Source organism: Streptomyces sp. NPDC107581, from assembly GCF_055657175.1.
In genome coordinates, this window is record NZ_JBVKBH010000001.1 from 509686 (window position 1) to 567356 (window position 57671).

Sequence of the window (57671 nt, forward strand, 5' to 3'; positions counted from 1 at the left end):
CGCAGCGCACCCCGGCGGCTGCTCGACGCCGACGCCCGGGACGGCGGTCGGGCACCCTGGCTGTTCCCGCCCGACCTGGTGCCGGTCACCCGGCACCCCCTGGTCCGCGCGCTGCCCGCGCAGCAGTTCGACGAGGTGCTGGTCCAGCACCTCTACCGGTACCTGGACTTCACCGCGAAGCTCGAGTACCTGGTCGTCAACCGCACGGTGCTCGGTATCGCGCGCGGTTCGGTGAGCGTGCCGGTGCCCGAGGAGATGCGCCTCGACGCCTACAAGATGTACTGCGACGAGGCGTACCACGCGCTGTTCTCCGCGGATCTCGCGGCCCAGGTGCACAGGGTCACCGGAACGGCCGCCCGACTGCCCGACGAGCCCTTCTTCCTGCGCCGCCTGGACGAACTGCTGGCCGATCTGCCGGCCGCCGACCGGCCGCTGGCCGAGCTGCTGTTCGTGATCGTCTCGGAGACCCTGATCTCCGCGAGCCTCGCCGAGGTGCCGCAGCGCGACGCGGTCGCCCCGGCCGTCACCGGCACGATCCGCGACCACGCCGTCGACGAGGGCCGCCATCACGCCTACTTCGCACACTTCCTGCACCGGCTGTGGGCCCACCTCGAACCGGCGGAGCGCAGGACGGCCGGCCGGCTGGTGCCGGCGCTGATGGACGCCTTCCTGCGGCCCGACCTCGACGCGCTGCGCGAGGAACTCGCCGGTTACGGGCTGAAGAGGGACGAGGTCGAGCAGGTGGTCGCCGAGGTGTACACGCCCGAGGTGCTGGGCGAGCACGCCCGTGCCACCTCGCAGCAGACCCGGCGCTACTTCCGGGAACTCGGCGCCTTCGAGAGCACCGCGGCACGGGACGAACTGGCGGCGTACGGCCTGCTCGACTGAGGCGGGCCGGTGCGGGCCCCTGTGCCGCGCCGGACGCCCTTCCCTGACGTACGGACCGACGGGCGGGGCCGGGCGATGTGCTCCCCGGCCCGGCCGTCACACCTGTGCCGTACGGTGAAGCCGTCCGGCACCCGTTCGCGTCAGCGGGCGGCCGCCGAGGCGTTCTTGCGGGTCAGCAGCGGCTCCTCGCCCTTCAGGACGGTCCGCTCGGTCACGGTCACCCGCACCACGTCCTCCAGCGACGGCACGTCGTACATCACCGACATCAGCGCCTCGTCGAGGATGGCGCGCAGACCGCGCGCGCCGGTGCCCCGGCTGATCGCCTGGTCGGCCACCGCCTCCAGTGTCCCGGCCTCGAAGACCAGTTCCACGCCGTCCAGCTGGAACAGCCTGCGGTACTGGCGCACCAGCGCGTTCTTCGGCTCGGTGAGGATGCGCAGCAGGGCGTCCCGGTCCAGCTGCGCCACCGAGGTGACCATCGGCAGCCGGCCGATCAGCTCCGGGATCATCCCGAACTTCACCAGGTCCTCGGGCGTCACCCGGTCGAAGAGGTCGTCCGCCGCGGCCTCCTGCCGGGACCGGACGCTGCCGCCGAAGCCGATGCCCTTGGCCCCGGTCCGCGCTTCGATGATCTTCTCCAGTCCCGCGAAGGCACCGCCGACGATGAAGAGGATGTGCGAGGTGTCGATCTGGATGCCCTCCTGGGCGGTGCGGCTGCGGCTGCCCGCGACCGCGCCGGTCCCCCGCCCCGGCGGGGCGACCGTCACCACCGAACCCTCCAGCACCTTCAGCAGGGCCTGCTGCACACCCTCGCCGGAGACATCACGTGAGACAGCCGGACCGTCGCCCCGGCGGGCGATCTTGTCGATCTCGTCGATGTAGACGATGCCGGTCTCCGCCCTGCGCGGGTCGTGGTCGGCGGCCTGGATCAGCTTCATCAGCAGTGCGTCCACGTCCTCGCCCACATAGCCCGCCTCGGTGAGTCCGGTGGCGTCGGCGATGGCGAACGGGACGTCGAGAATCCGGGCCAAGGTCTGGGTGAGCAGGGTCTTTCCCGAGCCGGTGGGGCCCAGCAGCAGGATGTTGGACTTGGCCAGTTCGACATCGTCGTCGTCGCCCGCGGCCGTACCGCGCACCCGCTTGTAATGGTTGTAGACGGCGACCGAAAGCGACTTCTTGGCCCGCTCCTGACCCACTACATAAGTGTCCAGGAATGCCCGTATCTCACGTGGCTTCGGAAGCCCGCCGACGAGACCCGCCTTTTGCCCCCCGTTTCTCGCTTCCGCGACCACTTCCGCACACAGGTCGACACAGCCGTCGCAGATGTGCACGCCCGGTCCGGAGACAATCTTCAAGACTTCCTCTTGTCTCTTCTCGCAGAACGAGCACGTGATTTGAGAACCACGGATGCCGACAGCCGCCATTGGGTGAACTCCTTCATACGGTTCGCGAAAAGCTCGATGCACGGAACTTACCCAACCGCCGAGTAACACCGATCAATTGAGAAGGGGGCAGCTCAATCGGCAAGGCCGGGTTGCGAATAGTGAGACGTCAGTCGCACGGCTGGCGTAACTCTGGCAGGATGGGGCCGAGTTAATCAATGCGTCCGAGGAGTCACATGACCGCGGTATCCCGAGTCGTAGCACGTGAAATCGTCGACAGCCGTGGCAATCCCACCGTCGAGGTCGATGTCACCCTCGAAGACGGCTCGTTCGGCCGTGCCGCGGTGCCCTCCGGCGCGTCGACCGGCGCCAATGAGGCCGTCGAGCTGCGCGACGGCGACACCTCCCGGTTCCACGGCAAGGGCGTGCGCAAGGCCGTCGACGCGGTCAACGGGCCGATCGCCGAGGCACTGCGCGGCCTCGAGGCGGAGGACCAGTCCCTCGTCGACGAGACGATGATCAAGCTGGACGCCACGCCCAACAAGGGCGCCTTCGGCGCCAACGCGATCCTCGGCGTCTCCCTCGCCACGGTCAAGGCGGCCGCCGCGGCCCACCGGCTGCCGCTGTACCGCTACGTCGGCGGCGTCGGTGCCCGCACCCTGCCGGTACCGATGATGAACATCGTCAACGGCGGCGCCCACGCCGACAACCCGATCGACTTCCAGGAGTTCATGATCGCGCCGATCGGCGCGGCGAACTTCGCCGAGGCCGTGCGGATGGGCTCCGAGGTCTTCCACACCCTGCGCAAGGCCCTGGCCGAGGCCGGCCACAACACCAACGTCGGCGACGAGGGCGGCTTCGCGCCCAACCTGCGCTCCGCCGACGAGGCCCTGAGCTTCGTGGTCCGTGCCATCGAGCGGACGGGCTACACCCCGGGCGAGGACATCGTCCTCGTGCTCGACCCGGCCACCTCGGAGTTCTTCCACGACGGGGTGTACGACTACGCGGGCGAGGGCGTCAAGCGCTCGGTCGAGGAGCACATCGCCTACCTCGCCGAGCTCGTCTCCCGCTACCCGATCGCCTCCATCGAGGACGCGATGGCCGAGGACGACATCGACGGGTGGAAGCAGGTCACCCGCGAGCTGGGCGGCAAGATCCAGCTCACCGGCGACGACGTCTTCTGCACCAACGTCGACCGGCTGAAGGACGGCATCCGCGACGGCTACGCCAACTCCATCCTGGTCAAGGTCAACCAGATCGGTTCGCTCACCGAGACCCTCACCACCGTGGAGACCGCGCACAAGGCCGGCTATACCGCGGTGATGTCGCACCGGTCCGGCGAGACCGAGGACACCACGATCGCCGACCTGGCGGTGGCCACCAACTGCGGTCAGATCAAGACCGGTTCGCTGTCCCGCTCGGACCGCACGTCCAAGTACAACCAGCTCATCCGGATCGAAGAGGAACTGGGTTCGCAGGCCGTCTACCCGGGCAGCAGCGTGCTGCGGGTGCGCTGACGCCGGTCCTCCTCCTTCTCCTTCACGACCAGCCTCCGGGGCGGGCGCAGTGTGCGCCCGCCCCGTGCCGTCACCGCACCGGAAGGCGACTCCCGCCCATGTCCCTCGCCATCGGCTCGTACGAGAAGCTGAGCGACCTGTCCGACGGCTCGGACCTGCTCAACCTCGCCTGGACCCAGGACGAACGGGACCTCCTGGGTGCGGACCTCATGGCGGCCGTGGCGGACGAGCTGACCGCCGAGGTGGCCGAGGCACTGCCGTACGCCGGTGACTACATGGTCAAGGACCCCTACGGCGAGGGCGCGCTCGGCCCCGTGGTCGCCGACTTCTTCGGGCGGCCCGGCTGGACCGCCTCGGTGACGTGCGGCGCCGGTGTCGGTCCGCTGCTGCACGACCTGAGCCTGCTGGCCGCGGGCGCAACGGTGGAGGCCGTGACCGACGTCTACCCCGACCACCCGCACTGGGTGGCCAGGGCGGGCGGCCGCTGTGTGCCCTTCGGCTCCGGACCGCCCGGCGACGTCCTGCTCCTGGAGCGCCCTGCGCTCGCCGACGACCGTTTCGCCGGTCTCGACGCGGTGCGCGAGCTGTGCAGGGCAGCGGCGGACCGGGGCGCGGTGGTGCTGGTGGACGAGTCCAACGCCAACTACTGCCCCCCGGAGTTCAGCGCGGCGAACCTCGCCGCGGAGGTGTCCAACCTGATCGTGGTGCGCGGACTGTCCAAGGCCTACGGCCTCGGCGGAGTGCGTCTCGGCTACTGCGTGGCGTCCGCCGCCCTGACCGGGGCGGTGCGCGGCGCGGTGGCGCCGCTCGGCGCGTCCTCGCTGTCGCTGCGCATCGGACGCCGTGTCCTCGGGCTCGGCGACGTGGCTTCCGGGCTGCGGGCCCGGATCGCGCGGAACAAACCGCACGTGCGTGACCTCCTGGCGGCCGCCGGGGTGCCGGAGCCGGTCGCGGCGGCGGACGGGCTGCCCTACGTGCTCTTCCCGAAGGAGCCGCAGGAGGCGGTGGAGTCGCTCGCCTCGCGTGGCATCCAGGGCAAGGTGCAGCCGGTGTGGTCGGCCCGGACCGGTGCCCTCACCTCGGTCGGCCGGATCAGTGTGCCGCTGGCGCCACACCGGCTGGCCGAACTGGAATCACGCCTGGCCCGCACGGCGGCCCGCCCAGTGGACTGACGGCAGCCCGGCAGGCCTGCCGGCCTGACGGACCGACGGCACACCGGCGGGACCGCTCGGGCTACTCCGCGGCGAGGACCCCGGCCGGCGCGGCGGCGGCCTGCAAAGCGTCGGGGCCCTCGGCCGTCACCTCCACGGTGCTGCCCGCGGTGGCGCCGAGCGCCATGAGGGCCAGTACGCTCGTCGCCGCCGCCGAGCGTCCCCGGCACTCGATCCGGACGGCACTGGCGAAGCGCGGTGCGGCGGAGCTGGTGCCCAGCCCGCCGTGGTCGTTGCCTCCCGCAACGGCAACCGGCACGCTCTCCGACCCGATCTGTCCGACCAGCTCTGCCACCCCGGCAGCTAGCTCTACGCTGTGTGACACCAGAACGATGCCAACGAACGGGTTCATGAACAGCTGGCCTAGATATCCGAACGTGGTTCAGCAATACAGAACACATACCGAATCTTGAGGAAGAGCCTGGTGGTTGAGTCGGTCAAGCGTGCCGTCCGCATCCTGCGGGAGCTGACGGCCGCGCCGCGGCTGGGCGTCACCGAGCTCGCCGAGCGCATCGGCGTATCGAAGTCGGCTGTCCACGGCCTGCTGCGCACCCTCGAGTCCGAGGGCCTGGTGGGGCAGGACCCCGAGTCCGGCAAGTACCGCCTCGGTCCGGCCCTGGTCACCTTCGGCAACGCCTACCTGGACATGCACGAGCTGCGCACCCGCTCCGTGACCTGGTCCGATCTGCTGGCCGCCCGGAGCGATGAGGCCGTCTGGGTGGGTGTGCTGGTCAGGAACGAGGTGATGGTCGTCCATCACGCGCTGCGCCCGCAGGGCGGGGTGCAGGCGCTGGAGACCGGAGCCACGCTGCCCTGGAACGCAAGCGCCCTGGGCAAGGCCATCGTGGCCTTCTCCGCCCCCGAGGTGCGCGAACGCGCCCTGGCCGGCCCCCTGGGCGCACTCACCGGCCGGACCGTGACCGGACCGGCCGAGCTGACCGCCCAGCTGGAGCTGGCCCGAGAGGTCGGCTATGCCGTGGAGAGCCAGGAGTCGACCCTGGGGGACGCCGGCATCGCGGCGCCCGTCTTCGACGGCACCGGGGCCGTCGCGGGCGCCATGGGGCTGGTCGGGCCGGTCGAGCGGCTGCTCGCGGAGCCGAACCGCGAAGCACACGCGATCGCGACGCGCGAGACGGCGCGCAACCTCTCGCGCGAACTGGGCGCGTTCCGCGTCGGCGGCCGCCAGACCGCGTACTGAACGCGGCTTCTCTCCCTTCAACTCCGCCGCCCACCAGCACAAACCGCGGTGGTTCGAGACATGGACATCCCTTGACACGCGGGGTTACGAAAACCTAACTTTCAGGTATGCGTTCAGCGATGGAGAACGGCGTTCTGAGCGTATGGGGAGTTGTTCAGGAACCGCATTCGTCGTGATCTGGCGTCCGCGGATCTGACGACCGCTCGGGGCGAGCGGTCGCTCATGGTAGGGGGCCGTCCTGAAGAAGCTGATCAACAGCGCCGAGACCGTGTTGTCCGACACGCTCTCCGGGATGGCCGTCGCTCATCCCGGGCTGCGCATCGACGCCGAGACCCGGGTGATCACGCGCGCGCAGGGCCGGGTGCCCGGCAAGGCCGGCCTCGTCTCCGGCGGCGGATCGGGGCACGAGCCGTTACGCGGAGGGTTCGTCGGGCCCGGCATGCTCGACGCAGCCGTGCCGGGCGAGGTGTTCACCTCCCCCACACCGGACCGGATCCTGGCCGCGCTGCGGGCCGCGGACGCGGGTGCCGGCGTGCTGCAGATCGTCAAGAACTACAGCGGCGACCAACTCAACTTCGCCATGGCCGCCGAACTGGCCGCCGACGAGGGACTGAAGGTGCGGACGGTCGTGGTCGACGACGACACCGCCACCGGCGGTCCGGACCAGGACCTGGGCCGCCGCGGCACCGGCGCCACCGTCTTCGTCGAGCGGATCTGCGGCGCCCTGGCCGAGCGGGGCGCGGACCTTGCCGCCGTCGCCGGGACGGGGGAGCGGGTCAACGCCGGCTCCCGCACCATCGCGCCGGCCCTCGCCCCCTGCACCCATCCCGCCGTGGGCCGCCCCGGCTTCGGACTCGGACCGGACGAGGTCGAGTTCGGAGTGGGCATCCACGGCGAGCCCGGACTGCGCAGAACGCCGCTGCGCCCCGCCCGCGACCTGGTGGGGGGAGGCCATGAAGGTCCTTCTGGCCCACCTCCCGCCGGGCCCGGCCGAATCCCTCGTACTGGTCAACGGGCTCGGGGCGACACCCCTGCAGGAGCTGTACATCGTGCTGGGAGAGGTCGCCGCCGTACCGGGCGCGACCGGTCTGTCGCCCGCCCGCACCCTGGTCGGCAACTACGTCACCGCGCTGGACATGGCAGGCGTGTCCATCACCGTCCGCCGTGCCGACACCCACCTGCTCGACCTCTGGACGGCACCCGTGAACACCCCGGCACTGCGCTGGGGCTGCTGAGGGTGACATGAGCCGACGACCACATACGCACGGGAGGACGACCGTTGGACCCCGCACGGATACGTGAGTGGCTGCGCACGACGGCCCTGCTCATCGACCAGGAGAAGGACCGGCTGACGGACCTGGACGCGGCCATCGGCGACGGTGACCACGGCGTCAACATGCAGCGCGGATTCACCGCCGTGGCGCACTCCCTCCAGGAGAGCGGACCGGACGACGTGACGGCGGGACAGCTTCTGGTCTCCGCGGGCAACACCCTCATCTCGACGATCGGCGGGGCTTCCGGACCGCTGTTCGGCAACTCCTTCAGAGCCCTGGGCAAGGCCCTCGACTCCCCCGGGCCCGACCCCCACGCCGACCCCCACGCCGACACCGACACCGCCGCCGACACCGACACCGCCGCCGACACCGACGACCGCCGGCTGGCGGCCGCGCTGGCCGCCGCCCGCGACAGCATCCAGCGCCTGGGCGCCGCCGGGCCGGGCGACAAGACCATGTACGACGCGTACGGGCCGGCCGCCGCCGCGTTCGCCCGCGAGGCCGAGGCCGGCGGCGGCCTCGCGGCCTCCGCGCGGGCCGCGGCCGCCGCAGCCGCCGAAGGGGCACGCGCCACCGAGCCGATGCGGGCGCGCCGGGGCCGTGCCTCCTATCTCGGCCTGCGCAGTGTCGGCCATCAGGATCCGGGCGCGGCCTCGACCGCGCTGGTCTTCCGTGCCCTCGCGAGCGCCCTGGAGGCCAAGTGACCCGGTACCCGCAGACCGTCTCCCCGCTGCGCCGCGCGGCCGCTCTCGGTGCCGCGCGTCCTGCCGAGGCGCCGGCACCCTACCCGCAGACGCAGGCCACGACGCCCGGCGCCGGCCGCTTCGCCTGGCTCGCCCCGATGGCGCTGTGGCCGCTGGCCCGCCCGCACCTGCCTCGCCCCGCGGCGCGGCCGCAGGGCGGCGGCACCCAACGCGCCGACGACGAGGCGATGTTCGCGGCGATCGTGTACGTCCTGGTGAGCGGGGTGCCCTGGCGGGCGCTGCCGAAGTCGTTCACCGTGTCCTGGCAGAACACCCACCGCCGTTTCACCCAGTGGAGCGAGGCCGGTCTGTGGGACCGCATCCGTGAGTCCTCCCGCCGGCAGCAGATGCCGGGGCACACCCGGCAGTGGGCCGACATCATCGGCGCCCTGGCCGAGGAGCGGCTGAACCGCACCGCGCCCACCGTCGGCCGGACCCCTCAGGCACCGGGGCGCGGCGAGGGCCTCAAGCCCCGCATCCGGCTGCACCAGCCGGGCGACCTCACGGTCCGCCTGTTCGGCCCGACCCGCACCCCGGTCGAGGCCGCGGGCCAGGCACTGCGCCGGGCCCAGTGAACGCCCTCCGGTCCGGGGCGCTCCGGGCACGGCCGACGATGCCCGGAGCGCCCCTCACCGCCGCCACGGTCCGGCGCCCCGTCCGAGCCGGTTCCGGCCGGGCACGTCCGACAGAGAGTGTGGTCGATCTCCGGTGAACGCCCCGCCACCGCTGTCCCTCACCGACTTCCGCGGCCGACTGGACCGTGTGATGGCCGAGAACCCGGGACGGCACGTCGTCGTGCTCGCGCTCGACGGCGTCAACCTCCCCATGGCACAGGCCTGCTGGCCGTCGGCCGACGTCCGGCTGATGCGTGCGGTGGCGCCGACCACGTCCTCCGCCTGCTGGCTCAGTTCCCTGACCGGTCTGCCCGTCGCCGACCACGCGGTGCCCGGAGTCGTCTTCTCCGCGCCCTCGGGCGGCACCGGACTGGTCACCTTCCTCGACTATCACGGCGCCGGCCTGACCCCCGCGGACGACAACGTCTTCTCCGACGCGGTCCGCCACGGCCGTACGCCGCTCGCGGTGCTCGGCGACATGGAGCACTACGGCTCGGCCTGGCGCGACGCCCTGCTGGCGCACGCCCGCACGGTGCCGGGCAACTCCTTCTACACCGAGGACGGCGCCTACCGCGCCCGGCCGCCCGCCGAGGTGGCCGCGCGCGTCCGCGCGGCGGTCGAGGACACGCTCGCCCGGCACGGCACCCGGCAGCCCTGTCTCCTGTGGTGCTACGTGGAGGTCGACCAGCACGTGCACCGGCACGGCTACGACGACCACACCGCCGAAGTCCTCACCGCGCTGGGCGAGTTCGCCGACTCGCTGGCCGCGCGGGACGTCGTGGTGGTGGCCCATGCCGACCACGGCCTGGTGCCCACGGTGCACGACCCCGCCCTCGCGGACCTTCTCGACCACCTGGGACGGCGGCACGGGTTCACGATGGGCGGCGCCGGACGCATGCGATGGCTGTATCCCGAGGGCCGGGACGGCGGCGACGCACTGTCCGCGCGACTGCGCGAGGTGCTGCCCGCCGATGTGCGGGTGCTGCCCTCGGACCGGGTCTTCCCACCGGGCTCGGCCGCACGTGCCCGGGTCGGCGACGTCCTGCTCGTGGCCGAGGGCGAGACGTTCCTCACCGATCCCGCCTACCGCTACGACCACGGCTCCTTCGCCCCCGAGGAGACCGACACCCCCTTCGCCGTGTGGCGCTGATCCGGCCCGTCGCGCAGACCCGAACACCCTGTCTCACGTGGCAGTTGACGGTCCGAGCGGCTGTGCTGAACGCTGAGGCGAGAACCCACCCAGGAGGTAGAGCGATGAGTACGAGCCTGACCGGCTGCCTGGAGGAGATGGATCGCCGCGGGCTCATACCGGCCGACTGCCTCGCAGTGTGCTGCGTGGGTTCGGTCGCCCGCGGCTGGTCCAACGAAACCAGCGACTACGACTTCAACGTCGTCTCCTCCACCCCGTGGACCGGCGAGAGCGCCCGCACCATCCCCGTGCCGCTGGAGCCCGGTGTCGTCCCCACGACCGTGCTGCACGTGGACGGGCGCCGCTGGGAGATCAAGTACTGGCTGGACGGCCAGGTCCAGCAGATGATCGACAAGGTCAGCTGGGAGCAGTTCGAGGCGGGCAGCTCCACCGCCAAGGCGCTGATCGACGCCGAGGAGCTGTTCCTGGAGCGGATGAGCACCTGTCTCACCCTCAGCGGAGCCGCCTGGGCCGACGCGTGCCGGCGCAGCGTCGAGGACTCCGCCTTCCGGGCCTTCGTGACCACCCGCTCGCTCGCCGAGGCCGACTCCTCCATCGAGGACGCCGTCGGCCAGCTGGCCGCCGGGGACTTCGACAGCGCGGTGCTGTCCGCCCGCAAGGCGCTCGGGCACACCGTGGACGCCCTGCTGGAGAGCGAGGGGAACTTCGGCTCGCGCACCCCGAAGTGGCGAGCCCGCCGGTTCCGCGAGGCCCGGCCCAAGGCACTGTCGTTCGAGGAGTACTGGGCCCTGGAGACCATGCGGGCCTTCTCCCTCGACGACCCCCAGGCCTGGGCGAACCTCGTCATCCAGCGCTGCCGGGATCTGACCATGGAGGTGGAGATCTCTTGACGGCACATCAGAACGTCGGCCCGCTCGAAACGGCAGCGGACCGGCCCCGCTCCGCCTCCGCGTTCTGGCGGTACTGGACGGCGTCCACGATCAGCAGCGTCGGCGACGCGGTCACGACCGTCGCCCTGCCCCTGGTGGCCGTCAGTGTGCTGCACGCCTCCAGCCTCCAGGTCAGTTTCCTGACCGCGGCCCAGTATGCCGCCTGGATCGCGATCGGCCTGCCCGCCGGGGTGATCGTGCAGCGCCTGCCGCTGCGCGGCACCCAGGTCGCGATGGACCTCGTCCGGGCGGCCGCTCTGCTGTCGGTACCGGTGGCGGCCGCGTTCGACGTGCTGCACCTGGCCCACCTGGTCCTGGTGGCCCTGGTGATCGGGCTCGCGACCGTGGTGTTCGACGTGGGCAATTCCACGTTCCTGCCGTCGATCGTCAGCAAGGAGGAGCTGACCGCCCGCAACAGCCTGACCTCCGCCTCGGTGTCGGCCACCCAGCTGGGCGGGCCCTCGCTCGGCGGTGTGTTCGTCCAGCTCTTCGGCGGCGCCCTCACCCTGGTCTTCGACGTCGTCAGTTATGTCGTCTCCGCGGTGCTGCTGCGCAGCCTGCCGCGGGCCGTCCCCGTCCGGCCGGAGGGGCGGAGCGAGTCGATGGCGGGGCAGATCAAGGAAGGCTGGCGGTTCGTCACCCGGCACACGGTCATCCGCCCCTGCGTCGCCGCCGCCACACTGGCCAACTTCACCTGCGGCGCCTACATGGCGCTGCTCCCGGTCTTCCTGGTGCGCACGCTCGACGCACCGGCGGGGCTCGTGGGTGTGCTGATCGCCACGGAGGGGCTCGGCAGTCTCCTCGGCGCCACGCTCACCCCGCGGCTCGCGAGCCGCCTCGGCAGCGCCCGCACCATCCTGGTCTCCACCCTGTTCGGCGCGTCCGCCGCGCTGTTGATGCCGCTCGCGGGCAGCGGCTGGGGGCTGCTGCTGTTCGCGGTCGGGAACGTGTGCTTCGGCTCCGCCATCGTCGTGCTCAGCATCCTCACCCGCACCCACCGGCAGACGGTCACCCCGCCCGAACTGCTGCCCCGGGTGATGGCCACCGTCCGGTTCATCTCCTGGGGTGCGGTGCCGTTCGGCGCGCTCACCGCGGGCGCCACGGCCAGTGCCCTGGGCAACCGGGAGGCGCTGTGGCTGATCTGCGGCCTCGCCTTCCTGACCCCGCTCGCCGTGTGGACCAGCGCCATCCGCCGGATGCGCGACCTGGCGTGAGGCGCGGCGGCCCCTCCCCATCCGTCCGCCCCCGCGGCACGGGCGGCCCCAGGGCCTTCCTCCGCGCCTGAAGGCAGCTACGCAGGGCCGGCGGCGGCGAGCCGCAGCGTCGTCGCCACCGGCTCTGCGGCCTGCCGCTCCGCCAGCAGCGCCAAGGCACGGCGGCCGCTGTCCGCGCCCGTCGTGTCCGACACGGACGCGTGCAGCTCGACGGCCGCTTCCAACGCCGCACGGGCCGGCTCGCGTTCGCCGCGGCACAGAGACAGCAGACCCAGTTCGTGCTGGAAGTACGCCGTGTCGGCGGCGGCTTCGCGCAGGCCCCGGGCCGCGTGCCGTCCGTACCGCAGGGCACGCTTCCACGCGTCCCAGGCTCCTGCGGCCGCAAACTTCGCCGAAGCGACCCGTGCGAGTCGGACAGCCGTCGGGGCACCTTCGCCGCTCGTGGCGGCGACGAGGCCGGACAGCGAGGACAGGATGGCGGGCGCCTCCACCGCAACGTGCGTCGAGGTGACGTCCGCATGCCCGGTGTACCAGGCGTAATGCTCCCCGATGGAGCACAGGCGGCCGATCGCGCCTTGTCCGTAGCCCTCGGCCACCAGCTGCGCCACGACGCCCTCTGCGAGCCTGTACCGCTCCCCGACCACGGTGGCGAGACCGCACTGGACCGGCTCGGCCACGGCCAGCTCGGCGTGCGGCGTGCCCAGCAGCGCCGGCACGTGCCAGTGGTGCGGTAACTCCCCGTCCAGAGCCACGGCCAGTCGCAGCACCTCACGGGCATCCTCGCTCAGCCGGCGAGCGAGCAGGGCAGCCGGAGCCGCTCCTTGGGCCACCGACGGCAACGCCGCCTGCTCGCGGTGCCGCAGCAGCGCCCCGGCCTGGACGAAGCTCAGAGCCAGGCCCTCGGTGATGAACCACACGTCGCCGCCCCAGTAGTCCTCGTTCTCCGTGAGCTCCCGGCCCACCGACCAGCGCAGCAGCTCCCGGCCGGCCTGCCGGCTGAGAGGGCTCAGGCGGACCTCTTCCACGTAGCAGTCGACCGACGGTACGGGCGTCTGCGGCGTGGCGGAGAACAGAAACGCGCATTCGGGAGTGGCCTCGAGGAACGCGTAGAGCTCGGCGCCGCCGAATCCGAGATCATCGACCACGACGATCGCCCCGATCTCCCGGACGAGTCGGTGAAGCCGCGCCCGCCCGATCCGGTGGCCCCTGAGGTCGAACACCGCGGCAGCCAGTTCGTACAGCAGCTCCGCCGGGTCTTTGCCGTGACCGGAGAGACGTACGACGCCGTCGGGAGCCACCTCGGAGCAGTCGCCGGCCACCATGTCGAGCAAGGTGGTGCGTCCGGATCCGCGCGGGCCGGTCAGCCTCACCGACCGGCCGCGGACGAGGAGGCGCTTCAGACGGTCCCGCTCGCCCTGCCGCTCCAGCACCGGCGGGCTCGCCGGCGAAGAGCCGGGAAGCAGCAGCGCGTCGGCCGGCTGCCGGTCGCGCAGTGCGCGCACCGCAGCGCTGTGCCGTTGCGGGGTGTCGGGCGCTTCCTCGATGGGGCAGGCACTGACCGTGCCGCAGGCGTGCGGAGCGACGGTGAGCGCGATGAAGCCGACCGGCGACGATGGCTGCGGGGCCGGCTCCGGCGGCGCCGCAGCCGGGGGAGGCGGGCCGGCCGGGCGCTTCCTCTGCCGCGTCAGCACGCTCCTGAGCAGGCTGTGGATGTCCTGTCCGTCCTTCAACCCCTTCAGGAGCACGCCGGTCGTTTCGATCTCCTCGGGTGTCTGCAGGGAGACCGCCCGCTCCATCCGCGCGACCAGCTCTTCGTGCTCTCCTCTGGGCCAGAGCGAGTCGGCGAACCTCAGGATGTGGAGTGGGCCGTGACCAGCTGCCTCCGCCGCGCTCGCCGGAGCCGAGGGAGACGACGGCGCGGCCGTGTCCGCCCTGCCCCCGGCCGCGCCTCCCGGCTCGGCGCCACGGGCACCCCCGGTGTCGTGGGACCTGTCGTCGCTGGCCGACGGATTGTCCGCCGGACAACCGGACGGCATGCCGTCCTCCGGTTCCGACAGCCGCTGCATGGTCTCGGCCTGCGCGTGCAGGACTCCGTCGATCTTCGACAGCGCTTCGTCGACGTCTTCGGACAGGTCGGTGACGCTCTTCTGGCGCGCGTCGAACCGGGTCTCGTCGGAGAAGCCCATGTCCGCGGCGCCTTGCTCCGCGCGCAGCTTGGCGAGTTCCTCCTGGAGCTCCTCGATCTCCAGTTGCACCGCGATGCAGCGCTGCTCGGCCTCGGCACGCTGTTCCTGCGCGGTCTCCAGCTTCTGGGCGGCCCGCTCGCGCTGCTGCTTGGTGCGCCACAGTTCCCGGGCCAACTCGTCGAGCTGGGCGGTGTACGTCGTACGGTCGCGCTGCAACTCGTCCCGTTCGACGGAGAGATCGCGTACCTGCCGGTCGAGCCGCGCCATCATCCGCAGCAGGAACATCACCAGGAGCCCGCCGTCTTTGCGCAGCGCGTCCAAGTCCTCGACCAGGCGCTCCTTCTGGGCCAGCAGCGACTCGACCTGGCGCTCCGAGCGGACCAGGGCCGGCGCATGGGGTGCCGCGCCGGCCATCCGGTGCAGCCGCTCCGCCCGCTTGAGCATGGAGGGCCGGAGCGGCACCGCCACCGTCTCGGCCACGATCCGTTCGACGACATCGAGCAGGGGCAGTGATTCACCGCCCATGAACTCGCTGAGGCGCTGCTCGGAAACCTTGATCTTGAGGGCCAGGTCCTTCTGACTGATGCCGCGCCGGTCCACGACGTCCCGCAGGAACTGGGCGAGGTCGCGCATCTCGTGACTGACGCCGCCCTTGATCTCGCTTCTCGGTCGCGGCACCCAGCCCCCTCCCCGCACCGACGCGGACAACCCACCGTTATCCGGTAATTCAACCGCTCTCATCCGTGGCTTGACCAGGCCGCCCGTTGTCCGGAAGTTGTCCGGCGCATGCGTGACCCGCCGAAACGGCCGACTCTCGTACCCGGGCCGCCGCAGTCGTGGCGGTCGAAGAAGAAGGGGTCCGCCCGCGAGATGTGGAGTCGCGACGGGCGGACCCCCGGACCAGAAGGCCCGCACATGACGGTACACATCGACAGCCCGGCGAACTTGTGGATCTTCGCTGTCGCCTGCCTGAACGGGTACATCGCGTACCGGCGAAGCCGGCCGCAGCCTCCGCTCCCGCCGGGGCCCGGCGACCTCGGCACGGCGTTCAGCGTGGGCGCGATCACCTTGGGCGCGCTCGCGTTCCTGTTCGGCATACCGATGCACTGACAGGCCGAACGCCCGGGCACGTCCCGGGTAACAGCACGGCATCATTTGCAGAAGAGCCGTAGACCCCGCCCGTGAGTTAGCTCACCGGCGGGGTCTCCTGCGTCCACCCCCGGCTGTGCGATCCCTCACAACCCGGACACAACGAGAAACGGGCCCCTGCCGTGACTTCCGTCACCGGCAGAGACCCGTTTCATCGGTTTCTCTCTGTGCGCGAGGGGGGAGTTGAACCCCCACGCCCTTGCGGGCACTGGAACCTGAATCCAGCGCGTCTGCCTATTCCGCCACCCGCGCATTGGGTGTGTCTTCCGGCTTCTGCCCCTTCGGGCCGGCCCCTTCCGACACCCAGAACATTAGCACGTCGTACGGGGTGGGTTCACATCCCTTCCCACCGCCCGACCCGGCCCCTCTACCCGCCCGCGTATCAGCGCATGCCTGGTCACGTATCAACCTCGTACCGGTCCCGCGCATCTCTCCACAAGGCGGACCGGGTCCACAGCCGGGTGCGGGACACTGGTCCTCGGCCGCCTCTACGATCCATGCCAGGAAGAGTTCGAAGGGGAGCCGCTGGGGGAACCGGCTGATTGCCGGGCGCGTAGATACGATCAGTAAGCAGTACCGGAAGCAGTACCGGGCAAGACAGCGGCACAGAGCAGGGCAAGACACAGCGGCAGCGATGGAGGAGGTGCCCCATGGGAGTCCTGAAGAAGTTCGAGCAGCGTCTCGAAGGTCTGGTCAACGGCACCTTCGCCAAGGTCTTCAAGTCCGAGGTCCAGCCGGTGGAGATCGCCGGTGCGCTCCAGCGGGAGTGCGACAACAACGCCACCATCTGGAACCGCGACCGGACCGTGGTCCCGAACGACTTCATCGTGGAGCTGAGCGCGCCGGACTTCGAGCGCCTCAGCCCCTACTCCGGGCAGCTCGGCGACGAGCTGGCCGGCATGGTGCGCGACTACGCCAAGCAGCAGCGCTACACGTTCATGGGCCCGATCAAGGTCAACCTGGAGAAGGCGGACGACCTCGACACCGGCCTGTACCGGGTGCGCTCGCGCACCCTCGCCTCCTCCGCCGACCAGCAGGGCTCCGCTCCCGCGGCCCCGGCCGGCCGGCCCGCCCAGGGCGCCCCGGGCGGCCACGGCTACCCGCCCGCCGCTCCCTCGGGAGCGCCCCCGATGCCCTCCGCGCCGCCGCCCGGCGCCCGCCCCGGTGGCTACGGCTATCCGCAGCCCGCCGCCCAGCGGCCCGCTGCCGCCCCGGCGAGCGGCGGCCGCACCCGCTTCTGGATCGAGATCAATGGCACCCGCCACCAGATCTCCGGTCCGACGCTGGTGCTGGGCCGCAGCACCGACGCCGACGTGCGGATCGACGACCCCGGCGTCTCGCGCCGGCACTGCGAGATCCGGACCGGAACGCCCTCGACGATCCAGGATCTCGGATCCACCAACGGCATCGTGGTGGACGGGCAGCACACCACCCGCGCTACGCTCCGCGACGGCTCGCGGATCGTCGTGGGCAGCACCACCATCATTTACCGGCAAGCCGAAGGGTGAAGCGGGGGCAATGTCAGAGCTGACCCTCACGGTCATGCGGCTGGGTTTCCTGGCCGTACTGTGGCTGTTCGTGATCGTGGCCGTGCAGGTCATCCGGAGCGACCTGTTCGGTACGCGTGTCACCCAGCGCGGATCGCGTAGGGAAGCCGCGCGCCCGCAGCAGCAGCAGGCGGCCCGGCAGCAGGCCGCGCCCCCGCAGCAGCGCGGGCAGCAGGGCGGCGGCGGCCGACGCGGCCGCAACGCCCCCACCAAACTGGTCGTGACCGAAGGCACACTGACCGGTACCACCGTTGCGCTGCAGGGCCAGACCATCAGCCTGGGCCGGGCGCACGACTCCACGATCGTGCTGGACGACGACTACGCCTCCAGCCGTCATGCCAGGATCTACCCGGACCGCGACGGCCAGTGGATCGTCGAGGATCTCGGCTCCACCAACGGCACCTACCTGGACCGTTCCCGGCTGACGACCCCCACACCGATCCCGCTGGGCGCGCCGATCCGCATCGGCAAAACCGTCATCGAGCTGCGGAAGTAGTACGACAATGAGCGAGCGGAGCGAGCACGCAGCGGCAGGCCGCACCCCGGTCTCCGGCGCGCTCCCGACCGGAGGGTGGGCAGTGTGGCTCGACACGACCGGCTGTACCCGGAGCCGACGGGCGAGGTGCGTATGAGTCTGTCCCTGCGCTTCGCCGCCGGATCGCACAAAGGCATGATCCGCGAGGGCAACGAGGACTCCGGTTACGCCGGTCCCCGCCTGCTCGCCATCGCCGACGGCATGGGCGGCCAGGCGGCCGGCGAAGTCGCCTCCTCCGAGGTCATCTCCACCCTGGTCACGCTCGACGACGACGTGCCCGGCTCCGACATCCTCACCTCCCTCGGCGTCGCCGTGCAGCGCGCCAACGACCAGCTGCGCGCCATGGTCGAGGAGGACCCCCAGCTGGAGGGCATGGGGACGACCCTCACCGCCCTGCTGTGGACCGGCCAGCGACTCGGTCTGGTGCACGTCGGCGACTCGCGCGCCTATCTGCTGCGCGACGGGGTGCTGACCCAGATCACCCAGGACCACACCTGGGTGCAGCGGCTCGTCGACGAGGGCCGGATCACCGAGGAAGAGGCCACCACCCACCCGCAGCGTTCGCTGCTGATGCGTGCCCTCGGCAGCGGCGACCACGTCGAGCCCGACCTGTCGATCCGCGAGGTCCGGGCCGGCGACCGCTATCTGATCTGCTCCGACGGCCTGTCCGGCGTCGTCTCCCACCAGACGATGGAGGAGACCCTCGCCAGCTACCAGGGCCCGCAGGAGACCGTGCAGGAGCTGATCCAGCTCGCGCTGCGCGGCGGCGGCCCCGACAACATCACGGTGATCGTCGCCGACGTCCTCGACCTGGACACCGGGGACACCCTCGCCGGGCAGCTGTCGGACACCCCGGTCGTGGTCGGTGCCGTCGCCGAGAACCAGCTCCATCTGCACGACAACGGGATCATGCAGACCCCGGCCGGCCGCGCCTCCCACCTCGGCCGCCAGGGCCACCGGCAGGGCGGCGGCGAGTTCGGCCCGCCCGGCTCCGGCGACACCACCGGCTATGTGCCCGCGGGCAGCTTCGGCGACTACACCGACGAGGACTTCGACAAGCCGCGCAAGAGCCGCAAGTGGCTGAAGGGAACGCTGTACGGCGCCCTCGCCCTCGCGGTCATCGGCGGCGGCCTGTACGGCGGTTACCGCTGGACGCAGACGCAGTACTACGTCGGCACCAGCGGCGAGCACGTCGCGCTGTACCGCGGCATCAGCCAGGACCTGGCCTGGGTGTCGCTGTCCAAGGTGGAGAAGGACCACCCGGAGATCGAACTCAAGTACCTGCCGCCCTACCAGCAGAAGCAGGTCAAGAGCACGATCGCCGCGGGCGGCCTGCAGCAGGCCCAGACGAAGATCGAGGCACTGTCCGTGCAGGCTTCCGCGTGCAGGAAGCAGGCGGAACGCACGGCCGCCGAGAGCGAACGGAACGCCAGGACGGGCCAGGGCCAGGCAGGAGGCACCACGGGAACCAACCGTGCCTCCTTCACGTCCAAGGCATCACCGTCCCCGAAGCCGTCGGGCTCGGCGTCCTCTTCGACGCCCCCCTCGAAGCCCTCGACCCCGTCCGCGACCGCCACTCCCCGCCCCGGCCCGAGCCTGTCCGAGGATGAGCAGAAGGTCGTCGATCAGTGCGGCAAGCAGTAGGCAAGCCGTGAGAGGCCCCGTCACACGATGAGCAGTACTACGAATCCGACGCACCACACGTCGACGATCGGCGCGATCGGTGCCCCGAGCCGCCGCAACACCGAGCTGGCCCTGCTGATCTTCGCCGTGGCCATCCCGGTGTTCGCCTACGCCAACGTGGGCCTGGCCATCAACGACCAGGTTCCGGCGGGCCTGCTGAGCTACGGCCTGGGCCTCGGTCTGATGGCCGGCATCGCCCATCTCGGCGTCCGGAAGTTCGCGCCGTACGCGGACCCGCTGCTGCTGCCGCTGGCCACCCTGCTCAACGGGCTCGGGCTCGTCATCATCTACCGCCTCGACCAGTCGAAGCTGCTCCAGTCGCTGCCCCACTTCTCCCCGTCGGCGCCCCGCCAGCTGCTCTACACCGCGCTGGGCATCGCCCTGTTCGTCGCCGTGCTGGTCTTCCTGAAGGACCACCGCGTCCTGCAGCGCTACACGTACATCTCCATGTTCGCCGCCCTGGTCCTGCTCCTGCTGCCACTGGTGCCCGGCCTCGGCGCCGACGTCTTCGGCGCCAAGATCTGGATCCGGATCCCCGGTCTCGGCTCGCTCCAGCCCGGTGAGTTCGCGAAGATCGTCCTCGCCATCTTCTTCGCCGGCTACCTGATGGTGAAGCGGGACGCGCTGGCCCTGGCCAGCCGCCGCTTCATGGGCCTCTACCTGCCGCGCGGCCGCGACCTCGGCCCCATCCTGGTCGTCTGGGCGATCTCGATCCTCATCCTGGTCTTCGAGACCGACCTCGGTACCTCGCTGCTGTTCTTCGGCATGTTCGTGATCATGCTGTACGTCGCCACCGAGCGGACCAGCTGGATCGTCTTCGGTCTGCTGATGTCCGCGGCCGGTGCCGTCGGCGTGGCGAGCTTCGAGCCGCACATCCAGACGCGTGTGAACGCCTGGCTGAACCCGATGCGCGAGTACGAGCTCAGCCGCCAGATCACCCACGACGGCGTCCTCCACTCCGACCAGCTGCAGCAGGCCCTGTGGGCCTTCGGCTCCGGCGGCACCCTCGGCACCGGCCTCGGCCAGGGCCACTCGGACCTGATCAAGTTCGCCGCCAACTCCGACTTCGTCCTCGCCACCTTCGGCGAGGAGCTGGGCCTGGCGGGCATCATGGCGATCCTGCTGATCTACGGCCTGATCGTGGAGCGCGGCGTGCGCACCGCCCTCGCCGCCCGCGACCCGTTCGGCAAGCTGCTCGCCGTCGGCCTGTCCGGCGCCTTCGCGCTCCAGGTCTTCGTCGTGGCCGGCGGTGTCATGGGTCTCATCCCGCTGACCGGTATGACCATGCCGTTCCTGGCCTCCGGCGGTTCCTCCGTGCTGGCGAACTGGGCACTGATCGCCATCCTGATCCGCATCAGCGACACCGCACGCCGCCCGGCGCCCTCGCCCGCCAGCAACCCCGACGCCGAGATGACCCAGGTGGTCCGCCCGTCATGAACAAGCCCCTGCGCCGGATCGCGATCTTCTGCGGACTGCTCGTCCTGGCCCTGCTGATCCGCGACAACTGGCTCCAGTACGTCAAGTCCGACGAGCTGCGCACCGCCCCGCAGAACCGCCGGGTCACCATCGAGCGCTACGCCAACCCGCGCGGCGACATCATCGTCGACGGCAATCCCATAACCGGATCCGTCGTGTCCAAGAACGGCGACTTCAAGTACAAGCGCACGTACAAGAACGGGCCCATGTGGGCCCCGGTCACCGGCTACTCCTCGCAGGCCTTCGACAGCAGCCAGCTGGAGAAGATCAACGACGGCATCCTCACCGGCAACGACGACCGGCTCTTCTTCCGCAACACCCTCGACATGATCACGGGCAAGCAGAAGCAGGGCGGCAACGTCGTCACCACGCTGAACGCGGCCGCGCAGAAGGCGGCGTTCGACGGGCTCAAGGAGCGGGGCGGCAAGGGCGCGGTAGTGGCGCTCGACCCGTCCACCGGCAAGATCCTCGCGCTGGCCTCCTACCCGTCGTACGACCCTTCGTCCTTCGCGGGCAACTCCACCTCCACGGACTCCAAGGCCTGGACCGCGCTGCAGAAGAAGAACAACCCGGCCGACCCGATGCTGAACCGGGCGCTGCGCGAGACCTACCCGCCGGGCTCCACGTTCAAGGTGGTCACGGCGGCGGCGGCGCTGGAGAACGGGCTGTACACGGACGCCACCTCGCCCACGAGGTCGCCGCTGCCCTGGATCATGCCGGGCACCACGACCCCGCTGAAGAACGAGGGCAACATCGCCTGCAAGAACGTCAGCATGGAAGAGGCGCTGCGGATCTCCTGCAACAGCGTCTTCGGCAAGATCGGCGCCGACCTCGGCAACGACAAGATGCTGGCCGAGGCGAAGAAGTTCGGCTTCGACTCCGAGCAGTTCACCCCGGTCCGCTCGAACGCCTCGGTGTTCTCCGACAACATGAACCCGTCGCAGACCGCGCTCTCCTCGATCGGCCAGTACAACACCGCGGCCACCCCGCTGCAGATGGCCATGATCGCCTCGGCCGTCGCCAACGACGGCAAGCTGATGAAGCCGTACATGGTCGACGAGCTGCAGTCCTCCAACCTCGACCCGGTCGCCAAGACCGAGCCGAAGGAGATGAGCCGGCCGCTGTCCCCGAAGAACGCGCAGATCCTGCAGCAGATGATGCAGACGGTGGTCGAGAAGGGCACCGGTACCAAGGCGCAGATCGGCGGCGGCGTCACCGTGGGTGGCAAGACCGGTACGGCCCAGCACGGTGTGGCGAACAGCGCAAACCCCTACGCATGGTTCATTTCGTATGCCAAGCTCAGCGACGGCAGCTCGCCGGTCGCCGTGGCCGTGGTGATCGAGGACGAGAGCGCGCACCGCGATGACATCTCCGGTGGCGGCCTGGCCGCGCCGATCGCGAAGAACGTCATGAAGGCGGTCATCGACTCCAAGAAGTGACCCTGCACACGTCCCCTTCACATCGCTGCACGTTGCGATACCGGTCCTGTATCGGGTTACGGGCTTGGCCAGGTCACACACAGCGAGCCGGGTACGGTAGGCCCGGACGGCAGCCTCCGGCCGCACACACGTGGCGGCCGGGACCGACGGAGAGGGCTGGTAGGTAGCTATGGAAGAGCCGCGTCGCCTCGGCGGCCGGTACGAGCTGGGCCAGGTGCTCGGCCGTGGTGGCATGGCGGAGGTCTACCTCGCGCATGACACCCGGCTCGGCCGCACCGTGGCGGTGAAGACGCTGCGCGCGGACCTCGCGCGCGATCCGTCCTTCCAGGCCCGCTTCCGCCGGGAGGCCCAGTCGGCCGCCTCGCTCAACCATCCCGCGATCGTCGCTGTCTACGACACGGGCGAGGACTACATCGACGGGGTCTCGATCCCGTACATCGTGATGGAGTACGTCGACGGCTCCACGCTCCGTGAGCTTCTTCACTCCGGTCGCAAGCTCCTGCCCGAGCGCGCCATGGAGATGACCATCGGCATCCTGCAGGGCCTGGAGTACGCCCACCGCAGCGGCATCGTCCACCGTGACATCAAGCCGGCCAACGTCATGCTGACCCGCAACGGTCAGGTCAAGGTCATGGACTTCGGCATCGCCCGGGCCATGGGCGACTCCGGCATGACCATGACGCAGACGGCCGCGGTGATCGGTACCGCCCAGTACCTCTCCCCGGAGCAGGCGAAGGGCGAGCAGGTCGACGCCCGCTCGGACCTGTATTCGACGGGCTGCCTCCTCTACGAGCTGCTGACGGTACGGCCGCCGTTCGTCGGCGACTCCCCGGTCGCCGTGGCCTACCAGCATGTACGCGAGGAACCGCAGGCGCCCAGCGTCTTCGACCCCGAGATCACCCCCGAGATGGACGCCATCGTCCTGAAGGCGCTGGTCAAGGACCCGAACTACCGCTATCAGTCGGCCGACGAGATGCGCGCCGACATCGAGGCCTGCCTCGACGGCCAGCCGGTCGCGGCGACGGCCGCGATGGGCGCGGTGGGCTACGGCGGCTACCCCGACGACCAGCCGACGACGGCCCTGCGCCACGACGCGGGCGCCGGCGCCACCACCATGCTCCCGCCGATGAGCCCGGACGACGGCGGCTACGGCTACGACGACCGCCCGGACCGGCGCCGCCAGCAGAAGAAGAGCAACACCTCCACGATCCTGCTCGTCGTCGCCGGCCTGCTGGTCCTGGTCGGCGCGATCCTGATCGGGAAGTACGCGGTCGACGGGAAGAACACGGACGACACCTTCGCGGCCCCGAACTTCGTCGGCAACAGCTACGCCACCGCCCAGAAGATGGCCGTGAACTCGGACCTGAAGCTGGCGGCCCCCACGCGCAAGGAGTGCGAGAGCCAGCCCAAGGGCAACGTCTGTTCCCAGGACCCCAAGCCGGGCACGGACGTGAAGAAGGGCGACACGATCACGCTGGTGGTGTCGAAGGGCGCGCCCACGGTCCTCGTACCGGATGTCCGCGGCATCCAGTACGACAAGGCCGAGAAGCAGCTGAAGGACAAGGGCTTCCTCGTCGACAAGAAGACCGAGGTGTCCCCCCAGCCGCCCGGCATCGTCACGGCCCAGAACCCCGATGGCGGCGTGTCACGGCAGAAGGGCTCCACGATCACCCTCACGGTCGCCAAGGCCGAGGAGAAGATCGCCATCCCCAGCGACCTCGTCGGCAAGTCCTGCGACGACGCCAAGGCCGAGCTCCAGAACCTGGGCCTGGTGCCGACCTGCAACGACACACCGACCAACGACCCCAACCAGGACGGCAAGGTCCTCTCGACCAACCCGACGGCGGGCGAGCAGGTCGTCAAGAACACCAACGTGGCGATCAGCGTCGGCAAGGTGCAGGGCCAGACCGGCCAGGTCCAGGTCCCGAACATCCAGGGGCAGAAGCTCAAGGACGTCAAGGCCCTGCTGCAGCAGGCCGGCCTGCAGGTCGGCAACATCACCGGCTCGCAGGACGACAACGCGATCGTCTTCACGTCGAACCCGGGCCAGGGCAGCACGGTCCAGCAGGGTTCGTCGGTCGACCTGGTCACCGTCGGCCAGAACGGCAACGGGAACAACGGCGGCAACGACGGCGGCACCAACATCTTCGGCGGCACCGCCGGCTGACGCCCCCGACGTCTCCGAAGGCCTCGGCACCCCTCGTGCGTGCCGGGGCCTTCGCCGTGTCCCGAGGCCTTCGCTGCACGCCGGGGCCATCGCTGTGTGCCGAGGCCTTCGCGAGCGAGTCGGTCAGGGGCCCGCGCGGCCTGGGTCGCAGACCGATCAGCGCCCCTGATCCGCCGGCTGCGGATCACCTCGACGGCATGGAGCTCAGTCGAGCCGCCGAGGCTCCCGGAGTGGGCACGGCCTGGCGCGAAGAGGCCCGAAGCCGCAAGAGGAAGTCGCGGCTTCGGGCCTTCGGCATGTCAGAGGACGGAGCTCCTCGGAGACCCCCGGTCAGCCGGACAGTTCCTTCGGCGGCGTCCGCTTGCTGTCCACCTTCTCCACCCGGACCAGCTCGCCCCACACCACGTAGCGGTAGCGGGAGGTGTACACGGGGGTGCACGTCGTCAGGGTGATGTAGTGGCCCGGCTTCTTCTTACCGGACTCCTCGGGGACCGACGACAGCACCTTGACGTTGAACTTCGAGGTCTCGGGGAGGATCGAGAACACCTTGTAGACGTACCAGTCGTCCTTCGTCTCGAAGACGATCGGGTCGCCCTGGTGCACCTTGTCGATGTTGTGGAACTTGGCGCCGTGGCCGTCGCGGTGGGCGGCGAGGGCGAAGTTGCCGTCCTTGCCCGTGACGGGGAGGGTCGCCTTGACCGGGTCCGTGTAGTAGCCGGCCACGCCGTCGTTCAGGACGTCCGTGCCCGTGCCCTTCTCGACCAGGACCTCGCCGTTCTTCATCGACGGCACGTGCAGGAAGCCGATGCCGTCCTTGGTGTCCAGCGCACCGGGACCCGAGTCGGCGGCATGGGCCCAGTGCTGGCGGACCTTGTCGGCCTCCTTGTGCGCCTTGCGGTCCGCTATCACGTTCGTCCACCACAGGGAGTAGACGACGAACAGGGCGAGCAACAGGCCCACCGTGATCAGGAGTTCCCCGAAGACACTCACCGCCATCGCGATCCGGCCGGGGCGCCGGCGGCGCGCGCCGGGCGCCGGCCCGGACGCGTCCGTGTGCTCTTCGGTGTCGTCGGCGGTCGCTGCCACTGTTCTTTTGCCCCTACTCGATGAGCGCGTCGGGTTTGCCCTTGCTGCGCGGGCGTTCCTCGACCATCTTGCCCCAGACGATCAGCCGGTACTTGCTGGTGAACTCCGGTGTACAGGTGGTGAGGGTGATGTAGCGGCCCGGCTCGGTGAACCCCGAACCCCTGGGGATCGGGTTCAGCACACTGGTGTTGGACGGCGAGGTCACCGGCAGCGTCGAGGTCACCTTGTACACGAAGTACGTGTCCTGTGTCTCGACCACGACCGCGTCACCGGGCTTGAGCTTGTTGATGTACCGGAACGGCTCGCCGTGCGTGTTGCGGTGGGCGGCCAGTCCGAAGTTTCCGGCCCTGGCGCTCGGCATCGCCGTCTTCAGCGCACCCTCGCCGTAGTGCCCGACCATGCCCTTGTCGAGCACCTTCTTGTTGCTGACGCCCTCCGCTATCGGCGCCACCACGTCCAGCGTGGGGATGTGCAGGATGGCGAAGCCCTGGCCCGGCTCGAACACCCCCGGGCTGCGCTTGCCGCTGGCCCAGTCGTCCTGCAGCTGGTGGGTCTCGCTGCCCGCCTGCGCATGCGCGCGGACGTTCGTCCACCACAGCTGGTAGGTGACGAACAGCAGCATCAGCACGCCGGTGGTGATGAACACCTCACCGATCGCCCGGCTCGCGAGGACACCCGGGCTCGGCTTGCGCAGCCGCGCCTGACGCCGGGCCTCCACACGGGAGAGCGGCCGCCGCGGCCCCGGCGCCGACTCCGGCGAGGTGCCCGTCGGACCCGCCGGCTCCCGGTGGCCGCCATGACGGCCACCACGCCGCTTGGCTGCCTTCCTGCGGGCCGCACGGCCACCCGGTGCGGGTCCAGTGCTGTAGGAGGCTGAAGGGGCTCCTGAGGCGCGTATGGGCTCGTTCTCGGGGCCCGGCTGCGGATCGGGGATCCGCAGCGCCATCGTTTCCTCGTCCGCCGCCGGCGCCGCCGGGACCGTCGGCATCGGCGCCGTGGCAGGCTCGCCCGCGCTCGCGTACGGCACACGGCCGTAGGACTCGTACGGCCCTGCGCCGTACAAGTCCTCGCGCTCGGGGCGCAGCGCGGTCACGCCGTGGCCCTGCCCACCACCGGGGCGAGCCCCGCCGACCTCGCCACGGCACCCTGGTCGCCGCACTCCACCAGCCAGTTGGCCAGCATCCGGTGCCCGTGCTCGGTCAGCACCGACTCGGGATGGAACTGCACGCCCTCGACCGGGAGTTCCCGGTGGCGCAGGCCCATGATGATCCCGTCGTGCGTACGGGCCGTGATCTCCAGCTCCGCCGGGACGGTGGCCGGCTCGGCCGCCAGCGAGTGGTAGCGGGTCGCCGTGAACGGGGAGGGCAGCCCGGCGAAGACGCCCCTGCCCTCGTGCTCCACCAGGGAGGTCTTGCCGTGCAGCAGCTCGGGCGCCCGGTCGACCACACCGCCGTACGCCACCTGCATCGACTGCATGCCGAGGCAGACCCCGAAGACCGGCACTCCGGTCGAGGCGCAGTGCCGGACCATGTCCACGCACACGCCCGCCTGCTCCGGCGTCCCCGGGCCGGGCGAGAGCAGCACGCCGTCGAAGCCGTCCTGGGCGTGACCGGTGGACACCTCGTCATTGCGCAGCACCTCGCACTCGGCACCCAGCTGGTACAGGTACTGGACGAGGTTGAAGACGAAGCTGTCGTAGTTGTCGACGACGAGAATCCGCGCACTCACTGGTTGTCCACCGTCACATCGTTGAAGGGCAGCAGCGGCTCGGCCCAGGGGAAGACGTACTGGAACAGGACGTAGACCACGGCCAGGACCAGGAGGAGTGAGATCAGCGCCTTCACCCATGCGTGCCCCGGCAGATGCCGCCAGATCCAGCCGTACATGCCGTCCCTTCCGTTCCACCACGGCACCTGACTCACGCCGTACAGCACCAGACTAACGGCGCAGAGCCTTCGGTTCGCCTGACTCCACAGGCTGTGTGGAGTCCAAGTGCGCCCAGACGATCAGCCGGTGGCTGTGCCCCCATTCCGGATCACACGTGGTCAGCGTCAGATACCGGCCCGGGCGCGTGTACCCCGACTTACGTGGCACAGGGTCGATCACCTCAACGTCGGTCGGAACGGTTTTGTAGGGCCCTTTGTCGATCCGATACGTGAACCAGGTGGTTCCGTCCGTGAGCACCACCGCATCGCCCGGCCGCAGCAGCGGGAAGTCCTTGAAGGGGTCGCCGTAGGTACGCCGGTGGCCGGCGACCGCGAAGTTGCCCTCCTGGCCGAGCCGGGCCGTCCCGGCGTAGTGGGCGAGGCCCTTCTTCAGCACGTCCGTGCCGGTGCCCTCCAGCACCGGCTTGTTCCACGTGAAACCGAGCCGCGGGATGTACATGATCGCGAAGGCCCTGCCTTCGTGGTACGCGGCCGGCTTCGGCACGTCCGCGGCGGTCCGCGAGGTCCCCGCGCCCCCCGTCGGAGTGCCCGCGGTCCCGGCCGAGGGCCGCACGCTCCCCTTCGACCACTGCTGATGCAGCTGGTCGATCTGGTCGTTCATGGCCCCGTCGGCCTGCACGCCGGTCCAGAACAGCACGTAGACGACGAAGAGCACGATCAGACTGCCGACGGTGATGCACAGTTCGCTGACGGTCCTGACGATCACGCGCACCGGCGGCTCCTGAGCGGACGGCTACTGCACGGGTTTCGCGTAGTGCAGATCCACTGTGCCCGAGTAGCCCGGCAGAGTCACCGTTCCGTCGTCGGTGACTTTCCAGCCGAGGCCGTAGACGTTGACGTAGACCATGTACGTCTGGATCGCCTTGCTGGCCGCGAGCGCCTGCTGGAGCCTGTCCGGGTCCCCCACCGCAGTGATCTTGTACGGCGGTGAGTAGACGCGGCCCTGGAGGATCAGGGTGTTGCCGACGCAGCGGACGGCGCTGGTGGAGATCAGCCGCTGGTCCATGACCTTGATGCCCTTGGCCCCGCCCTGCCACAGGGCGTTCACCACGGCCTGCAGGTCCTGCTGGTGGATGACCAGGTAGTCGGGCTGCGGCTCCGGGTAGCCGGGGAGCTTGGCGGTGGCGTTCGGCGGGGCGTCGTTGAGGGTGACGGAGATCGCCCTGCCCGTGAGTTTCTGGGTGCCCGTGCTCTTCTCCAGCCCGGTGAGCTTCTCGTCCTGGGCCTTGGTGCTGCCGTCGTCGCTCTCCGCGAGCGACTCCACGCTCTCGCGCAGCGCCGCGCTGGACTCGTCCAGCTCCTTGTTCTTGCGGCTGCGCTCCTGGATCAGGTCGGACAGCTTCAGCAAGGAGGAGTCCTTGCGGATGTCCGTGCCCTTGGCTGTGTTGAAGCTGGTGAAGAAGATGAGCCCCGCCAGCGCGAAGACGGCCGCCGTGAGGATCCGCACCGGACGGAAGCGGCGCCCACGCGAGGGGCCGGGATCTGTTGATCCCGTCCCGGGGGAGTCGGCAGAATTGCTCAACGTACCCTTATCTCCTTCGGCGCCGCGGAAGCACTACGCTAACGGACGCCCGGGGGAGCACTCAGTGTCCCCTTGTACGCTGCCCCGGACCGACCCAGTTACCTGCGCGGCCACGCAGCGCATCGACAGGAGAGACCCTCGTGCCGAAGTCACGTATCCGCAAGAAGGCCGACTACTCGCCGCCGCCCGCGAAGCAGGCACAGGCCATCAAGCTGACCAACCGTGCCTGGGTCGCGCCCGTCATGCTGGCCATGTTCCTCATCGGCCTGGCCTGGATCGTCGTCTTCTATGTGAGCAATGGCTCGCTGCCGATCGACAGCCTGGACAACTGGAACATCGTGGTCGGCTTCGGCTTCATCGCCGCCGGCTTCGGTGTCTCCACGCAGTGGAAGTAGCCACGGCGGGAGCAGCTCTGCCCAGGGCTGTTCGCTGAGTTATCCACAGCCTCGACGGCCTGTCCACACCCTCCCTGGGGAAAAGACTACGATCTGTGGATAACTCATCGGCCGTTGACGCCGGTGTGACTGCCCTACCGGTCCCCATACACCCGTTCGCCCCCTGTCCGACCTGCGGAAACACATCCGAGCGACAGGGGGCACAGCTGTTCCCGCACGGTATGCACAAGATCCGGCACACACTGTGGACAACGGTTCGGTATCAGGTTCGGTATCAGGTGAGCTGAGCGGTCCTGACCAGCGTCAGGACCACCACCACGGCCAGAACGAGCACACAGGCGCCGTACTGGATCAGCGTCCGCTTGTCGCGCGGGGCGTGGACCATGGCATAGCCGGTCAGCACACCGGCGACGAGGCCGCCGACGTGGGCCTCCCAGGCAATGCTCATCCCCGGGCTGAAGGTGATGATCAGGTTGATCACCAGCAGCGCGATGATCGGCCGCATGTCGTAGTTGAGCCGGCGCATGAGGACGGCGGTGGCGCCGAAGAGCCCGAAGATCGCACCGGAGGCGCCCAGCGAGGGCTGGTTGGGTGCGGCGATCAGGTAGGTGAGCGCGCTGCCGGCCAGGCCCGAGACGAAGTACAGGGCGAGATAGCGGGCGCGGCCGAGTGCGGCTTCCAGCGGGCCGCCGATCCACCACAGGCTGAGCATGTTGAACGCGATGTGGGTGTAGCCGCCGTGCAGGAACATCGCGGTCAGCAGCCGGTAGTACTGGCCCTCCGCGATGCCCTGCACACCGGGGAGGTAGTAGGTGTAGGCGTGGCCGATGAGCTCGAAGCGATTGGTGAAGCGGTCGCCCATGGACAGCTGTACCAGGAAGACGGCCAGGTTGATCCCGATGAGGATCTTGGTGACCAGGCGGGGGTCCGCGGTCAGGGTGCCGCCGGCGACCGTACGGGGGCGGGAGGCCGCCGGGGGGTGGCCCGTGCCGGAGTCGCCGCGCACGCACTCGGGGCACTGGAAGCCGACCGAGGCGCTGACCATGCACTCGGGGCAGATGGGGCGCTCACAGCGGGTGCAGCGCACACCGGTCTCACGGTCCGGGTGCCGGTAGCACACGGGCAGGCTCCGGGCGTCCTGCGTGCTGCCTGCGGCCTGGTCCATGAGATCCCCTTGCTGGTCGTGGGCGGCCCCCCGGCGCTGTCCCGCCCCGCTCTTCCTTACGGACGAGCGGGGCGTTTTGTTCCCTGAGGGGATTCCGGAGCGCGGCGGGGCTCAGCCCTGGCGCTTCTCGACGACGACGGTCTCGATGACGACGTCGCTGACCGGACGGTTGTTCGGCAGCGTGGTCGGCACGGCGGCGATGGCGTCCACGATCTTCTGGCTCGCCAGGTCGGTGACCTCGCCGAAGATCGTGTGCTTGCGGTTCAGATGGACCGTCGGGGAGACGGTGATGAAGAACTGCGAGCCGTTGGTGTTCGGACCGGCGTTGGCCATGGCGAGCAGGTACGGCCTGTTGAAGGACAGGTCCGGGTGGAATTCGTCCGCGAACTCGTAGCCGGGTCCGCCGATGCCGTTGCCCAGCGGGTCGCCGCCCTGGATCATGAAGCCCTTGATGACCCGGTGGAAGAGCACGCCGTCGTAGAGCTTGTCCTTGCTCACCGTGCCGGTGTCCGGGTGCGTCCACTCCCGCTCGCCCTGAGCGAGTTCCACGAAGTTTCTGACCGTCTTGGGCGCGTGGTTCGGGAACAGCCGGACCTCGATGTCGCCGTGGTTGGTCTTCAGGGTGGCGTAGAGCTGCTCGGCCACGATCCGCCTTCCGTTGTCCTCGTGTGCTCCCCGATCCTCGCACGGCCCAGGACGGAGGACGCCCGACAGAAGGGAGTTCTCCCGGTGAGGGAGCGCATCGCGACGATTCGTGGCAGTGTCGTCAGGAAGCTCCGGTTGCACCCATATGCCCGTCCTCGCATGCCTCACAGGCGGCGGGCAGGCATGATCCGTAAAAGGGTGGAAAGTCGAATTACCGTACGCCACCGAGGAGGAGGAACCCGTGACCCGCATCGACAGCGTGCGCGCCGCGACCGGCTCGGCGAGGGACAGCGTGCTGCACGCCGCGGAAGTGGTGGCGCCCTACGCCGACACGGCCAAGGAGCGTGCCGCGTATTACGCGCAAGAGGCACGCGTACGGCTGGCGCCCGTGGTGTCGCAGGCCGCTGAACAGGCCCGCGAGCAGTACGACGCCCGGCTTGCCCCGCGTCTGGAGCAGGCCCGCACGCATGTGCCGCCGAAGGTGGACCTGGCCGCCCACGAGGCCGCCGTCCGCACCCGCAAGGCTGCCCGGCAGGCAGCCGAGTATTCACGTCCGAGGATCGAGCAGGCGGTGGCCGCGGCGGTCCCCGTGCGCGACGAGGCGGCCGCGCGCAGTGCCGCCGCGCTGGCCGCACTGCGCGGCCAGGTCTCGGCAGAGGAGATCCGCAAGCTGGCCCGCAGGAACGAGCGCCGGTGCAGGACCCGCCGCGCCATGAAGGTGCTGGTACTGCTGGGCCTGGTGGCCGGCGGTGCCTTCGCGGCCTGGAAGTGGTGGGACAAGCAGGCCAACCCCGACTGGCTGGTGGAGCCGCCCGCGGCGACGGAGGTGCCCGAGTCCGGCCGGCTCGGCGCGGTGGACGGCAGTGGTGCCTCCGTGCTGGACCCGGAGGTCCAGGCGAAGCAGGCCGATGACGAGGCCGCCCACCGCGACGAGAAGGAGTGAGGTCGCCGCTTCTTTACGACACCCAACCGATTTGTGTGCAGGGCAAGTTGACCACCGCCCTGCACACGGCTCGTTTCACGTGAAACCTCCGGCCGCGCCGAGGACACGTGGCCCGGCCGCCGCGCCGGACACTCCCGGTCGGTTGTCCCACCCGCCGCGTGACGGTGGTCATGACGCCTCCTCGGGGGCACGGATACGGGAGGACGCACCGGCGTCCTGGTGGCTGCCGAGTGGCCGGTACAGCAGCCACCACAGGGCGAGCCGGCTGACGACGGCTCCGAGTACGGCGGTCATCGTGAGATAGAGCCCGTCCGTGGAGTCACGGACGTGGGTGAGCCAGGCGCCGACGGTGATGAGTCCGCCGAAGTAGACGGCGTTCAGGGCGAAGGCGATCGCGCCCCTTCCGGTCTGCTCCAGCAGGGACAGTGCCGTCAGGGCCAGGGCGGTGCAGCCGAAGCTCGGTCCCACCACCTCGACGAAACGTGCGGCCTCGTCGGCGGTGGCCGGACCCCCGGACAGCGCCGACACCAGCGCGCTGCCGCCCAGCACCAGGGCCGCGGTGACCACCAGGTAGCAGCCCAGGACCAGAGCGGCCCCGTTGCGCAGCGCCTGGCGCACCGGTGCCGGTGCCCGGCCGCCCTGAGCTGGTCGACCAGGATCGCGATGGCGGAACCGAAGCCCACGGCGGGCACGATCACCACGGTCTGCAGGGTGTAGCCGAGCATGAACCCGGCCACCGCCCCGGTGCCGTAGGGAGCGACGATCCGCAGGAAGAGCAGGTTGACGACGAACAGCAGCAGGAACGAGGCGCCGACCGGAAAGCCCACGGAGGTGACGAGGGCCCGGGCATCCGGCGTGCGGCTGCGCAGCGCGGCCGCGCCGAGCAGCCCCTCCCGACGCAGCAGCACCAGTCCCAGGGCGAGTTCGACAGTGCCGGCGGCCGCGGTGGCGACGGGAACGGCGGTCAGTCCCCAGTCGGCCCCGAGGCCGAGGCCCGCCACCCCGCCGATGGTCAGGGCAACCGCGATGACGGTGGTCAGGACGCCGAATCCGGTCCGGCCGATGCCCCGGAGCACCGCTGCGCACAGCTCGCCGAGGAACCCGATCGCGGTCACCGCCGCCATGACGGCCAGGAAGGCCAGGAAGCGGGACCGCTCGGCGGCGGGCACGGACAGCAGGGACGCCGGCGGCCGGCCGCCGAGCAGCACCAGGACCCCGCAGCACAGATAGGCCCCCAGACCGATCCGGGCCATGGCCGCCAGGTGTCCGGGGATCTCCGCCCGCCTGCCGCTTCCCGCGCAGCGGGCGGCACCGACCTGGAGCGCCACCGACAGACCGGAGGTCAGGGCGAGGAAGACGAAGCTGACGGGGGCGTAGACGGACCGCAGGTACAGCGCGGATCCGCCGACGGCGCCCAGCAGGGCCACCACCGCGAACTGTGCGCCGAGCGTCACCACGTTGCCCAGGACCACGGGCGCGGCGAAGGCGGCCACGCGGCGCACGCTCGGGACGGCGGGAGCCTCCCCGGTCGTCGGGCCTGCCGCGGTCACGCGGCACCCGCCCCGGTCGGCCGGAAGGCGCCCAGGGCGGTCAGCGCCGGCTCGGCTGTGGTCGGGCCACTGCCGAGCAGGCCGGACAGCGCCCCTCTGCCGCCCTCGGCGCCCGCCGTGCCCCGCGCGCTGCCCGTGGTGCCTTCCACGGAGCGGATGAGCGACACTGCGCGTCGGACAGCGCGGAAAGGTCCGTCACCAGGCGGTAGGGCGCGTCCGGCCCGGGATCGCCGGCGAGGGACACCGCCTCCATCGCGAGGGTTGCCATGACTGGTCCGTCCCTTCAGATGAGCCCTGGCCATGTCTTCGGATGAGCCTTGGCCATGTGCTGACGCCGGATCTTGCCCGTACCTGACCCACATGCGAAAGCGCAGGCGTCCCGGCCCTCTGCTGGTCCCTGGAGAGATCCGACCAGAACGGCGGGGTGTACGGGGGACCGGCTATGGCCCTGGCGAACGCGTCGAGGTCCGCTGTCTCCACGGCTAGCGATGCGGAGAGCAGTTCGACGGCCAGGTCCTTGTCCTGCGCTGCGACCCCGAAACCCCGCCTTCGCATGGGCGTCCTTGCGTAGCCCCACTGAGAACTCCATGGTCAGTTCCCGTACGTCAAAGCGAGGCGCCTGGCCGCTGCCGCCGCGGCAACCAACTGCTGTCGCAGGACAGCGACAGCCTGTGTGAGTTCGATCTCGGAAAACGACTCGCTCACGATCTCCCCGTGTCACGGTTAGCCGGGGATTACTGAGCAGCCTAACTGCGGCTGCCTCAACGGCGGTTGCCTTTACAGGGCCGCGTTAATGACAACGGGTTGTTGAAAGTGATGTACCAGCCGTCTTCCCAGATCTCAGCAGTCCGCACGGCCTTCACCGACGCCATATCGGCCCAGGGGATCAGCAGGGGAGACCAAGGGGGCTCGGACCCCGGAAACTCGGGTTTCTCAAACCGCTCGTCAGCACCACCGTGCTGACACGTCAGCACGGCGCCTCAGCACCTTGCACTTGCAAGGCCAAGTGGCGCCAACCCCCTCCGCGCCGCCCCCGCAGAAGGGAACGGCCAGCTTCGGAAAAGCGGAGCGAGGGGTCCTTCCTCAAGAGCTGGAGTGCAGCAGTCGACTCGGCTCGACGTTCTTCCGAGCGCCGGCTGACCAGCAGCTTCACCCATCGCGACAAGCTGACCCATCAGCGGAACCGTGGAAACCGGCGCCCACCCGACGCGACAGCAGAGCCACCGGTCTTCGGGTCCCCCTGCGCACCGACCTCGGCTGGTCCTGGAGTCCTGCTGGAGTGAGCTGGTCACACTTCAATCAATGAGCGTGACACTGGGTGCCACGGAGGAGACGTGTCATGGTCGATGCAGACACCGGCGGGTCAGTTCCTTGACACGCCGAATTTCTGGGGGAGTGTCATGGACATTGAAATTCTTGGGCCGCTCGCTGTCCGGCTGAACGGACAGTCGATCGTGCCGAGTGCGGGAAAGCCGCGCCAGCTGCTGGCGCTGCTGGCCATCAGGGCGGAGCGGGTGGTGACCGTACCGACGCTGATGGAGGAAATCTGGGGCGATGCGATCCCCAAGAGCGCGGCCACCACGCTGCAGACGTACATCCTCCACCTGCGCAGGAAGGTGACGGCCGCGCTGCGCACCGGGCCAGCGGATGGCGAGCCCGAGCAGGTCGGTGACGCCAAGGACGTACTGACCACCTGCTTCGGCGGCTACCGGCTCGCGGTCCGCCCAAAGGACAGCGACGTGCGCGAGTTCCAGTCGCTTGCGGCTCGCGGCTCGCTCGCGCTGGAGACCGGCGACGCGCACACCGCGTCCGTGATGCTGGACCGGGCGCTGGAGCTGTGGCGCGGGCCGGCGCTGGTGGACGTACCGACCGGGCTCGTGCTCGGGGTGGAGGTGCTCGGCATGGCCGAGCAGCGCACCCGGGTGCTCGAACAGCGCATCGAGGCGGACCTGCTGCTCGGCCGACACGCCTCGCTCCTCGCCGAACTGCGGATGCTGGTCGCCCGCCACCCGATGAACGAGAACCTGACTGCCCAGCTCATGACGGCGCTGTACCGGTCGGGCGCCGTGTGGCGGGCGCTGGAGGTCTTCCAGCAACTGCGCCGGACACTCATCGAGGAGCTCGGTGTGGAGCCCTCACAGCGCCTGCAGCGGTTGCACCAGGCGGTGCTGTCCGGAGAGCCGGAGCTGGAGTCGCAGCACGCAGGGCGCCATCTGCTGCGCACCGGCGCCTGAGGCTCAGACCAGCCAGCCGGACTCACGGGCGATGCGCACCGCGTCCACCCGGTTGCGGGCGTTCAGCTTGGTGACGACCGAGGTCAGGTAGTTCCGTACAGTCCCGGTGGACAGGCGCAGCCGGGAGGCGATCTCCGGCGCCTCGTCGCCCTCGGCGGTGAGGCGCAGCACCTCCCTCTCACGATCGGTGAGCGGGCTCTCGACGCTGTCCCAGGCCGCCAGGGCGAGCTCGGGGTCGATGGCCCGGTGGCCCGCCACGACCCGGCGCACCGCGTCGGCGAGATCCTGGGGCGAGGCGTCCTTCGGCAGGAAGCCGGAGATCTTGGCGTCCAGCGCCCGGCGCAGCACGCCCGGGCGGCCGAGACTGGTCAGGATGAGCGTGCGGCAGCCGGGCAGCTCCTCGGCGAGAAGAGCCGCCGCCGACAGGCCGTCGAGGCCCGGGAGGCCGATGTCGATGATCGCGACATCGGGCCGGGTCTCCAGGGCGGTCGGCAGGATCTTGTCTCCGCGCTCGACCTGTGCGACCACTTCGAGGTCACCCTCCAGACCGAGCAGCGCCACGAGCGCTCCCCGGACCAGGTCCATGTCTTCGGCCAGCAATATGCGTATCACTATTGGTGATCCCCCCCGGCATCTTGACCGTTTCACACTACAGTTTTACTTTCACCTTTTCCCGCCTTTATTTTCGAGCGGTCTCCGTCGGCCCTTCACACGTCCGGGAGAGAGCGGGAGCCAGCGGGGCCCGGGCAACCATCCTGAACCAGCCGTCGTCGCCCAGCTGAGTGGTGAGGCTGCCGCCGACGCGGGTCAACCGGAGGGTGAGGTTGCCCAGGCCCCTGCCGCCGGGGTCGTCCGCCTGCTGCGGCTCCCGGGCCGCCTCCTCGGGGTCCACGCCGTCGTTGGCGAGACTGAGCACGACCATGCCGTTCTCCTCCCAGCACCGGATGGTGCAGTGGTGGACACGGCTGTGCCGCAGGGCGTTGGTGACGCCCTCGCGGAGCACCGTGGCGAGGACCGTGTCGATCTGCGACGGAAGCGGACCTGTGTCGATGGCGGTCTCCACCTCTATGCCGACCGACTCCAGCATCGAGCAGGTGACCGCCGCCTCCTCGGTCAGGGACATGTCGCGGTAGCCGGTGGCGACCTTGCGCACATCGGCGAGCGACTGGCGGGACACGGCGAGGACGGACTCGATCTCGTTCCGGGCGGTCTCGGGCATGTCCGGCACCATGCGCCGGACCAGCTCGGTCTTGAGCGTGATCGCGGACAGGTTGTAGCCGAGCAGGTCGTGCAGGTCCCGGGAGAAGCGCACCCGCTCGCTGGCCACGGCGAGCCGGGCCAGATCGGCGCGGTGTGCGTGCAGCCGGGTCACCAGGCCGGTCAGGCTGCTCAGCCCGAACACCACGAGCCCGGTGACGAGCGTGGCCTCCATCGCGTAGACACTGTCGAGCACGCTGCTGCCCTCCAGCGCCGAGTAGGTGAAGAGGGAGAGGCCGATCGTGCCGTACAGCGGCCAGGCGGCCCGGCCGGGTAGCAGAAGGAGTACGGAGCCGGCCAGGAAGCCGCCCATCGCGCCCCAGGCGACACCGAAGAGCGCGAGCGGTACGAAGCAGAAGAGGCCTTGCAGCAGGAGGGTTGTCACTCGGTGCCAGTACGGGCTCTGCCGGGCCAGCGGCCGGGAGTGCACGACCTGGAGGCCGAACACGGCGAGCAGGGCGGTGAAGCTTACACAGCTCTCGACCGGCGTCGGCCTGTCACCGAGGATGTTCACGGCGGTGACCAGCGAATATCCAGCCATCACGGCCAAGAGGACCGCGCGCGCCAGCCGCGGGGCGGGCATGTCGGAAACCTCGCCGGAGAGGGTCGGGGCCGGTCCGTCCGGCTCGTTGAGGTGCTGTTCACGTGGATTCATCAGGGGCGACGACTTCTCTGCGGAGGGTGATGGACACACCCGGGAGCCGTCCCGGCGGTGGCCGGGACAGCGGGGCGAGCTGATCATCGCTCGGACGGCGCTGTCCGGACGAAGAACATCGTGGTGATTTTGGCCAAATACGAGAGATGGTCGCTGGTGGCCAGAGGTCCGGTCCGTGGGGTCCGACGGGCGGCGGTCCCGGCGTCATCGACGGGGCCCTGGAGTGAACAGGCCAGGAAAAGTGCAGGCCAGATGCCATATAGCCCGATATGGGCGGCCGGGGTCAGATGAAGAGCGGCAGCGGATTGAGACGCTCGTACGGCGTGGGCTCGGTGAGCCGGCCGAGGGCGACCGGCACGTCGAAGAGGCGGCCCGGAGCAAAGCGTGGCCAGAAGTGACGCATGCCGGGAATGACCACTTTCACCACCGGAAGCCCGACGTCGGGCCGGGTCTGGTCCAGGACGAGGACCTCGAGACCACGCTCCCGGGCGAGCGCGGTCAGCGCCGCCACGTCGTCGGCGAGGTCGGCTCGGGGAGTGTGCGCGTGGTCACCGGGAACGGTCGGGCGGCGCTTCGGGTCGGGCAGCAGATAGGGCTGGCCGGCGACAGTGGCCGTGCGCCACCAGGACAGGGCCTGCGGATCGTCCACCGTGTAGCCGGAGCCGTCCAGGCGGGCGCCGATGACCGCGGGCAGCAGCTGTCCCATCTCGGTGAGCGCACGGCGCACCGCGATGCGCGGGTCGAGGTGGGCGCCGAAGCCGAACAGCACGTCCTCGGCGGCCCCTTCGGTGCGCCGGGACAGGGCGGCGACCACCGGGATGCCGAAGTCGGAGGTCAGGTCGAGGGCCCAGACCTCACGGCCGACCGAGCGGTAGCCCGCGCGCAGCGGCTCGATCCAGTCGTCGCCCGAAGCGGCGAAGGCGTCGAGATCGAGGGCGGGTGCGAGGGTGCGGTTGTACCACCACAGGGCGACCGCGTCGCGCTCCACCAGTTCCAGGAAGCCCTGGACGAAGGCGTCCTCGCGGCTGGACCCGGCGGCGTTGCCGTTGGAGTCCGCGCGCAGCGGGGCCGCGGGGTCGGCGTCGAAGTAGAGCAACGAGGTGGGCAGCAGCCGCTGCCGGCCGGCGGTGAGGGACCACACCGGGGTCCAGTCGAGCACCGCGTCCTCGTCGAAGAGGCGACCGACGTACTGGAAGGGCGAGCGGGCGGCGTTCCAGGCGGCCCTGTCACGCAGCTGCCGGGCGTCGTGGAGCCGGACGCTGTCCGGGTGCACCGCAGCCACACCGAGCGCGCGCAGGCTGTCGCGGACCACCGGCTCGTCGCCGTGCCGGGTGCCGCTGTAGCGCTCCACCGCCTCGCACAAGGCGCTGACCCGGGCCTCCTCGGAGGTGAGGCCCTTGCCGCCGCTGAGCGCGCGCAGGCCGGCGGTGTGCCCGGCCAGGGTCTGCGTCCGCAGTGCCAGGTTGTGCCCGGACAGGTAGCTGTGGGTGAAGGCGGGGCTGCGCGGGTCGCGCCGCACCTCGCGCACGACGCCGGTGACCGGGCTCACCAGGTGGCCGTAGGTGTCCCACATCTGTCGGGGCGTCAGGGCGCGGTGGCCGTTGCCGCCGGCCGCCGCCTTGGGACGGGGCCCGGGAACGAAGGGCGCGCGCACCGTGGCGGCGACCAGTCCGGGGTCGCCACAGGCCGGGCACTGGGGGCGGTGGACGACCGGGTGCTGGTCGACGGTGAGGGTGAGGGTGTCCAGGACGTGTACGGCGTCGCGCGCCGGACTCGGCGTGCCGGCCAGGTACTTGGCGGTCTCCAGGACGGCGGTGTGCAGGCCCAGGGCTCGGCTCGCGGCGAGCGAAGCGTCGGGCCGGGCGATCGGGCCGGCGCTGCCCAGGGCGCGGTGCAGGGGCGCCTCGGAGCCGCGCTGGAGGCGCAGACGTTCGGCAAGGCAGTGCCAGCAAGGGCCGCCGCCGGGGCGGAGCACCGGGCCGGTCCACGGTGCGGGGCCGCCGGGCTTGGCGAGGATCCAGGGGCGGCCTGCCGCGCGCTGGCGGGCGTCGATGCCGGCGAGGCCCGGGTCCAGGTAGTCGGCGCAGAGCACCAGGGTGACGGTGGCGTCCGCCGCGTCGGGCGGCACCACGGTGAGCCCGGACTCGGTGCAGGCGGCCGCTGCCTGCGCGTGGCCGACTGGGCCGTCGAGCACCAGGAGCCGTACGGTCGGACCGGTGGGTGGCGCGGTGCCGGCCAGGTCCCAGAAGGCGTCGGCCGAGGGGTCGGCCGGTGCCGGTGCCTCGGCGGAACGGGCGCGCAGCAGGCCGGCGGACCAGAGCTCGGAGAGCGCGCGGCGCAGTTCGTCGGGGGACGTCCCGGGTGCCGACAGGTTCCCGGCGGCGGCCCGCAGCACCTCGTCGGGTGTGCGGGTGCCGTCGAGCAGGGGGGCCAGCGCCTCGGCCGGGGTGCCGCGCACGGCGCGGACGCCTCGGCCGGAGACCAGGTACACGGCTTCGCCCGGCACGACGACGCTCCGCAGATGGCTGCGCCAGCCGATCCGCGGTGCGCCGCCTCCGGCCACCGGACCTTCCTGTTCCCGCACGATGGTTGTCAGGCCGCGTTGGCCTCAGCCGGCTCGGGAGCCAGCACGCAGAGAGTGAAGAGGGCCGACGCGTCGGCGGGGACCGAGTCCAGGTCCTCGATCGTCAGCGTGGTCGAGGACCGAGGGTCCGGCGTGAGGACAGAGGCCCAGGTGAGGTCCTCGGTGAGGACGGGGAGCATGGCGGTTCCTTCCAGGAGTCTTCCAGGCGAGCATGTGCTGCTCGAAGGTGCAGTCAGGCAGCGCCTCGTCTGCATTGTGTGAACACCTGATGATCGCCGACCAGTGCATTCTTCACGAATTTGGGGATGCCGGATTCACAGTGCCCTGCGGGCGCGCGCCAGCTCGGTGATGGTCACCGTCACGTCGTGCGGGGTGGGCAGCCCCGCGATCTCCTTGCTCAGCTCGTCGGTCCGGGCCTTGTAGGCCGGGTTCTCCAGCAGCTCGCGGCAGGCCTTGGCGACGTTCTCCGGCGAGTCGTCCTGCCCGGCCGTGAGCATGATTGCGGCGCCGTACTCGGCAAGCCGCTCGGACATGCCGACCTGCTTGGGCATGGCGGGAATCACCAGCTGGGGAACGCCACACACGATCGCGTGCAGCATCGTGTTGCCGCCGGCCCGGTGCACCAGCAGGTCGCAGGTGCGCAGCACGACGTCGAGCGGCAGCCAGCCCGCGCGCACGTTGTCCGGCAGGTCGCCCAGGGCGTCCGCCATCTCCTGGGGAGCCGCGATGAGCAGTTCCACGTCGAGCCCGGCGACCTTCTCGACCAGGGCGGACAAGGCGTCGGCCTCGTAGTCGGCGGAGACCCGGCTGCCCGCCGAGACCAGTACGCGTGGCCGGTCCCCCTTGGTGTACATCCAGGGCTCGAGCGCGCGCTGGGTGTTGAAGGGCACGTACTGCATGAACTGCGCGGGCCCCGCGTCCGGGCGGCGGGCGCCCGGCGGACAGATCTCCACGTACATGTCCGGGTCGGGGAGGGCGGACAAGCCCATCTCCTCCAGCTCCGGCGCCAGTTCGGCGGCGGCGGACAGGTCAATGATGGACGGCTCGCCCATGTTGAGCGCGTGCCGCACCCAGGGCAGGCCGAAGCGGTGGGCCACCAGCGGCGCCGCGTACGAGAGCGCCCCGGCGACCAGGACGTCCGGCTGCCAGCACTCGACCAGGGGGACCAGCCCCTCCATGCTGCCGAGGGCGAGTCGGGCCATGCCCCGGCCGTTGAACAGGTTGCGCTCGTGCGGGTCCTTGGGGATCTCCAGCGGGTTGCCGTGCCGGTCGCGCTGCATGAAGTCGAACATGGTGCGCGAGGTAATCGGGGCGCCCGGCAGACCGGTCGCCGCGACCAGCGGCATCACGTTCTCCGTGGCCCCGACGATCACTTCGTGGCCGGCATTGCGCGCCGCCAGCGCCAGCGGGGTGATGGGGAAGACCGCTCCCGCGCTTCCTCCGGACACAAAAAGGAATCTCATGGCTTCGGACGCTAGGGAGCGGGGGTCGAGCGTTCCTGGAGCGGCGCTGGAAGCACCAGGAGCGGCCGGTGAGGGAACCGTCGGGCAACGGGAGGCGCGAGGCGGGTCCGAGCCGTGTCCTAGCCAGGCGCCGCACAATCCCCTTGACCTCTAGCGCACTAGAGGTTTCATCATGGTCCGGCCGCAGCGGCCGGAACCTGTCCACGGGACCCATCCGTGCAGGGGCCAAACCTGTGGGCGCACCGCTTCCCCCTCCACTTCCGCTTCCCGAAGGAAGAAACTCCCGATGACAGACACAGAGAAGCCAGGGGCTTCGGTGCCCGGTTCCAGTGCCGACGCGGTGAACCGGCGCAGGGTCCGGCTGATCATGACGGGGCTCCTGCTCGGCCTGTTCATGTCCGCGCTCGACCAGACGATCATCTCTGCCTCCCTGCGCACCATCGCCGACGACCTCAACGGCCTTTCGGAGCAGGCCTGGGCGAACACCTCGTACATGATCACGTCGGTGATCACGACGGCGTTGTACGGCAAGCTCTCCGACATCTACGGACGCCGTCCCGTCTACTGCACCGCAGTGGGCGTCTTCGTGCTCGGCTCGGTGCTGTGCGGCCTCGCCCAGTCCATGACCATGCTCGCGGTGTTCCGCGGGGTCCAGGGCATCGGCGCGGGCGGTCTGATGAGCCTCGCCTTCGCGATCCTCACGGACCTGGTGCCGCTCGCCGAACGCAGCCGCTACCAGGCGTGGTTCGGCGCGGTCTTCGGTGTCTCCGCGGTCATCGGCCCCGTCGCGGGCGGGTTCTTCGCCGGACTCGACAGCTTCATGGGCACGTCCGGCTGGCGCTGGGCGTTCTACATCAACGTGCCGATCGGTGTGGCGGCCGCGCTGATCATCGCCTCGACAGTGCGCATCCAACCCAACCGCGCACAGCACAAGTTCGACATCGCGGGCCTGCTCGCACTGGTCGCCTGCCTGGTGCCGCTGCTCTTCGCGGTGGAGCAGGGACCCAAGTGGGGCTGGGGCGCGGGCGGGACGCTCGGCCTGTTCGCCCTGGGGCTCGTCGGCCTGGTGCTGTTCCTGCTGGCGCAGAAGCGGGCGGGCGGTGCGGCCCTGCTCCCCACGCCGATGTTCCGCAATCCGCTCTTCTCCGTGTACAACGGTGTCAACACGCTGGTCGGCGCGGCCGTGTTCGGCGCCCTCTCGGTGCTGCCGCTCTACCTCCAGATGGTCAAGGGCCTGTCGCCCACCCAGGCCGGCCTGATGATGCTGCCCCAGACGCTCGGCATCGTCGTCGCGGGCCGCATCGCGGGCCCGTTCGTCACCAAGACGGGCCACTACAAGGTCGTTCTGCTCACCGGCCTCGTGCTGATGGTCGCCGCGACCTTCTGGTTCGGCACGCTCACCGCGGACACCGCGCTGTGGCAGACCGGCATCGCCGCCGGCCTGATGGGCTTCGGCATCGGCCTGTGCTGGCAGGTCATGCTGATCGCGATCCAGACGGGCGTCTCCCCGCAGTACATGGGCGCGGGCATGGGCTCGTTCACCTTCTTCCGCCAGATCGGCGGCACCGCGGGCATCGCCGTCTTCCTGTCGATGTTCTTCGGCGCGGTCAGCGACAAGGTGGCCGCAGCCTACCGCGACGCGGCCTCCGACCCCGCCTACACGGCGGCCGTCAACGACCCGTCGGTGACCGGCGAGGCCGCCAACAAGGTGCTCCTCGGCGCCCGGCAAGGAGCTGTCCCCATGGACAACAGCTCCTTCCTCAAGCACGCCGACCCGCGTCTGGCCAAGCCGTTCCTGCACGGCATGGCCGACGCGATGCAGATCGTCTTCGTGGTCAGCGGCGTGATGCTGGTGATCGCCCTGGTCCTCGCGGCCATCCCGAAGGAGAAGCGCCGCGAGCCCGCCGCCGCACCCGGCGGCGCCAAGGAAACCAAGGAACCTGCGGGCAAGAACTGAGCCCGCACACCGCCCGATCCGGGCGATCACCCGCGTGTCCACCCGCCGCCCCCGAGGCGGGTGGACACGCCCCCACACGGACGCGTGCCCATCCCCCGTGCACCGTCCCACGAAGGGGGCCGGCCCATTGGCCGGCCCCCTTCGCCGTGTCCACAACCCCGCACGCACCCGCCCGCCGGGCGGAGTCCAGTTGGAGTGGACCCGCTCTCTAGGTCGGCTTCCCAGAATCGAGCCCGTAACCAAGGCCGGGGCAAAGGTGCGAGTGAAGGGTTGCCATGAAGGCGCTGATTCTGTCCGGAGGGATGGGGACCAGGTTGCGTCCCTTCACCTATTCCATGCCCAAACAGTTGGTGCCCGTCGCCAACAAACCGATCCTGGTGCACTGCCTGGAGAACGTCCGCGACATCGGCGTCCGGGACGTGGCGGTCGTCGTCGGTGACCGTGCCCAGGAGATCCGCGCGGCCGTCGGGGACGGCTCCGCGTACGGCCTGAACATCACCTACCTCCAGCAGGAGGCCCCGCTGGGCCTCGCGCACGCCGTCTCCATCGCCGAGGAGTTCCTCGGCGACGACGACTTCGTGATGTACCTGGGCGACAACATCCTCGCCGAGGGCATCGCCACCTCGGCCCGCGCCTTCCGCGCCGGGCGACCCGCCGCCCAGCTGCTGCTCACCAAGGTGGCCGACCCGCGGGCCTACGGCGTCGCCGAGGTCGACGCGGAGGGCCGGGTGCTCGCGCTGGTGGAGAAGCCGCAGCAGCCGCGCAGCGACCTCGCCGTGGTCGGGGTGTACTTCTTCACCTCCGCGGTGCACGAAGCGGTGAAGGCCATCGTGCCGAGCGCCCGAGGCGAGCTGGAGATCACTGACGCCATCCAGTACCTGGTGGAGCGCGGCGACCGGGTGGTCGCCGACGAGTACGCCGGCTACTGGAAGGACACCGGCAGCCCGGACGACCTCCTGGACTGCAACCGGCTGCTGCTCGGCCGGCTCGGCCACGGCGTGCACGGTGAGGTCGACGCGGCCAGCACCGTCGAGGGACCGGTGGTCGTCGAGGCCGGGGCCGTCGTGGAGCGCTCGTACCTCGTGGGACCGCTCATCGTCGGCGCGGGCAGCGTCGTGCGCGACAGCGAGCTGGGCCCGTACACCGCACTCGGACGCGACTGCGTCCTGGACGGCGCCGGGATCGGCGACTCCATCGTCCTGGACGAGGTGTCCATCCAGAACGTGCGCGGCCTGTCCGGCTCGATCATCGGCCGCTCGGCCGCGGTGCGCGGCGGCGAGACCGCCGGGCGCCGGCTCATCATCGGCGACCACACCCAGGCGGAGGTGGCGGCATGAGGATCCTGGTCACCGGCGCCGCCGGGTTCATCGGCTCGCACTACGTCCGCGAGATCCTCGCGGGCAGCTATCCCGAGTCCGAGGACGTGCACGTCACGGCCCTGGACCGGCTCACCTACGCGGGCCGCCGCGACAACCTGCCCGCCGAGCACGAGCGCTTCGAGTTCGTGCACGGCGACATCTGCGACCGCGAGCTCCTGGACCGGGTCGTCCCGGGCCACGACGCAATCGTGCACTTCGCGGCCGAGTCCCACGTGGACCGGTCCCTTGAGGGCCCCGGCGAGTTCATCCGTACGAACGTGACGGGCACCCAGCGGCTCCTCAACGCGGCCCTGACGGCCGGCGTCGACCGGATGCTGCACGTCTCCACGGACGAGGTGTACGGCTCGCTGGAGACCGGCACCTGGACCGAGGACAGCCCACTGCTGCCCAACTCGCCCTATGCGGCGTCCAAGGCGTCCAGCGACCTGATCGTCCGCGCCTACCACCGCACGCACGGGCTCGACGTGCGCGTCACCCGCTGCTCCAACAACTACGGCCCGTACCAGCACCCCGAGAAGCTCATCCCGAACTTCGTCACCCGACTCCTGACGAACCGTCAGGTGCCACTGTACGGGGACGGCCTCAACGTGCGCGAGTGGCTGCACGTGGACGATCACTGCCGGGCCCTGCACCTGGTGCTCACCAAGGGCCGGGCGGGCGAGATCTACAACATCGGCGGCGGCAGCGGCATGAGCAACCGCGACATGACGTCCCGGCTGCTCGACCTCCTGGGCGCGGACTGGGACATGGTGCTCCCTGTCGAGGACCGCCTCGGACACGACTTCCGCTATGCGATCGACGACTCCAAGATCCGCGAGGAGCTGGGCTACGCGCCCCGCTGGTCGATCGAGAGCGGGCTGGGGTCGGTCGTGGACTGGTACCGCGACCACCCCGAATTCTGGCGCACCCCGGCCTCCTGACGGACGGCCGACCCGGGGGCGCCGCATCCCCCCACGCCCACCCTGCTGTTCGCACCCGCCGGCACCGGCCGGCGGGGACCTGTCGACGAGAAACGGAATCCACATGTCCGCTCTGCGCAGCCGTGCCCGCACCGCCGCCATCGCCGTCCCGCTGGCCATCACGGGCCTGGTGGCCGCCACCTCCAACGCCTCGGCCGCTCCGGTGAAGACGTACTTCGACTGCCGCGTCGGCACCACCACGGGCCTCGCCTACAGCGCGTACGTCGACGCCGTGGCCCCGGCCACGGTCAAGCCCGGCGCCACCTTCGACGTCACGCTCGACCCGGCCCCGATCACCCCGAACCCGGCCTACAACAAGGTCGTCAAGGACGTCACCCTGCAGTTCAAGCTGCCGGAGGGCGCCACCGTCGTCTCCTACCAGGTCGCCGACGGCGGCGCCGCGGGCACCCCGACGCTGGAGGTGGACGGCACCAAGGCGGTCCTGCGCGCCGCGGGCCCGTACGTCTCCAACACCGAGTTCGACCTGCCGAAGGTCACCATCACCCTGAAGGCCCCCAAGACCCGGACCACCCTGGAGACCCGCTTCGGCGGCACCTCGCACGACGACCCGGGCTTCAGCTGGACCTTCACCCCGGTCAACTGGCCGAGCGACGCCAAGCTCGACTGCTGGCCGGACCAGCCGATCGCGCTGGCCAAGACGGTCGTCAAGTAACCGTCGCACAACAAGCGTTCGCACCAGCCGCGCCGGCCGGCCCCTCAGCGGGGTGGGCCGGCGCGGCCGCGCTTGACCTCTAGCGCGGTCGAGGTTGCAGGCTGGGCGAGAAGGATCCTGAAGTGGGGAGACAGCGGCAGTGAAAATCGAGATCTGGTCCGACATCATGTGCCCGTGGTGCTACATCGGCAAGGCGCGGCTCGACAAGGCGATCGAGCACGTCGGCCGTGACGACGTCGAGATCGTCTGGCGCAGCTTCGAACTCCGCCCCGAACAGCCGCGTACGCCCGGTGCTACGCTCGGCGAGATGATGCGGGAGAAGCTCGGACTCAAGGACGGGGAGACGGTCGAGCTGTTCGAGAAGATCCGTGTCCTCGGCGAGGCCGAGGGCCTGGACATCCGGCTCACCGGCGTCCGCCCCGTGAACTCCTTCGACGCGCAGCGCCTGGTGCACCTCGCGGCCGGGAGCGGCCTCGCGCACCGGCTGAAGAACGACCTGTTCCGCGTCTATCTGACGGAACAGCAGAACGTGGCGGACCACGACGTCCTGCTGCGCACCGCGACCGGCGCCGGGCTCGACGCCGACGACGTGACCCGTGTCCTGGCGGGCGACGCCTACGCCGCGGACGTGCGCGAGGACGAGGCGGCCGCCGTCCGGCGCGGAGTGACCGGAGTGCCGACCGTCTTCGTCGACGGCGTGCGGGTCGCCACCGGCGTGCCCTCCTTCGAGCAGTTCCACTGGGCCCTGGCGGAGGCCGGCTGACATGAGCGTCGCCCGGCCCGCGTACCACGTCACCGAACTCACCATCGGACAGCTGTCCGCGCGCAGTGGCGTCGCGGTCACGGCCCTGCACTTCTACGAGTCCAAGGGGCTCATCAAGAGCCGCCGGACCCCCGGCAACCAGCGTCGCTACACGCGGGACACGCTGCGCCGCATCTCGGTGATCCGGGTAGCGCAGCGCATGGGCATCCCGCTGAGCACGGTGAGCGAGGCGCTGGCCGAACTGCCCGAGGGGCGCACCCCCAACCGGGCCGACTGGGCCCGACTCTCCCAGCGCTGGCGCGCCGACCTCAACGAGCGGATCGAGCAACTCCTCGCGCTGCGCGACGGGTTGGAGGACTGCATTGGCTGCGGCTGTCTGTCGGTGAGCGACTGCCCGCTGACCAATCCGTACGACGAGCTGGGTGAAGAGGGACCGGGGCCGCGCAAGCTGCTGCGCGAGCCGAGGGGCGCGGCGGCCCGCGTCCTGGCGGCGCGCACCGCCCCCATCGAGGACCCCTGCGGCGGCGTGAGCACGTCCTGCCAGGGCGACACGACGGACTGAGGCGTACGGAGCGGAGGGGTTGGCCTCCACTCCGTACGCCTCAGTCGGCGGTACGTTCCGGCTCCGGCTAGCGCGCCGGGTGCAGTTCGCGGGCGTAGGCCTCGGCGGCGGCGTCGAAGCCGAGCACTACGTGGCTGGCCGCGGAGTGGGCGTCCCGCCAGTGGCGCTGGAGCGGTGCCGACTCCTGGTGGGCGCGGGTGCCCGCGGAGGCGAACAGCCGGTCCACGGCGGCCGTGGCGAGCTCGGCGGCGAGCGCGCAGTCCCGGCCGCTGCGGGCCACGTCGAAGGCGGTGACGCGGCCGGCGTCGGCGGTGCGGGCCGCGCTCTCCAGGAGCAGCGCCGCCGTGTCGGCCTCGCCCGCGGCACGGCTGAGGACGACGGCCGCCGCGCTCTCCAGACCACTGGACGCGGAGGTGTGGCGGGGCGCGGTGCCCTCGCGCCAGGCGGCAAGGGCGCCGCGCGCGGCGCCGAGCACCGGGGCCGCGAAACACAGCCCGTTGACGGCCTTGAGCGGCACCTCGTGGCAGGGCGCCTCGGCGTCGTCGGCGAGGCCGGTGGCGATGGTGTCGCGGGTGAAGGTCAGCTCGTCGGGCACGTAGGTCTGCTCGATCGTCAGGGTGTTGCTGCCGGTGCCGCGCATGCCGACCGAGGACCAGGTGGCCTCGGTGCGATAACTGCCGCGCGGGACGGCGAAGAAGCGGGCGGTCGGCCGGACCTCGGTGGTCATCGCGCACACCAGCGCCCAGTCCGCGTGGTCCACCACGCTGACGTAGGGCCAGGTGCCGTCGATCCGCCAGCCGCCCTCCTCGCGGCGCGCCCGGCCGAGCGGCATGAGCGCGCCCACGATCAAGGTGTCCGGGCCGCCCGCCCAGATGCGCCGCCGGCCGGCCTCGGGGAGGTAGGCGGCCATCCGGCCGAGCGAGGCGGTCAGCGACGCGGCCCAGGCGGCCGAGGTGCAGCCCTCGCCGACGACGGCCACGGCCCGCACGATCTCCTCGAAGGTCCCCGCATCGCCGCCGTGCCGGCGCGGTACGAAGTGGCGCGCGAAACCGGCGTCGACCATGGACCGCACCACCTCCGGGGTGAGGCGGTGGTCGCGCTCGGCGGCCTGCGCGTGCTCCGCCGCGATCTTGGCGACATCGGCCGCCGCGACCACGACGGCGGCGGATTCGATGCGGGGCGGGTGCTGTGTCGGCATCCTGGTCAGCTCCTCGTGACAGTGCCTGTGGCTGGTGGTGTACGACAGCGTCGTGCGGGCCGCTCGAACGGGACTACAGGCCGCCCTGGAAGGCTGTCGGGCCCGCTCAGACCTCCGTGCGGTACGCGGCCCGGCGGACGGCGTCGACCAATTCGGCCTGCCGGAGCACCACCGCGTCGTCGCCCGTGCCCCGGCGCACGGCGGCGGCAAAGGCACCGGCGGCCGTGGCCGCCTGGTCGTGGGCGGGCAGGACCCGCTCCTCGGTGCCGGAGGCGTGCTCCAGACGCAGCACCGGGCGGTGATCGGCGGGCGGCGAGTAGGCCCGGTCCAGGGCGAGGCTGCCCTCGCTGCCGTGCAGCCGCCAGCCCGCCGTGTAGTGGTGCTCCATGCCGAACACCAGCTGGGCGCTCGCCCCGGTCGCCGGGTCGCCGAGCAGGGCGCTGCCGCCCAGGTCGACGCCGCGCGCGGTGTCGTGGCGCAGGGTGGCGCCGTGCACCGTCAGCTCCGGGCCGAGCAGCAGCGAGGCGAGCCGGACCGGGTAGACCCCGATGTCGAGGAGGGCGCCGCCGTCCAGGTCGGCGCGGTAGCGGATGTCGTCGGCGGGGCGCGGCGGGATGGTGAACGAGGCGCTCAGCGACCGGACTTCACCGATCGCGCCGGCCGCCACCAGCTCCCGTACGGCGGTGTAGGCGGGGTGGTGGACGAACAGGTAGTTCTCGGTGAGCACGAGGCCGAGTGCGCGGGCGAGGCCGAGCAGCCGGGCCGTGTCGGCGTACCGCGCGGTGAGCGGCTTCTCGGCCAGGACGTGCTTGCCCGCGCGCAGGGCGCGTTCGGCCCACTCGGCGTGCAGGGCGACCGGCAGCGGCACGTACACAGCGTCCACGTCGGGGCGCTCCAGGAGCGCGTCGTAACCTTCGACGGCCGCGCAGCCGAAGGCCCCGGCGGCGGAGCGCGCCTTGGCGGCGCTGCGGCTGGCGACGGCCGTCACCTCGGTGTGCGGGGAGGCCGCGAAGGCGGGCAGCATCCGTCGCAGCGCGATGTCGGCGCAGCCCGCGACGCCGATCCGCAGTCCGCTCACCGGGCCGCCCCGTGGCCGGGCAGGGTGCGCACACAGGCGAGCAGGGTGCGCGCCTCGACGTCGACGAGGTTGCCGATCAGTCCCGCCCGGGTCAGCTGACGTACCGTCATCCATGTGTAGTCCTCGGGGACGTCGAGCGGGACGTCGGCTCCGTCCACGACGAGGTAGCGGTTCTCCGCGTGGTAGAAGCGGCCGCCCTCCTCCGAGTGGACGGTGTCGAACAGGACCCGCTCGGGCGGCGCTGCGAGCACGGCGTCCAGATAGGGCGGGCGCGCTGCGCCCTCGGCCAGGTTGCCCGGGTTGCACTGCACGGTGGGCCCCAGCTCTACGGCGTCGAAGGTGCCCGCCTCGGCGCGGGCCGCCACCAGGAGGTGGCGCTCGCCGTGGATCTCCTTGCTGACGAAGGCGATCACCCCGCGGCCGACCGGCGCCAGCATCGGCTGGGACCAGGAGGCCACCTCGCGGCTGTCGGCCTCGACGTCGACGCCGATGATCCGGAAGTACCGGCCCGCGTCGTGGACGATCTCGCCGCGCTCCCCGTCGCGGTGCCAGCCGCCGACCTCGCCCAGCGGGACGACCGCGCGCTCGGGGCGGTGGCGCACCTTGGCGCCGGCGAACCAGTGCAGCAGGGCCCCGGTGTCGTGCAGCGGCTTGTCCGCCGTGCGCTCCGGCGCCCCCGGCTCGTCGGGCAGGCCGGCGAGGACGGTGCGCGAGTCCATGTTGACGAGGTTGTCCACGCGCAGGAGTTCGGCCATCACCGGGCGCGGCACCCAGCAGAAGTCCTCGTGCACCGGGACGTCCCCGGTGGTCTCTACGACGATGTTGCGGTTGCGCTTGCCCAGGAACCACGAGCCCTGCTCGCTCTGCAGCGCGTCGTAGTGCACCCGGTCCCCGGCGCCCGGCGTGAGGAAGTGGTCGAGGTAGCGCACGGCGGCGCCCCGGTGCACCCGCGTGTAGTTGCTGAAGGTGGCCTGCACGGTCGGCGAGAGCTGGAGCGTGTTGATGTTGCCCGGCTCCATCTTGGCCTGCATGAGCAGGTGCAGAACCCCGTCGAACCGCTTGACGAGGATGCCCAGGATGCCGGTCTCGGGCTGCCGGATGATCGGCTGCGTCCAGGCGGGCGCGGCCGGGTCCGGGCGCTGGAAGTGCAGTCCCTCGATGGAGAAGAACCGGCCGCTGCGGTGCCGGATGTCGCCGGTCCCGGGCTCGGTGTACCAGCCGTCCAGGGCGTGCAGCGGGGCCGGGGCGATGCGGTAGCGGTGGGCCGCGCCGCGCTCGGCGAACCAGGCGTGGAAGCCGGCCGCGTCCTCGACCGGCATCAGCCGGCCGCCTCGTCGGTGACGGACAGCGGGCCGACGGCGAAGCGCACGCCCTGGCCGTGCAGGGAGTCCGCGAGCAGCGCGAGGCCCGGTACCAGCGCCGTCGGCCGTACGTCGGCGAGCGGCCCCGGCGTCCAGGAGTCCGGGCGCGCGGGCTCCGGCAGGGCCTGCCCGAGCCGGTCCACGGCGAACACCTCGGCGCCGTCGAGCACCCAGCGCGCGACGCCCGCCGCCGGGTCCACCACGAGGGCGCAATGGTGCGCGTCGGAGGCGGTGCGCGTGGCGACAGGCACGCTGTAGGAGAAGCCGCCGCGGGTGCCGTCCGAGCCCGGCACCCTGCCGTACAGCGCCCACACCCGGCCGCCGGTCAGCGCGAAGTCCATGATCAGCCCGGCCTCGCGGTCGAGCACGACCAGCGCGCCCGCCCCGTCGCTCACCGTGTCCCCGGCGGCCCCGAACAGTTCGGCCGACAGCGTCGTGGACACGGTCAGCGCGCCGCCGCCGGTGGCGATGGCCGGACCGAACGCGGACCAGCGCAGATGGTCGAACGCCTCGCCCTCGGGCGGTACGTGGAAGGCCGGCCGGCCCGTGCCGGGGTCGGTGCCGGCGGACTCCACCACCAGGCCGGCGGCCGTGCCGCGGGCGGTGCCGTCACCGGCCGCCAGCGGTCCGGCGGGCCGTAGCGTCCAGGGGGCGTCGGTCCCGGACCGCAGCCCTTCGGCGAAGTCGTCGTGGAACAGGAGCGTCATGGCGTTCTCCGTGCGGTGAACGGGCGGGAAGGTGAACGGTGTCGGGGCGGCGGGTCAGCCCGCGGTGCCGGAGCGCTCCAGGGCGCGGGCCGCCGCCCCGACGATGGCCAGGCGTCCCTCCAGGCCGGTGGCGGCGGCCGAGACCATGACGCCGAGGGTGGTCACCCCCGCGTCCGCGTAGGCGCGCATGCGGTCCGCGATCCGGTCGACCGGGCCGATCAGGGCCGTACGGTCGATGAAGCCGAGCGGCAGGGCGGCCCCGGCGCCCGCGCGGTCGCCCGCGCCGTACCGCTCCAGGAACGCGGCCACCTCGGCCTCGTACCCCATCGAACGGGCCATCGCACAGTAGAAGTTGCGCTCGGGGTCGCCGATTCCCATCAGGTAGACGTACTGGCCGCGCAACGCGTCCGCCGCCTCCATGGCGGTGTCCGCGACCGCGGTGGGCAGGCTGGGCAGCACCTCGAAGCCGTCGAGGTGGTCGGAGCCCCGGCCCTTGCGGATCTCCGCGACCGCCTCCGTGACCGCCTCCGGCGAGGTGAAGACGCCGAGCCAGCCGTCCGCGATCTCGCCCGCGAGGCGCAGATTGCGCGGGCCGACCGCCGCGAGCAGCACCGGCAGCCGGCCGGGCAGCCGCTCGGTCAGCAGGTGCAGCGGGGCGGCCCCGCCGACCTCGAAGTGCTCGCCCTTGTGGCGGACCGGCTCGCCGTCCAGGGCGCGCCGCACGATGTCGACGTACTCCCGGGTGCGCTCCAGCGGCCGGGCGAACGGGACGCCGTACCAGCCCACCGACACATCGGGGTTGGACACCCCGAGGCCGAGCCGGAAACGGCCGGCGCTCAGCGAGTCGAGCGTCGCGGCGGTCAGCGCGGCCATGGCCGGCGGGCGGCCCGGGATCTGCATCACGCCGGAGATCAGCGCGATGCGTTCGGTCACCCCCGCCACCAGGCCGAGGACGCTGGCCGCGTCCGAACGGTAGCCCTCCGGGGCCAGCGCGGCGGCGTAGCCCAACTGCTCGGCGGTGCGGGCGAGTTCGCCGGCACCCTGGTGGACGAGGTTCACGGCGAGTCGCACGGTCGGTCTCCTGGGGTGGTGAGGGGGTCGGACGGGTCAGAGGAGGTGGGCGCCGCCGTCCGCGAGGAGGACCTGCCCGGTGGTATACGTGGAGCGGACCAGGGCGAGGACGGCGTCCGCGACGTCCTCGGGGCGACCCGTGCGGCGCAGCGGAGTGGTCTTGCGCACGTGCTCGGCGATCGGCGCGAAGAAATCGCTGTTCTGCGTCCACGGCGTCTCGATCAGCCCGGGTGCCACCGCGTTGACCCGCACCTCCGGGCCCACCGTGTTCGCGAGCAGCCGGGTCATGTGCTCGATGGCCGCCTTGCTCACCGCATACGGGATCGAGCTGCCGGCCGGGCGGCTGCCCGCGATCGAGGAAACGTTGACCACGGCGCCGGCGCCCGTGCGGGACAGGTGCGGCATCGCGGCGACGGTGGTCTGCCAGGTGCCGATCACGTTCAGGCCGAGGACCTCCTGCCACACCTCGGGCGTCGCCGCGGCCAGGTCGGCGTGCGGGATGGCGCGGGTGCGCCCGGCGTTGTTGACCAGGAGGTCGAGCCGGCCGTAGTGCGCGACGGCGGTGTCCACCAGGCGGCGCGCGTCCGCCTCGACGGAGACATCGGCCTGGACGTAGCGCGCGTCGGGCAGCGCGGCGGCCGTCCGCTCGCCGTCCTCCACCGAGCGGGCCGAGTTGACGACGACCCGGTAGCCTTCGTCGGCGAGCCGCTGGGCGACGGTCTGCCCGATGCCGGAGGAGGATCCGGTTACCAGCGCGACCGGTGCGGGGCCGGCCATCAGTAGTTGCCCAGCCCGCCGCAGACGTTCAGCGCCTGCGCGGTGACCGCGGCCGCGTCGTCCGCCACCAAGTACTCGACCATCGCGGCGACCTCACGGGTCTCCACGTAACGGCCCAGCGGCACCCGGTTGGTGATGCGGTCGAAGGTCTCCTGCTCGGACACCTCCCAGATGCCCGCGTAGTGCTCGCGCACCCGCTCGGCCATCGGGGTCTCCACGAAGCCGGGGCAGACCGCGTTCACGGTGATGCCGGTGCGGGCCAGTTCCAGGCCGAGCGCCTTGGTCAGGCCGACGACGCCGTGCTTGGACGCCGAGTAGGGCACCGCGTGCACCACGCCCTGCTTGCCGCCCGTGGAGGCGATGTTGATGATCCGGCCGCGCTTCTTGGCCAGCATCCCGCCCGCGTTCAGTACTTCCTTCGTCATCAGGAAGACGCTGGTCAGGTTGGTGTTGATGACGTCGAGCCAGAGTTCGTCGGGGATCTCAGCGGTGGCGCCGCCGCCGCTGCGGCCCGCGTTGTTCACCAGGATGTCGACGGTGCCGTAGCGCTGCACGGCCGCCGCCACGAAGGCACGGATCTGGGCCGGGTCGGCCACGTCGCACACCGTGCCGTCGACGTCGAAGCCCTCGCCCTGGAGCTCCTTCACGGTCGCCGCGAGCCGGGCCTCGTCCCGGGCACACAGGAACGTGCGCGCGCCGAGCGCGGCGAGGCGCCGTGCGATCGCCAGACCGATGCCGCTGGTCGCACCCGTCACCAGTGCCACCGGCTTCGCCGCCGTGGCCGTCGCTGTCGTCATTGCTCGTGTCTCCCTCGGGTGGGGTGGGGCGTCCTGCCGTGCCGCGACCGAGCGTGGCCGCACCCCCTCGAGCGGGAGTGGAAGCCAGATCGAGTGCGGCACCGCCCGCGCGTCCCACCGGTGCGCGAGCCGCCCTCAAGGCGGGCGGGGGAGTGTCCCGGTGTGTCAGTGAGGTACGGCGGGCGAAAGGAGCCCCACGCGATGCCCAGCAGTACAGGAGGACGACGGTGACCCGGCGCGTAGTGATCACCGGGGTCGGGGTGCGGGCCCCTGGCGGCTCGGGAACCAAGCAGTTCTGGGACCTGCTCACCGCGGGCCGCACCGCCACCCGGCCCATCAGCTTCTTCGACGCCTCGCCGTTCCGCTCCCGGATCGCGGGCGAAGTCGACTTCGACGCACAGGCGGAGGGCTTCTCCCCGCGGGAGGTCCGGCGCATGGACCGTGCCACCCAGTTCGCCGTCGCCTGCACCCGGGACGCGCTGGCCGACAGCCGTCTGGAGACCGGTTCGGTGGACCCGTCCCGGATCGGTGTGGCCCTGGGCAGCGCGGTCGCCTCCGCGACCAGCCTGGAGAACGAGTACCTGGTGATGTCGGACGCCGGCCGCGAGTGGGTGGTGGACCCGGCGCACCTGTCGCCGTACATGTTCGACTACCTCAGCCCGGGCGTCATGCCGGCCGAGGTCGCCTGGGCGGCCGGCGCCGAGGGCCCGGTCACCATGGTGTCCGACGGCTGCACCTCGGGCCTGGACTCGGTCGGCTACGCGGTTCAGCTGATCCGCGAGGGCAGCGCCGACGTGGTCGTCGCGGGCGCCGCCGACACCCCGGTCTCGCCGATCGTGGTCGCCTGCTTCGATGCCATCAAGGCGACGACGCCGCGCAACGACGACCCGCAGCACGCGTCGCGGCCCTTCGACGGAACCCGCAACGGCTTCGTCCTGGCCGAGGGCGCCGCCATGTTCGTCCTGGAGGACTACGAGGCCGCCAAGCGGCGCGGCGCGCACATCTACGCCGAGGTCGGCGGCTACGCCACCCGCTGCAACGCGTACCACATGACCGGTCTGAAGAAGGACGGCCGCGAGATGGCCGAGTCCATCCGGGCCGCCCTCGACGAGGCCCGCCTGGACCGCACCGCGATCGACTACATCAACGCGCACGGGTCCGGCACCAAGCAGAACGACCGCCACGAGACGGCCGCGTTCAAGCGCAGCCTCGGCGAGCACGCCTACGCCGTGCCGGTCAGCTCCATCAAGTCGATGGTGGGCCACTCGCTCGGTGCGATCGGCTCCATCGAGATCGCCGCGTCGATCCTGGCCATCGAGCACAACGTCGTCCCGCCGACGGCCAACCTGCACACCCCCGACCCCGAGTGCGACCTGGACTACGTCCCGCTCACCGCTCGCGAGCAGCGCATCGACACGGTGCTCACCGTGGGCAGCGGCTTCGGCGGTTTCCAGAGCGCCATGGTCCTGCACCGCCCGGAGGTGGCCGCATGAGCACCCGTCCCCTGAAGCGCGCCGTCGTCACCGGCATCAGCGTCGTCGCACCCGGCGGCCTCGGCACCGAGCGCTACTGGAAGTCGTTGCTGACCGGCGAGAACGGCATCGCCGAGCTGTCCCGCTTCGACGCCTCGCGCTACCCGTCCAAGCTGGCCGGGCAGATCACCGACTTCGAGGCCGCCGAGCACCTGCCCAGTCGGCTGCTCCCGCAGACCGATGTCTCCACCCGGTACGCCCTGGCCGCCGCGGACTGGGCGCTGGCCGACGCGGGCGTGGGCCCCGACTCCGGCTTCGACGACTACGACCTGGGCGTCGTCACCTCGACCGCGCAGGGCGGCTTCGACTTCACCCACCGCGAGTTCCACAAGCTGTGGAGCCAGGGCCCCGAGTACGTCAGCGTGTACGAGTCGTTCGCCTGGTTCTACGCCGTCAACACCGGCCAGATCTCCATCCGCAACGCCATGCGCGGCCCGAGCGCCGCCCTGGTCGGCGAGCAGGCCGGCGGCCTCGACGCGATCGGCCACGCGCGGCGCACGGTCCGCCGCGGCACCCGGCTCGTGCTCAGCGGCGGCGTCGACTCCGCGCTCGACCCGTGGGGTTACGCATCGCAGCTGGCCGGGGGCCTGGTCACCACGGTGGCCGACCCCGAGCGCGGCTACCTGCCCTTCGACGCCGACGCGTCCGGCCACGTGCCGGGCGAGGGCGGCGCCGTCCTCATCGTCGAGGACGCCGAATCGGCCCGTGAGCGCGGTGCCGAGCGGATCTACGGGGAGATCGCCGGATACGCCGCGAGCTTCGACCCGGCGCCCGGTTCCGGCCGCCCGCCGGCACTCGGCCGGGCCGCCGAACTATCCCTCGCCGAGGCGGGTCTGACGCCCTCCGATGTCTCCGTGGTGTTCGCCGACGGCGCGGGCGTCCCGGAGCTCGACCGCGCCGAGGCCGACGCGCTCGTCCGGCTCTTCGGCCCGCGCAGCGTCCCGGTGACCGCGCCCAAGGCCCTCAACGGACGGCTGTGCGCCGGCGGCGGCCCCGTCGACGTGGCTGCCGCCCTGCTCGCCCTGCGCGACCAGGTCATCCCGGCCAGTGGCCGCACCGCGCGGGTACCCGAGGCGTACGGCATCGACCTGGTGACCGGCGAGCCCCGTG

At 71.1% G+C, this 57671-nt stretch carries 53 protein-coding genes, 1 tRNA gene and 1 pseudogene (2 of these 55 only partly in view); 28 read left to right on the top strand and 27 right to left on the bottom strand.

The genetic code is table 11. The annotated features are described in order from the left end of the window. Positions 1-888 carry the 3' portion of a diiron oxygenase gene (locus tag ACZ7P3_RS02315; protein ID WP_472078477.1) on the top strand. It extends 249 nt beyond the left edge of the window, so only the last 888 of its 1137 coding nucleotides appear in the window; the start codon falls outside the window, past its left edge; its stop codon occupies positions 886-888. A gap of 140 nt (positions 889-1028) precedes the next feature. On the opposite strand, the gene clpX is transcribed toward ACZ7P3_RS02315, so the two are convergent. After that, entirely contained in the window at positions 1029-2312 is a 1284-nt protein-coding gene (clpX, locus tag ACZ7P3_RS02320; RefSeq protein ID WP_472078478.1) for an ATP-dependent Clp protease ATP-binding subunit ClpX, read from the bottom strand. Between the two features lie 194 nt (positions 2313-2506). Here clpX and eno point away from each other — a divergent pair, with 194 nt between their 5' ends. Then, entirely contained in the window at positions 2507-3787 is a 1281-nt protein-coding gene (gene eno / locus ACZ7P3_RS02325) for a phosphopyruvate hydratase (RefSeq protein WP_472078479.1), read from the top strand. Positions 3788-3885: 98 nt separating this feature from the next. Next, a complete protein-coding gene (locus ACZ7P3_RS02330) occupies positions 3886-4959 on the top strand; it encodes an aminotransferase class I/II-fold pyridoxal phosphate-dependent enzyme (protein WP_472078480.1) in 1074 nt (357 codons plus the stop codon). 61 nt (positions 4960-5020) lie between these two features. Here ACZ7P3_RS02330 and ACZ7P3_RS02335 read toward each other — a convergent pair whose 3' ends face one another. Continuing rightward, on the bottom strand, positions 5021-5323 hold the full coding sequence (locus ACZ7P3_RS02335) for an HPr family phosphocarrier protein (RefSeq protein WP_472078481.1): 303 nt from the start codon (positions 5321-5323) through the stop codon (positions 5021-5023). Between the two features lie 99 nt (positions 5324-5422). Between ACZ7P3_RS02335 and ACZ7P3_RS02340 the strand changes: the two genes are divergently transcribed. The 7 genes and pseudogenes from ACZ7P3_RS02340 (at position 5423) to ACZ7P3_RS02370 (ending at position 12120) form a co-directional block, all read left to right on the top strand. After that, positions 5423-6196, top strand: a complete 774-nt coding sequence (locus ACZ7P3_RS02340; RefSeq protein ID WP_472078482.1) for an IclR family transcriptional regulator — start codon at positions 5423-5425, stop codon at positions 6194-6196. A 238-nt stretch (positions 6197-6434) separates the two neighbouring features. Further along, positions 6435-7431: pseudogene (locus tag ACZ7P3_RS02345) on the top strand (dihydroxyacetone kinase subunit DhaK). A gap of 44 nt (positions 7432-7475) precedes the next feature. Further along, positions 7476-8174, top strand: coding sequence for a DAK2 domain-containing protein (locus ACZ7P3_RS02350; protein WP_472078483.1), 699 nt, complete (start codon positions 7476-7478; stop codon positions 8172-8174). Continuing rightward, positions 8171-8788 (top strand): transposase, encoded by a 618-nt coding sequence (locus ACZ7P3_RS02355; protein WP_472078484.1) that lies wholly within the window; start codon positions 8171-8173, stop codon positions 8786-8788. Before ACZ7P3_RS02350 ends, ACZ7P3_RS02355 begins: the two co-directional genes overlap by 4 nt. Positions 8789-8921: 133 nt before the next feature. Continuing rightward, complete coding sequence (locus ACZ7P3_RS02360; RefSeq protein ID WP_472078485.1) at positions 8922-9977, top strand: alkaline phosphatase family protein; 1056 nt, start codon at positions 8922-8924, stop codon at positions 9975-9977. Positions 9978-10081: 104 nt separating this feature from the next. Next, the gene (locus tag ACZ7P3_RS02365; protein WP_472078486.1) at positions 10082-10867 is read left to right on the top strand and encodes a hypothetical protein; all 786 of its coding nucleotides are present in this window, start codon (positions 10082-10084) and stop codon (positions 10865-10867) included. Continuing rightward, positions 10864-12120: an MFS transporter gene (locus tag ACZ7P3_RS02370; protein ID WP_472078487.1), complete on the top strand. Its 1257-nt coding sequence runs from the start codon at positions 10864-10866 to the stop codon at positions 12118-12120. Before ACZ7P3_RS02365 ends, ACZ7P3_RS02370 begins: the two co-directional genes overlap by 4 nt. 77 nt (positions 12121-12197) lie before the next feature. On the opposite strand, the gene ACZ7P3_RS02375 is transcribed toward ACZ7P3_RS02370, so the two are convergent. Beyond that, positions 12198-14984 carry a helix-turn-helix domain-containing protein gene (locus ACZ7P3_RS02375; protein WP_472078488.1) on the bottom strand — a complete coding sequence of 929 codons (2787 nt, stop codon included), beginning with the start codon at positions 14982-14984 and terminating at the stop codon, positions 12198-12200. A 237-nt stretch (positions 14985-15221) separates the two neighbouring features. Here ACZ7P3_RS02375 and ACZ7P3_RS02380 point away from each other — a divergent pair, with 237 nt between their 5' ends. After that, a complete protein-coding gene (locus ACZ7P3_RS02380) occupies positions 15222-15416 on the top strand; it encodes a hypothetical protein (protein WP_472078489.1) in 195 nt (64 codons plus the stop codon). Positions 15417-15623: 207 nt separating this feature from the next. On the opposite strand, the gene ACZ7P3_RS02385 is transcribed toward ACZ7P3_RS02380, so the two are convergent. Continuing rightward, positions 15624-15707 (bottom strand) — tRNA-Leu (locus tag ACZ7P3_RS02385). A gap of 398 nt (positions 15708-16105) precedes the next feature. On the opposite strand from ACZ7P3_RS02385, the gene ACZ7P3_RS02390 reads away from it, so the two are divergent. The 6 genes from ACZ7P3_RS02390 (at position 16106) to pknB (ending at position 24302) form a co-directional block, all read left to right on the top strand. Then, positions 16106-16963 carry an FhaA domain-containing protein gene (locus ACZ7P3_RS02390; protein ID WP_472078490.1) on the top strand — a complete coding sequence of 286 codons (858 nt, stop codon included), beginning with the start codon at positions 16106-16108 and terminating at the stop codon, positions 16961-16963. 10 nt (positions 16964-16973) lie between these two features. Beyond that, positions 16974-17498: an FHA domain-containing protein FhaB/FipA gene (locus tag ACZ7P3_RS02395; RefSeq protein WP_472078491.1), complete on the top strand. Its 525-nt coding sequence runs from the start codon at positions 16974-16976 to the stop codon at positions 17496-17498. Between the two features lie 132 nt (positions 17499-17630). Further along, complete coding sequence (locus ACZ7P3_RS02400) at positions 17631-19181, top strand: Stp1/IreP family PP2C-type Ser/Thr phosphatase (RefSeq protein ID WP_472078810.1); 1551 nt, start codon at positions 17631-17633, stop codon at positions 19179-19181. Between the two features lie 27 nt (positions 19182-19208). After that, positions 19209-20657, top strand: a complete 1449-nt coding sequence (locus ACZ7P3_RS02405; protein WP_472078492.1) for an FtsW/RodA/SpoVE family cell cycle protein — start codon at positions 19209-19211, stop codon at positions 20655-20657. Continuing rightward, positions 20654-22135 carry a peptidoglycan D,D-transpeptidase FtsI family protein gene (locus ACZ7P3_RS02410; RefSeq protein WP_472078493.1) on the top strand — a complete coding sequence of 494 codons (1482 nt, stop codon included), beginning with the start codon at positions 20654-20656 and terminating at the stop codon, positions 22133-22135. Before ACZ7P3_RS02405 ends, ACZ7P3_RS02410 begins: the two co-directional genes overlap by 4 nt. Positions 22136-22304: 169 nt before the next feature. After that, a complete protein-coding gene (pknB, locus tag ACZ7P3_RS02415; protein WP_472078494.1) occupies positions 22305-24302 on the top strand; it encodes a Stk1 family PASTA domain-containing Ser/Thr kinase in 1998 nt (665 codons plus the stop codon). A gap of 330 nt (positions 24303-24632) precedes the next feature. On the opposite strand, the gene ACZ7P3_RS02420 is transcribed toward pknB, so the two are convergent. Genes ACZ7P3_RS02420 through ACZ7P3_RS02445 form a run of 6 tightly spaced genes read right to left on the bottom strand, consistent with a single transcriptional unit; the run spans position 24633 to position 28856 of the window. Continuing rightward, positions 24633-25388, bottom strand: a complete 756-nt coding sequence (locus ACZ7P3_RS02420; protein WP_472078495.1) for a class E sortase — start codon at positions 25386-25388, stop codon at positions 24633-24635. Positions 25389-25401: 13 nt separating this feature from the next. Further along, entirely contained in the window at positions 25402-26481 is a 1080-nt protein-coding gene (locus ACZ7P3_RS02425) for a class E sortase (RefSeq protein WP_472078496.1), read from the bottom strand. After that, positions 26478-27116, bottom strand: coding sequence for an aminodeoxychorismate/anthranilate synthase component II (locus tag ACZ7P3_RS02430; protein WP_472078497.1), 639 nt, complete (start codon positions 27114-27116; stop codon positions 26478-26480). The genes ACZ7P3_RS02425 and ACZ7P3_RS02430 overlap by 4 nt, the downstream gene beginning before the upstream one ends. Continuing rightward, entirely contained in the window at positions 27113-27310 is a 198-nt protein-coding gene (locus tag ACZ7P3_RS02435) for a hypothetical protein (protein WP_472078498.1), read from the bottom strand. Before ACZ7P3_RS02435 ends, ACZ7P3_RS02430 begins: the two co-directional genes overlap by 4 nt. Positions 27311-27326: 16 nt before the next feature. Further along, positions 27327-28046 carry a class E sortase gene (locus tag ACZ7P3_RS02440; RefSeq protein WP_472078499.1) on the bottom strand — a complete coding sequence of 240 codons (720 nt, stop codon included), beginning with the start codon at positions 28044-28046 and terminating at the stop codon, positions 27327-27329. Positions 28047-28067: 21 nt separating this feature from the next. Next, on the bottom strand, positions 28068-28856 hold the full coding sequence (locus ACZ7P3_RS02445) for a DUF881 domain-containing protein (protein ID WP_472078500.1): 789 nt from the start codon (positions 28854-28856) through the stop codon (positions 28068-28070). Between the two features lie 140 nt (positions 28857-28996). On the opposite strand from ACZ7P3_RS02445, the gene crgA reads away from it, so the two are divergent. Further along, positions 28997-29251: a cell division protein CrgA gene (crgA, locus tag ACZ7P3_RS02450; RefSeq protein WP_472078501.1), complete on the top strand. Its 255-nt coding sequence runs from the start codon at positions 28997-28999 to the stop codon at positions 29249-29251. Positions 29252-29525: 274 nt separating this feature from the next. Here crgA and ACZ7P3_RS02455 read toward each other — a convergent pair whose 3' ends face one another. Both ACZ7P3_RS02455 and ACZ7P3_RS02460 read right to left on the bottom strand, forming a co-directional pair. Beyond that, positions 29526-30416 carry a rhomboid family intramembrane serine protease gene (locus ACZ7P3_RS02455; protein WP_472078502.1) on the bottom strand — a complete coding sequence of 297 codons (891 nt, stop codon included), beginning with the start codon at positions 30414-30416 and terminating at the stop codon, positions 29526-29528. A gap of 111 nt (positions 30417-30527) precedes the next feature. After that, positions 30528-31061, bottom strand: a complete 534-nt coding sequence (locus tag ACZ7P3_RS02460) for a peptidylprolyl isomerase (protein WP_472078503.1) — start codon at positions 31059-31061, stop codon at positions 30528-30530. 241 nt (positions 31062-31302) lie between these two features. Here ACZ7P3_RS02460 and ACZ7P3_RS02465 point away from each other — a divergent pair, with 241 nt between their 5' ends. Further along, entirely contained in the window at positions 31303-32004 is a 702-nt protein-coding gene (locus tag ACZ7P3_RS02465) for a DUF5324 family protein (RefSeq protein WP_472078504.1), read from the top strand. 168 nt (positions 32005-32172) lie between these two features. On the opposite strand, the gene ACZ7P3_RS02470 is transcribed toward ACZ7P3_RS02465, so the two are convergent. From ACZ7P3_RS02470 to ACZ7P3_RS02480, 3 genes are read right to left on the bottom strand one after another with little or no spacing between them, the layout of a single operon-like run. Then, entirely contained in the window at positions 32173-32472 is a 300-nt protein-coding gene (locus tag ACZ7P3_RS02470) for a hypothetical protein (RefSeq protein WP_472078505.1), read from the bottom strand. Next, on the bottom strand, positions 32436-33554 hold the full coding sequence (locus tag ACZ7P3_RS02475) for an MATE family efflux transporter (RefSeq protein ID WP_472078506.1): 1119 nt from the start codon (positions 33552-33554) through the stop codon (positions 32436-32438). The genes ACZ7P3_RS02470 and ACZ7P3_RS02475 overlap by 37 nt, the downstream gene beginning before the upstream one ends. Continuing rightward, entirely contained in the window at positions 33551-33703 is a 153-nt protein-coding gene (locus ACZ7P3_RS02480) for a hypothetical protein (protein ID WP_472078507.1), read from the bottom strand. The genes ACZ7P3_RS02475 and ACZ7P3_RS02480 overlap by 4 nt, the downstream gene beginning before the upstream one ends. 1251 nt (positions 33704-34954) lie before the next feature. On the opposite strand from ACZ7P3_RS02480, the gene ACZ7P3_RS02485 reads away from it, so the two are divergent. Next, positions 34955-35788 (top strand): AfsR/SARP family transcriptional regulator, encoded by an 834-nt coding sequence (locus ACZ7P3_RS02485; protein ID WP_472078508.1) that lies wholly within the window; start codon positions 34955-34957, stop codon positions 35786-35788. Positions 35789-35791: 3 nt separating this feature from the next. On the opposite strand, the gene ACZ7P3_RS02490 is transcribed toward ACZ7P3_RS02485, so the two are convergent. From ACZ7P3_RS02490 to ACZ7P3_RS02510, 5 genes are all read right to left on the bottom strand, one after another. Next, positions 35792-36403, bottom strand: coding sequence for a response regulator transcription factor (locus ACZ7P3_RS02490; protein WP_472078811.1), 612 nt, complete (start codon positions 36401-36403; stop codon positions 35792-35794). A gap of 64 nt (positions 36404-36467) precedes the next feature. After that, complete coding sequence (locus ACZ7P3_RS02495) at positions 36468-37700, bottom strand: sensor histidine kinase (protein ID WP_472078509.1); 1233 nt, start codon at positions 37698-37700, stop codon at positions 36468-36470. A gap of 283 nt (positions 37701-37983) precedes the next feature. Further along, entirely contained in the window at positions 37984-40263 is a 2280-nt protein-coding gene (locus ACZ7P3_RS02500; RefSeq protein ID WP_472078511.1) for a TOMM precursor leader peptide-binding protein, read from the bottom strand. A 29-nt stretch (positions 40264-40292) separates the two neighbouring features. Further along, on the bottom strand, positions 40293-40463 hold the full coding sequence (locus ACZ7P3_RS02505) for a hypothetical protein (protein ID WP_472078512.1): 171 nt from the start codon (positions 40461-40463) through the stop codon (positions 40293-40295). A gap of 135 nt (positions 40464-40598) precedes the next feature. Beyond that, positions 40599-41747, bottom strand: a complete 1149-nt coding sequence (locus tag ACZ7P3_RS02510; protein ID WP_472078513.1) for a glycosyltransferase — start codon at positions 41745-41747, stop codon at positions 40599-40601. Positions 41748-42033: 286 nt separating this feature from the next. Between ACZ7P3_RS02510 and ACZ7P3_RS02515 the strand changes: the two genes are divergently transcribed. The 6 genes from ACZ7P3_RS02515 (at position 42034) to soxR (ending at position 48040) form a co-directional block, all read left to right on the top strand. After that, a complete protein-coding gene (locus tag ACZ7P3_RS02515; protein WP_472078514.1) occupies positions 42034-43704 on the top strand; it encodes an MDR family MFS transporter in 1671 nt (556 codons plus the stop codon). Between the two features lie 275 nt (positions 43705-43979). Next, a complete protein-coding gene (locus ACZ7P3_RS02520; protein WP_472078515.1) occupies positions 43980-45041 on the top strand; it encodes a glucose-1-phosphate thymidylyltransferase in 1062 nt (353 codons plus the stop codon). After that, complete coding sequence (gene rfbB, locus ACZ7P3_RS02525) at positions 45038-46003, top strand: dTDP-glucose 4,6-dehydratase (RefSeq protein ID WP_472078516.1); 966 nt, start codon at positions 45038-45040, stop codon at positions 46001-46003. The genes ACZ7P3_RS02520 and rfbB overlap by 4 nt, the downstream gene beginning before the upstream one ends. A gap of 103 nt (positions 46004-46106) precedes the next feature. Next, positions 46107-46715 carry a hypothetical protein gene (locus ACZ7P3_RS02530; RefSeq protein WP_472078517.1) on the top strand — a complete coding sequence of 203 codons (609 nt, stop codon included), beginning with the start codon at positions 46107-46109 and terminating at the stop codon, positions 46713-46715. Positions 46716-46854: 139 nt separating this feature from the next. Further along, positions 46855-47478 (top strand): DsbA family oxidoreductase, encoded by a 624-nt coding sequence (locus ACZ7P3_RS02535; RefSeq protein WP_472078518.1) that lies wholly within the window; start codon positions 46855-46857, stop codon positions 47476-47478. A gap of 1 nt (position 47479) precedes the next feature. Then, the gene (soxR, locus tag ACZ7P3_RS02540) at positions 47480-48040 is read left to right on the top strand and encodes a redox-sensitive transcriptional activator SoxR (RefSeq protein ID WP_472078519.1); all 561 of its coding nucleotides are present in this window, start codon (positions 47480-47482) and stop codon (positions 48038-48040) included. Positions 48041-48107: 67 nt separating this feature from the next. Here the strand turns inward: soxR and ACZ7P3_RS02545 are convergent, their stop codons facing one another. The 7 genes from ACZ7P3_RS02545 to ACZ7P3_RS02575 form a co-directional block, all read right to left on the bottom strand. Next, complete coding sequence (locus ACZ7P3_RS02545; protein ID WP_472078520.1) at positions 48108-49238, bottom strand: acyl-CoA dehydrogenase family protein; 1131 nt, start codon at positions 49236-49238, stop codon at positions 48108-48110. A 106-nt stretch (positions 49239-49344) separates the two neighbouring features. Next, positions 49345-50316: a Gfo/Idh/MocA family protein gene (locus tag ACZ7P3_RS02550; RefSeq protein WP_472078522.1), complete on the bottom strand. Its 972-nt coding sequence runs from the start codon at positions 50314-50316 to the stop codon at positions 49345-49347. Then, complete coding sequence (locus ACZ7P3_RS02555) at positions 50313-51635, bottom strand: NDP-hexose 2,3-dehydratase family protein (protein WP_472078523.1); 1323 nt, start codon at positions 51633-51635, stop codon at positions 50313-50315. The genes ACZ7P3_RS02550 and ACZ7P3_RS02555 overlap by 4 nt, the downstream gene beginning before the upstream one ends. Beyond that, positions 51635-52384, bottom strand: coding sequence for a DUF6081 family protein (locus ACZ7P3_RS02560; RefSeq protein ID WP_472078524.1), 750 nt, complete (start codon positions 52382-52384; stop codon positions 51635-51637). The genes ACZ7P3_RS02555 and ACZ7P3_RS02560 overlap by 1 nt, the downstream gene beginning before the upstream one ends. Positions 52385-52438: 54 nt before the next feature. Beyond that, complete coding sequence (locus ACZ7P3_RS02565; protein WP_472078526.1) at positions 52439-53455, bottom strand: LLM class flavin-dependent oxidoreductase; 1017 nt, start codon at positions 53453-53455, stop codon at positions 52439-52441. A 36-nt stretch (positions 53456-53491) separates the two neighbouring features. Then, the gene (locus ACZ7P3_RS02570) at positions 53492-54232 is read right to left on the bottom strand and encodes an SDR family NAD(P)-dependent oxidoreductase (RefSeq protein ID WP_472078527.1); all 741 of its coding nucleotides are present in this window, start codon (positions 54230-54232) and stop codon (positions 53492-53494) included. Continuing rightward, positions 54232-55029 (bottom strand): SDR family NAD(P)-dependent oxidoreductase, encoded by a 798-nt coding sequence (locus ACZ7P3_RS02575; protein WP_467817220.1) that lies wholly within the window; start codon positions 55027-55029, stop codon positions 54232-54234. Before ACZ7P3_RS02575 ends, ACZ7P3_RS02570 begins: the two co-directional genes overlap by 1 nt. 227 nt (positions 55030-55256) lie before the next feature. On the opposite strand from ACZ7P3_RS02575, the gene ACZ7P3_RS02580 reads away from it, so the two are divergent. Both ACZ7P3_RS02580 and ACZ7P3_RS02585 read left to right on the top strand, forming a co-directional pair. Continuing rightward, positions 55257-56522, top strand: coding sequence for a beta-ketoacyl-[acyl-carrier-protein] synthase family protein (locus ACZ7P3_RS02580; RefSeq protein WP_472078528.1), 1266 nt, complete (start codon positions 55257-55259; stop codon positions 56520-56522). Further along, positions 56519-57671, top strand: partial view of a ketosynthase chain-length factor gene (locus ACZ7P3_RS02585; RefSeq protein WP_472078529.1) — the 5' portion only. The gene runs 86 nt beyond the window's last position; 1153 of the gene's 1239 nt are visible here — the first part of the coding sequence; its start codon is at positions 56519-56521; the stop codon falls past the right edge of the window. The genes ACZ7P3_RS02580 and ACZ7P3_RS02585 overlap by 4 nt, the downstream gene beginning before the upstream one ends.

Bases quoted from the DNA above. Each gene is read 5' to 3' on its own strand.
- ACZ7P3_RS02455 (WP_472078502.1), bottom strand. From the start codon at position 30,416: ATGGACCAGGCCGCAGGCAGCACGCAGGACGCCCGGAGCCTGCCCGTG.
- ACZ7P3_RS02410 (WP_472078493.1), top strand. From the start codon at position 20,654: ATGAACAAGCCCCTGCGCCGGATCGCGATCTTCTGCGGACTGCTCGTC.
- clpX (WP_472078478.1), bottom strand. From the start codon at position 2,312: ATGGCGGCTGTCGGCATCCGTGGTTCTCAAATCACGTGCTCGTTCTGC.
- pknB (WP_472078494.1), top strand. From the start codon at position 22,305: ATGGAAGAGCCGCGTCGCCTCGGCGGCCGGTACGAGCTGGGCCAGGTG.
- ACZ7P3_RS02570 (WP_472078527.1), bottom strand. From the start codon at position 54,232: ATGGCCGGCCCCGCACCGGTCGCGCTGGTAACCGGATCCTCCTCCGGC.
- ACZ7P3_RS02330 (WP_472078480.1), top strand. From the start codon at position 3,886: ATGTCCCTCGCCATCGGCTCGTACGAGAAGCTGAGCGACCTGTCCGAC.
- rfbB (WP_472078516.1), top strand. From the start codon at position 45,038: ATGAGGATCCTGGTCACCGGCGCCGCCGGGTTCATCGGCTCGCACTAC.
- ACZ7P3_RS02405 (WP_472078492.1), top strand. From the start codon at position 19,209: ATGAGCAGTACTACGAATCCGACGCACCACACGTCGACGATCGGCGCG.
- ACZ7P3_RS02555 (WP_472078523.1), bottom strand. From the start codon at position 51,635: ATGCCGGTCGAGGACGCGGCCGGCTTCCACGCCTGGTTCGCCGAGCGC.
- ACZ7P3_RS02505 (WP_472078512.1), bottom strand. From the start codon at position 40,463: ATGCTCCCCGTCCTCACCGAGGACCTCACCTGGGCCTCTGTCCTCACG.
- ACZ7P3_RS02495 (WP_472078509.1), bottom strand. From the start codon at position 37,700: ATGAATCCACGTGAACAGCACCTCAACGAGCCGGACGGACCGGCCCCG.
- ACZ7P3_RS02545 (WP_472078520.1), bottom strand. From the start codon at position 49,238: ATGCCGACACAGCACCCGCCCCGCATCGAATCCGCCGCCGTCGTGGTC.
- ACZ7P3_RS02510 (WP_472078513.1), bottom strand. From the start codon at position 41,747: ATGAGATTCCTTTTTGTGTCCGGAGGAAGCGCGGGAGCGGTCTTCCCC.
- soxR (WP_472078519.1), top strand. From the start codon at position 47,480: ATGAGCGTCGCCCGGCCCGCGTACCACGTCACCGAACTCACCATCGGA.
- ACZ7P3_RS02485 (WP_472078508.1), top strand. From the start codon at position 34,955: ATGGACATTGAAATTCTTGGGCCGCTCGCTGTCCGGCTGAACGGACAG.
- ACZ7P3_RS02390 (WP_472078490.1), top strand. From the start codon at position 16,106: ATGGGAGTCCTGAAGAAGTTCGAGCAGCGTCTCGAAGGTCTGGTCAAC.
- ACZ7P3_RS02395 (WP_472078491.1), top strand. From the start codon at position 16,974: ATGTCAGAGCTGACCCTCACGGTCATGCGGCTGGGTTTCCTGGCCGTA.
- ACZ7P3_RS02380 (WP_472078489.1), top strand. From the start codon at position 15,222: ATGACGGTACACATCGACAGCCCGGCGAACTTGTGGATCTTCGCTGTC.
- ACZ7P3_RS02520 (WP_472078515.1), top strand. From the start codon at position 43,980: ATGAAGGCGCTGATTCTGTCCGGAGGGATGGGGACCAGGTTGCGTCCC.
- ACZ7P3_RS02400 (WP_472078810.1), top strand. From the start codon at position 17,631: ATGAGTCTGTCCCTGCGCTTCGCCGCCGGATCGCACAAAGGCATGATC.
- ACZ7P3_RS02530 (WP_472078517.1), top strand. From the start codon at position 46,107: ATGTCCGCTCTGCGCAGCCGTGCCCGCACCGCCGCCATCGCCGTCCCG.
- ACZ7P3_RS02575 (WP_467817220.1), bottom strand. From the start codon at position 55,029: ATGACGACAGCGACGGCCACGGCGGCGAAGCCGGTGGCACTGGTGACG.
- eno (WP_472078479.1), top strand. From the start codon at position 2,507: ATGACCGCGGTATCCCGAGTCGTAGCACGTGAAATCGTCGACAGCCGT.
- ACZ7P3_RS02560 (WP_472078524.1), bottom strand. From the start codon at position 52,384: ATGACGCTCCTGTTCCACGACGACTTCGCCGAAGGGCTGCGGTCCGGG.
- ACZ7P3_RS02515 (WP_472078514.1), top strand. From the start codon at position 42,034: ATGACAGACACAGAGAAGCCAGGGGCTTCGGTGCCCGGTTCCAGTGCC.
- ACZ7P3_RS02365 (WP_472078486.1), top strand. From the start codon at position 10,082: ATGAGTACGAGCCTGACCGGCTGCCTGGAGGAGATGGATCGCCGCGGG.